Annotated in this window: 50 protein-coding genes; 28 read left to right on the top strand and 22 right to left on the bottom strand. The window is 67.5% G+C overall.

The genetic code is table 11. The features are described from left to right. Nucleotides 1-44: 44 nt before the first annotated feature. A complete protein-coding gene (gene znuA / locus FSV73_RS21785; protein WP_145011383.1) occupies nucleotides 45-1,022 on the bottom strand; it encodes a zinc ABC transporter substrate-binding protein ZnuA in 978 nt (325 codons plus the stop codon). Between the two features lie 65 nt (nucleotides 1,023-1,087). Here znuA and FSV73_RS21780 point away from each other — a divergent pair, with 65 nt between their 5' ends. The 3 genes from FSV73_RS21780 to znuB are packed head-to-tail and all read left to right on the top strand — an operon-like array spanning nucleotide 1,088 to nucleotide 3,118. Further along, nucleotides 1,088-1,573, top strand: coding sequence for a Fur family transcriptional regulator (locus FSV73_RS21780; RefSeq protein WP_145011382.1), 486 nt, complete (start codon nucleotides 1,088-1,090; stop codon nucleotides 1,571-1,573). After that, entirely contained in the window at nucleotides 1,570-2,340 is a 771-nt protein-coding gene (gene znuC, locus FSV73_RS21775) for a zinc ABC transporter ATP-binding protein ZnuC (RefSeq protein WP_145011381.1), read from the top strand. The genes FSV73_RS21780 and znuC overlap by 4 nt, the downstream gene beginning before the upstream one ends. After that, entirely contained in the window at nucleotides 2,333-3,118 is a 786-nt protein-coding gene (znuB, locus tag FSV73_RS21770) for a zinc ABC transporter permease subunit ZnuB (protein WP_145011380.1), read from the top strand. The genes znuC and znuB overlap by 8 nt, the downstream gene beginning before the upstream one ends. Before the next feature lie 2 nt (nucleotides 3,119-3,120). Here znuB and FSV73_RS21765 read toward each other — a convergent pair whose 3' ends face one another. Further along, the gene (locus FSV73_RS21765; RefSeq protein ID WP_145011377.1) at nucleotides 3,121-4,077 is read right to left on the bottom strand and encodes an aliphatic sulfonate ABC transporter substrate-binding protein; all 957 of its coding nucleotides are present in this window, start codon (nucleotides 4,075-4,077) and stop codon (nucleotides 3,121-3,123) included. A 195-nt stretch (nucleotides 4,078-4,272) separates the two neighbouring features. Here FSV73_RS21765 and FSV73_RS21760 point away from each other — a divergent pair, with 195 nt between their 5' ends. After that, a complete protein-coding gene (locus FSV73_RS21760; protein WP_145011374.1) occupies nucleotides 4,273-4,569 on the top strand; it encodes a YciI family protein in 297 nt (98 codons plus the stop codon). Nucleotides 4,570-4,865: 296 nt separating this feature from the next. Continuing rightward, nucleotides 4,866-5,927 (top strand): acyltransferase family protein, encoded by a 1,062-nt coding sequence (locus FSV73_RS21755; RefSeq protein WP_145011371.1) that lies wholly within the window; start codon nucleotides 4,866-4,868, stop codon nucleotides 5,925-5,927. A 70-nt stretch (nucleotides 5,928-5,997) separates the two neighbouring features. On the opposite strand, the gene FSV73_RS21750 is transcribed toward FSV73_RS21755, so the two are convergent. Continuing rightward, the gene (locus FSV73_RS21750; RefSeq protein ID WP_145011369.1) at nucleotides 5,998-7,014 is read right to left on the bottom strand and encodes a zinc-dependent alcohol dehydrogenase family protein; all 1,017 of its coding nucleotides are present in this window, start codon (nucleotides 7,012-7,014) and stop codon (nucleotides 5,998-6,000) included. Between the two features lie 152 nt (nucleotides 7,015-7,166). Between FSV73_RS21750 and FSV73_RS21745 the strand changes: the two genes are divergently transcribed. Next, on the top strand, nucleotides 7,167-8,087 hold the full coding sequence (locus FSV73_RS21745) for a LysR family transcriptional regulator (protein WP_058761652.1): 921 nt from the start codon (nucleotides 7,167-7,169) through the stop codon (nucleotides 8,085-8,087). A gap of 60 nt (nucleotides 8,088-8,147) precedes the next feature. On the opposite strand, the gene FSV73_RS21740 is transcribed toward FSV73_RS21745, so the two are convergent. After that, the gene (locus FSV73_RS21740) at nucleotides 8,148-9,407 is read right to left on the bottom strand and encodes a type II toxin-antitoxin system HipA family toxin (RefSeq protein WP_145011366.1); all 1,260 of its coding nucleotides are present in this window, start codon (nucleotides 9,405-9,407) and stop codon (nucleotides 8,148-8,150) included. Then, nucleotides 9,400-9,717, bottom strand: coding sequence for a helix-turn-helix domain-containing protein (locus tag FSV73_RS21735; RefSeq protein WP_145011363.1), 318 nt, complete (start codon nucleotides 9,715-9,717; stop codon nucleotides 9,400-9,402). Before FSV73_RS21735 ends, FSV73_RS21740 begins: the two co-directional genes overlap by 8 nt. A gap of 359 nt (nucleotides 9,718-10,076) precedes the next feature. On the opposite strand from FSV73_RS21735, the gene FSV73_RS21730 reads away from it, so the two are divergent. The 10 genes from FSV73_RS21730 (at nucleotide 10,077) to FSV73_RS21685 (ending at nucleotide 22,538) form a co-directional block, all read left to right on the top strand. Next, entirely contained in the window at nucleotides 10,077-11,294 is a 1,218-nt protein-coding gene (locus tag FSV73_RS21730; RefSeq protein ID WP_145011360.1) for an efflux RND transporter periplasmic adaptor subunit, read from the top strand. 144 nt (nucleotides 11,295-11,438) lie between these two features. Beyond that, nucleotides 11,439-14,615: an efflux RND transporter permease subunit gene (locus tag FSV73_RS21725; RefSeq protein WP_145011356.1), complete on the top strand. Its 3,177-nt coding sequence runs from the start codon at nucleotides 11,439-11,441 to the stop codon at nucleotides 14,613-14,615. Further along, nucleotides 14,612-16,045, top strand: coding sequence for an efflux transporter outer membrane subunit (locus tag FSV73_RS21720; protein ID WP_145011353.1), 1,434 nt, complete (start codon nucleotides 14,612-14,614; stop codon nucleotides 16,043-16,045). Before FSV73_RS21725 ends, FSV73_RS21720 begins: the two co-directional genes overlap by 4 nt. 430 nt (nucleotides 16,046-16,475) lie before the next feature. Continuing rightward, nucleotides 16,476-19,283: a monovalent cation/H+ antiporter subunit A gene (locus tag FSV73_RS21715; RefSeq protein WP_145011350.1), complete on the top strand. Its 2,808-nt coding sequence runs from the start codon at nucleotides 16,476-16,478 to the stop codon at nucleotides 19,281-19,283. A gap of 1 nt (nucleotide 19,284) precedes the next feature. Continuing rightward, nucleotides 19,285-19,614, top strand: a complete 330-nt coding sequence (locus tag FSV73_RS21710) for a Na+/H+ antiporter subunit C (protein WP_145011348.1) — start codon at nucleotides 19,285-19,287, stop codon at nucleotides 19,612-19,614. Then, entirely contained in the window at nucleotides 19,611-21,110 is a 1,500-nt protein-coding gene (locus FSV73_RS21705) for a monovalent cation/H+ antiporter subunit D (RefSeq protein WP_145011345.1), read from the top strand. The genes FSV73_RS21710 and FSV73_RS21705 overlap by 4 nt, the downstream gene beginning before the upstream one ends. After that, nucleotides 21,107-21,604 (top strand): Na+/H+ antiporter subunit E, encoded by a 498-nt coding sequence (locus FSV73_RS21700; RefSeq protein ID WP_145011341.1) that lies wholly within the window; start codon nucleotides 21,107-21,109, stop codon nucleotides 21,602-21,604. The genes FSV73_RS21705 and FSV73_RS21700 overlap by 4 nt, the downstream gene beginning before the upstream one ends. Next, entirely contained in the window at nucleotides 21,589-21,858 is a 270-nt protein-coding gene (locus tag FSV73_RS21695; protein WP_140219306.1) for a K+/H+ antiporter subunit F, read from the top strand. The genes FSV73_RS21700 and FSV73_RS21695 overlap by 16 nt, the downstream gene beginning before the upstream one ends. A 15-nt stretch (nucleotides 21,859-21,873) precedes the next feature. Beyond that, a complete protein-coding gene (locus tag FSV73_RS21690; RefSeq protein ID WP_140219308.1) occupies nucleotides 21,874-22,203 on the top strand; it encodes a Na+/H+ antiporter subunit G in 330 nt (109 codons plus the stop codon). A gap of 80 nt (nucleotides 22,204-22,283) precedes the next feature. Next, nucleotides 22,284-22,538 (top strand): putative hemolysin, encoded by a 255-nt coding sequence (locus FSV73_RS21685; RefSeq protein ID WP_145011338.1) that lies wholly within the window; start codon nucleotides 22,284-22,286, stop codon nucleotides 22,536-22,538. A gap of 15 nt (nucleotides 22,539-22,553) precedes the next feature. On the opposite strand, the gene FSV73_RS21680 is transcribed toward FSV73_RS21685, so the two are convergent. Next, a complete protein-coding gene (locus FSV73_RS21680) occupies nucleotides 22,554-24,131 on the bottom strand; it encodes an ABC transporter substrate-binding protein (RefSeq protein WP_145011335.1) in 1,578 nt (525 codons plus the stop codon). Between the two features lie 390 nt (nucleotides 24,132-24,521). Here FSV73_RS21680 and rpmB point away from each other — a divergent pair, with 390 nt between their 5' ends. Both rpmB and rpmG read left to right on the top strand, forming a co-directional pair. Next, nucleotides 24,522-24,758 carry a 50S ribosomal protein L28 gene (rpmB, locus tag FSV73_RS21675; RefSeq protein ID WP_007159903.1) on the top strand — a complete coding sequence of 79 codons (237 nt, stop codon included), beginning with the start codon at nucleotides 24,522-24,524 and terminating at the stop codon, nucleotides 24,756-24,758. An 11-nt stretch (nucleotides 24,759-24,769) separates the two neighbouring features. After that, nucleotides 24,770-24,925: a 50S ribosomal protein L33 gene (gene rpmG, locus FSV73_RS21670; protein ID WP_007159904.1), complete on the top strand. Its 156-nt coding sequence runs from the start codon at nucleotides 24,770-24,772 to the stop codon at nucleotides 24,923-24,925. A 96-nt stretch (nucleotides 24,926-25,021) separates the two neighbouring features. Here rpmG and FSV73_RS21665 read toward each other — a convergent pair whose 3' ends face one another. From FSV73_RS21665 to FSV73_RS21650, 3 genes are all read right to left on the bottom strand, one after another. Next, a complete protein-coding gene (locus FSV73_RS21665; protein ID WP_186309311.1) occupies nucleotides 25,022-26,416 on the bottom strand; it encodes an aminoacyl-tRNA deacylase and HDOD domain-containing protein in 1,395 nt (464 codons plus the stop codon). 75 nt (nucleotides 26,417-26,491) lie between these two features. After that, nucleotides 26,492-28,567: an ATP-dependent DNA helicase RecG gene (gene recG, locus FSV73_RS21655; protein ID WP_145011329.1), complete on the bottom strand. Its 2,076-nt coding sequence runs from the start codon at nucleotides 28,565-28,567 to the stop codon at nucleotides 26,492-26,494. Then, nucleotides 28,564-29,496 carry a hydrogen peroxide-inducible genes activator gene (locus FSV73_RS21650; RefSeq protein WP_145011326.1) on the bottom strand — a complete coding sequence of 311 codons (933 nt, stop codon included), beginning with the start codon at nucleotides 29,494-29,496 and terminating at the stop codon, nucleotides 28,564-28,566. The genes recG and FSV73_RS21650 overlap by 4 nt, the downstream gene beginning before the upstream one ends. 151 nt (nucleotides 29,497-29,647) lie before the next feature. On the opposite strand from FSV73_RS21650, the gene FSV73_RS21645 reads away from it, so the two are divergent. Next, nucleotides 29,648-30,493 carry an NAD-dependent epimerase/dehydratase family protein gene (locus FSV73_RS21645; RefSeq protein ID WP_145011323.1) on the top strand — a complete coding sequence of 282 codons (846 nt, stop codon included), beginning with the start codon at nucleotides 29,648-29,650 and terminating at the stop codon, nucleotides 30,491-30,493. Nucleotides 30,494-30,543: 50 nt separating this feature from the next. Here the strand turns inward: FSV73_RS21645 and gltP are convergent, their stop codons facing one another. The 5 genes from gltP to FSV73_RS21620 all read right to left on the bottom strand — a co-directional run bounded on the left by gltP (nucleotide 30,544) and on the right by FSV73_RS21620 (nucleotide 36,269). Next, entirely contained in the window at nucleotides 30,544-31,893 is a 1,350-nt protein-coding gene (gltP, locus tag FSV73_RS21640) for a glutamate/aspartate:proton symporter GltP (RefSeq protein WP_145011320.1), read from the bottom strand. Between the two features lie 312 nt (nucleotides 31,894-32,205). Then, a complete protein-coding gene (locus FSV73_RS21635; protein WP_145011317.1) occupies nucleotides 32,206-33,036 on the bottom strand; it encodes an aldo/keto reductase in 831 nt (276 codons plus the stop codon). Nucleotides 33,037-33,101: 65 nt separating this feature from the next. Further along, a complete protein-coding gene (locus tag FSV73_RS21630; protein ID WP_260856140.1) occupies nucleotides 33,102-33,464 on the bottom strand; it encodes a hypothetical protein in 363 nt (120 codons plus the stop codon). Between the two features lie 145 nt (nucleotides 33,465-33,609). After that, the gene (gene fdhA / locus FSV73_RS21625; RefSeq protein WP_145011316.1) at nucleotides 33,610-34,809 is read right to left on the bottom strand and encodes a formaldehyde dehydrogenase, glutathione-independent; all 1,200 of its coding nucleotides are present in this window, start codon (nucleotides 34,807-34,809) and stop codon (nucleotides 33,610-33,612) included. A 146-nt stretch (nucleotides 34,810-34,955) separates the two neighbouring features. Then, entirely contained in the window at nucleotides 34,956-36,269 is a 1,314-nt protein-coding gene (locus FSV73_RS21620; RefSeq protein WP_145011314.1) for an MFS transporter, read from the bottom strand. Nucleotides 36,270-36,754: 485 nt separating this feature from the next. Here FSV73_RS21620 and FSV73_RS21615 point away from each other — a divergent pair, with 485 nt between their 5' ends. Beyond that, a complete protein-coding gene (locus FSV73_RS21615) occupies nucleotides 36,755-37,156 on the top strand; it encodes an acyl-CoA thioesterase (RefSeq protein WP_140221365.1) in 402 nt (133 codons plus the stop codon). 33 nt (nucleotides 37,157-37,189) lie between these two features. On the opposite strand, the gene FSV73_RS21610 is transcribed toward FSV73_RS21615, so the two are convergent. Further along, nucleotides 37,190-38,398, bottom strand: coding sequence for an aldose 1-epimerase family protein (locus FSV73_RS21610; protein WP_186309310.1), 1,209 nt, complete (start codon nucleotides 38,396-38,398; stop codon nucleotides 37,190-37,192). Between the two features lie 233 nt (nucleotides 38,399-38,631). On the opposite strand from FSV73_RS21610, the gene FSV73_RS21605 reads away from it, so the two are divergent. Continuing rightward, nucleotides 38,632-39,072: a hypothetical protein gene (locus FSV73_RS21605; RefSeq protein ID WP_145011312.1), complete on the top strand. Its 441-nt coding sequence runs from the start codon at nucleotides 38,632-38,634 to the stop codon at nucleotides 39,070-39,072. A 45-nt stretch (nucleotides 39,073-39,117) separates the two neighbouring features. On the opposite strand, the gene FSV73_RS21600 is transcribed toward FSV73_RS21605, so the two are convergent. From FSV73_RS21600 to FSV73_RS21565, 7 genes are all read right to left on the bottom strand, one after another. Continuing rightward, nucleotides 39,118-40,518, bottom strand: coding sequence for a sugar porter family MFS transporter (locus FSV73_RS21600; protein WP_145011310.1), 1,401 nt, complete (start codon nucleotides 40,516-40,518; stop codon nucleotides 39,118-39,120). Nucleotides 40,519-40,628: 110 nt separating this feature from the next. Next, nucleotides 40,629-41,681: an SMP-30/gluconolactonase/LRE family protein gene (locus FSV73_RS21595; protein ID WP_145011308.1), complete on the bottom strand. Its 1,053-nt coding sequence runs from the start codon at nucleotides 41,679-41,681 to the stop codon at nucleotides 40,629-40,631. An 80-nt stretch (nucleotides 41,682-41,761) separates the two neighbouring features. Further along, nucleotides 41,762-43,084, bottom strand: a complete 1,323-nt coding sequence (locus FSV73_RS21590; RefSeq protein ID WP_145011306.1) for an MFS transporter — start codon at nucleotides 43,082-43,084, stop codon at nucleotides 41,762-41,764. Between the two features lie 586 nt (nucleotides 43,085-43,670). Further along, nucleotides 43,671-44,819: a galactonate dehydratase gene (gene dgoD / locus FSV73_RS21580; protein WP_145011302.1), complete on the bottom strand. Its 1,149-nt coding sequence runs from the start codon at nucleotides 44,817-44,819 to the stop codon at nucleotides 43,671-43,673. 109 nt (nucleotides 44,820-44,928) lie between these two features. After that, complete coding sequence (locus FSV73_RS21575) at nucleotides 44,929-45,549, bottom strand: 2-dehydro-3-deoxy-6-phosphogalactonate aldolase (RefSeq protein WP_145011300.1); 621 nt, start codon at nucleotides 45,547-45,549, stop codon at nucleotides 44,929-44,931. Next, entirely contained in the window at nucleotides 45,542-46,495 is a 954-nt protein-coding gene (locus tag FSV73_RS21570; protein ID WP_145011298.1) for a 2-dehydro-3-deoxygalactonokinase, read from the bottom strand. Before FSV73_RS21570 ends, FSV73_RS21575 begins: the two co-directional genes overlap by 8 nt. Next, complete coding sequence (locus FSV73_RS21565; RefSeq protein WP_145011296.1) at nucleotides 46,492-47,286, bottom strand: IclR family transcriptional regulator; 795 nt, start codon at nucleotides 47,284-47,286, stop codon at nucleotides 46,492-46,494. Before FSV73_RS21565 ends, FSV73_RS21570 begins: the two co-directional genes overlap by 4 nt. A gap of 161 nt (nucleotides 47,287-47,447) precedes the next feature. Here FSV73_RS21565 and phoB point away from each other — a divergent pair, with 161 nt between their 5' ends. The 7 genes from phoB to FSV73_RS21530 all read left to right on the top strand — a co-directional run bounded on the left by phoB (nucleotide 47,448) and on the right by FSV73_RS21530 (nucleotide 55,693). Continuing rightward, entirely contained in the window at nucleotides 47,448-48,137 is a 690-nt protein-coding gene (gene phoB / locus FSV73_RS21560) for a phosphate regulon transcriptional regulator PhoB (protein WP_145011294.1), read from the top strand. 20 nt (nucleotides 48,138-48,157) lie between these two features. Continuing rightward, complete coding sequence (gene phoR, locus FSV73_RS21555) at nucleotides 48,158-49,471, top strand: phosphate regulon sensor histidine kinase PhoR (RefSeq protein WP_145011290.1); 1,314 nt, start codon at nucleotides 48,158-48,160, stop codon at nucleotides 49,469-49,471. A 55-nt stretch (nucleotides 49,472-49,526) separates the two neighbouring features. After that, a complete protein-coding gene (locus FSV73_RS21550; protein WP_145011286.1) occupies nucleotides 49,527-51,269 on the top strand; it encodes a sensor histidine kinase in 1,743 nt (580 codons plus the stop codon). Nucleotides 51,270-51,334: 65 nt separating this feature from the next. Further along, nucleotides 51,335-52,660 (top strand): sigma-54-dependent transcriptional regulator, encoded by a 1,326-nt coding sequence (locus FSV73_RS21545; protein WP_145011283.1) that lies wholly within the window; start codon nucleotides 51,335-51,337, stop codon nucleotides 52,658-52,660. Between the two features lie 170 nt (nucleotides 52,661-52,830). Next, entirely contained in the window at nucleotides 52,831-54,138 is a 1,308-nt protein-coding gene (locus tag FSV73_RS21540; RefSeq protein ID WP_145011280.1) for an MFS transporter, read from the top strand. Nucleotides 54,139-54,313: 175 nt separating this feature from the next. Next, nucleotides 54,314-54,622, top strand: a complete 309-nt coding sequence (locus tag FSV73_RS21535; protein WP_145011277.1) for a hypothetical protein — start codon at nucleotides 54,314-54,316, stop codon at nucleotides 54,620-54,622. Between the two features lie 897 nt (nucleotides 54,623-55,519). Continuing rightward, nucleotides 55,520-55,693, top strand: coding sequence for a DUF559 domain-containing protein (locus FSV73_RS21530; RefSeq protein ID WP_437179303.1), 174 nt, complete (start codon nucleotides 55,520-55,522; stop codon nucleotides 55,691-55,693). The last annotated feature ends 56 nt before the right edge of the window (nucleotides 55,694-55,749 follow it).

The raw sequence follows: 55,749 nt of genomic DNA, 5'->3' as shown, positions 1-55,749 counted from the left end.
GGGCGACGGACGGTAGCCTGGCTGCCGCCGTCGCTCCCGGGGCCTCAGGGCAGCTTGGCCAGGCAGCCGCTCAGGGTATCGGCCACACCCTGCAACAGGCCGGTATAGCCCTGGCCGTCGACCGGCACCCGCGCGCCGAGCGGATCCAGCTCCACCAGGGTCACCGGCAGGCCGCTGCTCAGGGTGGTGGCGATCTTCGGCTGCAGCGGCGGCTCGGTGAAGACGCAGGTGGGGCCGGCGGCCTTGAGTTCCTCGCGCATGGCGGCCACGTGGCGCGCCCCGGGCTGGACGTCGGCGCCGAGGGCGAAGACGCCGCGGTGCGCCAGGCCATAGGCCTCCTCGAAATAGTCGAAGGCCTCGTGGAAGACGAAGTAGGGCTTGCCGGCCAGCGGCGCCAGTTGGGCACGCAGGGCCTGGTCCTTGGCGGCCAGTTGGGCCTCGAAGGCCTTGAGATTGGCGGCATAGCGCGCGGCATTGGCCGGATCGGCCTGGCTGAGGTCGGCCGCCAGGCGGGTGGCGATCACCCGGGCGTTGGCCGGCGCCAGCCAGAGGTGCGCGTCCAGGCTGCCCGGGCGATGGTCATGGTCGTGGGCGTATTCAGGCTCGCTGCCCTGCGCGTGGCCAGGCTCGTCGCCGTGGGCCTCGGCGTGGTCGTCGTCGCCGTGCTCATGCTCGTGCTCCGCGCCGAAGCGGCGCAGGTGCAGGCCGGGCAGGTCCTGGACCGCCACGCTGGGGCCCTGGCGCTCCTTGAGCACCGCGGGCAGGAAGGCTTCCAGCCCCGGGCCGATCCAGTAGACCAGGGTGGCGTCGCGCACCTGGCGCAGGTCCGAGGGGCGCAGCGCATAGTGGTGCGGCGAGGCCCCCGGCGGCAGCAGCACGGCGGGCTCGCCGATACCGTCCTGGATGGCGGCGGCGATCAGTTGCAGGGGCTTGATGCTGGTCAGGACCTTGACCCCGGCCTGGGCCGGGAGGAGGACGCCACTGAGCAGCAGGGAAACGACGAGGGGTAGGAGGCGCGGCACGTGAAAATCCCGATTCTTAAGAGAGGTGCAATATAATAACGTCCTAGCTCCCAAGGTATCGTTCCATGTCCGACGCCCCCCTGGCCTTTCGGCCCCACGATCATTCGCGCTGTGTCGCCCATGCCCTGGCCGAGGCCGACGAACTCTGCAGCCGCGCTGGCGTGCGCCTCACCGACCTGCGCAAGCGGGTGCTGGAACTGGTCTGGCAGAGCCACAAGCCGCTCGGCGCCTACGACATCCTGGCCGTGCTCAGCGAGCAGGACGGCCGGCGCGCGGCACCGCCCACCGTCTACCGGGCGCTGGATTTCCTCGTCGAGAACGGCCTGGTGCACCGCATCGCCTCGCTCAACGCCTTCGTTGGCTGCAACCACCCCGGCGAGGCGCACCAGGGCCAGTTCCTGATCTGCCGCAGCTGCCAGGTGAGCATCGAGCTGGAGCAACCCGCCGTGCACCAGGCCATCCTGGAAGGCGCCAAGGCGGTCGGTTTCCAGGTGGAAGGCCAGACCGTGGAAGTGATCGGCCAGTGCGCCGCCTGCAGGAAGCAGGCATGAGCGAGGCGCTGATCCGGCTGCAGGATGTCGGCGTGACCTTCGCCGGTCAGCCGGTGCTCGAACAGGTCAGCCTGACCCTGGATCCCGGGCGCATCGTCACCCTCATCGGCCCCAACGGCGCCGGCAAGACCACCCTGGTGCGCAGCGTGCTCGGCCTGCTCACGCCCGATCGCGGCAGTGTCTGGCGGCGGCCTCGGCTGCGCATCGGCTACATGCCGCAGAAGCTGCAGGTGGATGCCACCCTGCCGCTGTCGGTGCTGCGCTTCCTGCGCCTGGTACCGGGTGTGACCCGCGCCAGTGCCCAGGCCGCGCTGGGTGAAGTGGGCGCCGAGGGAGTGATCGACAGTCCGCTGCAGAGCATCTCCGGCGGCGAATTGCAGCGGGTGCTGCTGGCCCGTGCCCTGCTCCGCCAGCCCGAGCTGCTGGTGCTCGACGAGCCGGTGCAGGGCGTCGACATCAATGGCCAGAGCGAGCTCTACCGCTTGATCGGCCAGTTGCGCGAGCGCCACGGCTGCGGCGTGCTGATGGTCTCCCACGACCTGCACCTGGTGATGGGCGCCACCGACCAGGTGATCTGCCTCAATCGCCACGTCTGCTGCTCCGGCCATCCCGAGCAGGTCAGCGGCGATCCCGCCTACCAGGCGCTGTTCGGCCAGAGCGCACGCAACCTGGCCGTCTACCACCATCGCCACGACCACGCCCACGACCTGCATGGCAGCGTGGTCAAGACCCCGCACGTTCATGGAGACCACTGCAAGCATGGCTGATTTCCTGCTGTATGCCCTGCTCGCCGGTCTCGCCCTCGCCCTCGTCGCCGGTCCCCTCGGTTCCTTCGTGGTCTGGCGGCGCATGGCCTATTTCGGCGACACCCTGTCCCACGCCGCCCTGCTCGGGGTGGCCCTGGGCTTCCTGCTGGATGTCAGCCCGACCCTGACCGTCACCGTCGGCTGCCTGGCGCTGGCCGTGCTGCTGGTGGTGCTGCAGCGCCGGCGCGGCCTCGCCGCCGACACCCTGCTCGGCATCCTCGCCCACAGCACCCTGTCGCTGGGGCTGGTGGCGCTGTCCTTCATGCACGAGGTACGCATCGACCTGATGAGCTATCTGTTCGGTGACCTCCTGGCGGTCGGCCCCGGCGATCTGCGCTGGATCCTCGGTGGCAGCGCCCTGGTGCTGGCGGCCCTGGCCTGGCTATGGCGACCCTTGCTGGCCATCACCGTGCACGAGGAGCTGGCCGAGGTGGAAGGCCTGCCGGTGACCTGGATCCGCCTGGCGCTGATGCTGCTGGTGGCCATCGTCATCGCCGTGGCCATGAAGATCGTCGGGGTGCTGCTGATCACCTCGCTGCTGATCATCCCTGCCGCCACCGCCCAGCGCCACGCCCGCAGCCCGGAACAGATGGCCTGTGGCGCCAGCCTGCTGGGCATGGCGGCGGTGTGCCTGGGGCTGACGCTGTCCTGGTACCAGGACACCCCGGCCGGCCCCTCGGTGGTGGTCGCCGCGGCCGGGATGTTCCTGCTGGGCTATCTGTTGCCGCGGCGCGCCTGAGCCTAGCGCGGCGCCTGCCAGACCGCCTGGCTGACGTCGACCTTGCGCGGGATCAGACCCTGGGCCTGGAAGATGTCGGCGGTCTGCTGCTGGATGGCGATGATCTCGGGCGTCAGCGGGGTCACCCCATAGCCGGTACGCGCCTGCCAGGTGGCGGTCACCGCCTCGGGCAGGCCGATCTGCTCGGCCAGGATGCGACTCACCTCCGGCTTGTGAGCATTGGCCCAGGCGCCGGCCTTGGCCAGCTCGGCCAGTAGCAGGCGGATCGCCTGGGGATGGGCGTCGGCGAAGCGCCGCGACCCCTCATAGAAGCTGTTGGCGTGCAACAGGCCCTGGTAGTTCGCCAGGACCCGTACCGCCTGGCTCTGCTGAATGGCGGCGAGGTAGGGATCCCAGATCGCCCAGGCATCCACCGAGCCATTGGCGAAGGCGGCGCGGGCGTCGGCGGGCGCGAGATAGACCGGCTGGATGTCCTTGAGCGTGAGCCCGGCCTTGTTCAGCGCGGCGACCAGCAGGAAGTTGGCGCTCGAGCCCTTCTGCACCGCCACCTTCTTGCCCTTGAGTTCGCTGACCGCGTGGAGCGCGGAGCCGTTCGGCACCACGATAGCCTCGACCTTCTCGCTGGCCGGCTCGGCCCCCAGGTAGACCAGGTCGATGCCGGCGGCCTGGGCGAAGATTGGTGGCGGTGAACCCGTGTAGCCGACGTCGACGCTACCGGCATTGAGCGCTTCCAGCAGTTGCGGACCGGCCTGGAATTCGCGCCAGCTGACCTGGTAGCCCTGGGCGCCCAGAGCCTGCTCCAGGGTGCCCTGGGCCTTGAGCACCGCCAGCAGACCGCCGCCCTTCTGGTAACCGATGCGCAGCGCCTGGTCGGCCGCCTGCACCGGCGCCAACAGGCCAAGGGTGACTGCCAGTATCCCGCAGAGGCGCGCGAGACGCCGGATCGACAGCAGAGCCATGAGAACCTCCTTATATTCCAAAAGAAGGCAAGAATGGCTCCTTTATAAAAGAATGTTTAATACGTTTCTCTGCTATGGCTATGCCCAGGATCGACGTGGTCGGGTCGTCGTACCGCCGATTGACGCTGCACCCAGGATCGCGCCACCCTGCGCCAGCGGCGGCCAGCGGGGCTGTCGCCCTTTTCGGAGCCTGCCATGCCTTTTCTGATCGAGACCTTCGACAAGCCGGACAGCCTGGCCCTGCGCCAGCAGCATCGCCCGGCCCACCTGGATTTCCTGCGCGAGAACGCCGCCGCCCTGCTGGCCTGTGGCGCCAAGCTCAGTGACGACGGCGAGACCGCCAGCGGCAGCGTCTATATCGTTGATGTGGAAACCCGGGCCGAGGCGGAAGCCTTCCTGGCGCGTGACCCCTTCAGCAGCGCCGGGCTGCCGGGCGAGGTGCGCATCACCCGCTGGCGCAAGGCAGTGATCGACGGCAAGGCCTTCATCTGAGCGAAGGGCGGCCATACCGGCCGCCTAGCTTCCCTCAGCTTAAGAAACCCTTAAAACTGGCAGAATGCCACCTGAATCGGCGTCGTTCGCTGACGTTGCAAGTTCACACTTTCAGGAATCACTTCATGGAAAAGTGATGCAGCGCAAGAAAAGCCGGGCTTTTTCCTGGGCTATCGCAAGGCGGCTAACGAACTAGCCTAAGCTCAGCGGGCTCAGATGATCGATGCGCCGACATTCGTTCCCCGTCTCCCTTCGAGGAATCGCTGTCTCGCCTTAGCTAGTACAGAGGACTCAGCATGACCAAGACCACGCCGGAAAAGGATCTGCGAATAGAGACGATTCGCGGACTGGCGCTGTTTCTAATGGTAGCGGGCCACGTGATCGGCAGTTCGTCCACCCTGGGCATGAAGGTGCCCGACGACTCCGTGCTGCGCTACCTCTACGATTCCCTCGTCTACATCCGGATGCCGCTGTTCACCGCCATCTCCGGCTATGTCTATGCGCTGCGTCCGGTCAACACCGGCAGCGACCTGTCGCGCTTCTACCAGGGCAAATTCAAACGCATCGGCATTCCCCTGCTGGTGGTCTCGACGCTATTCTTCGCCTTGCAGATGGCGGTGCCCAACACCAACTACAAGCCGCAGCTGACCGACATCTTCAGCATCTACTTCTTCAGCTATGCGCACTTCTGGTTCCTGCAGTCGATCTTCTGCATCTTCGTGGCGATCGCCCTGGTGGAAAAGGCCGGATTGCTGCTGAGCCTGCGCAACTTCGGCCTGGTGTTCGCCGTGGCCCTGGCGGCCTCCTTCGCCTGGGAAAGCTTCCCGGACCTGTTCAGCCTCTACAAGGCGGTGCAGCTGTTCCCCTTCTTCCTGCTGGGCCTGGGCCTCTACCGCTTCGGCGCGCAACTCATCACCCGCCGCAACGTGACGGCCATGGCCGTGGCCCTGGCGATCCTGGTGGCCCTCGACCAGGCCTACCTGTTCGAGCTGATCGATCTCGACGAGACCGACATGGCGGTGATCGGCACCGCCCTGGGCCTGGCCGCCATCAGCCTGCTGATCGCCCGCCGCTTCTACTTCAAGCCGCTGGCCTGGCTGGGCTACTTCTCCTTCGAGATCTACCTGTTCCACGTCTTCGGCACCGCCGGTGCCCGCATCGTGCTGAACAAGCTGCAGGTGCACGACGTCTGGGTGGTCTTCACCGTCAGCATGGTGATGGGCCTGTTCCTGCCCGTGGCGCTGAAGCTGGTGCTGGAGCGCATCAGCCCGCTGCATTTCCTCAGCGTGGCCTTCTTCGGCGCCAAGACGCGGGTCAACCGCGCCACCCCGCCGCTGCAGAAAAAGGCCACCGCCTAGGCGCCCGGCCTGGATGACCCGCCATGAAAAAACCCACGCCAAGGCGTGGGTTTTTTCATGGCGGCAAGGCCTAGTCGACGCTCAGCACCACCCGGCCGCGAGTGGGGCACTGCTCCATGCACCGGTGGGCCTCGACGTACTGGTCGAAGGGAAACACCTGCTTGATCTGCGCCTTGAGCAGCCGGTCGCGCGTCAACTGGTCGATGTGCTGCAAGGCCTCGCGCACGGCGGCGCAATCCGCCTCCAGGCCCATCTCCGGCTGGCCGGTGAAATCCTGGACACAGTGGATGTAGAGCTTGAATTTCTTCTTGAAGGCCGCGCAGGCGGGCAGCGGGGTCTGGTTGCCGCCATTGAGGCCGTAGAGCAGCAGCCGACCGCGGGGCGCCATGGCCTCGCCGAGCAGGGCCAGTTGCGGACCGCCCAGGGCATCCAGGGCCACGTGCACGCCGACGCCATCGGTGATGCTGGCAATACGGCTGACCAGGTCCTCTTCCTCGGCGGCGATGACTTTCTCGGCGCCCAGTTCGCGCAGGTAGTCGCGGTCGGCGGCGTCGTGGGTGGTGGCGATCACCCGACCGCCCAGGGCCTTGGCCAGCTGGATGGACACCGGACCGCAGCAGCGGCTGGCATCGGTGATCAGCACCCACTCGCCCGGTTGCAACCGGGCCTGGTGGACCAGGCCGGTGTAGGCGGTGAGCAGCGGGGTGTAGTGCACCGCGGCTTCCACCGGGGTGAGGACGTCCGGATAGCGCGTCAGGGAGGTGGCCGGATAGACCAGCTCGTCGCCATAGGCCGGGTAGCGATTGATGTCGTGACCGAGGAAACTAGCCACCCGATCGCCCACCGCCAGCTCGCTGACGCCTTCGCCCAGGGCGATGACCACCCCGGCCAGTTCGCAGCCCAGCCCGGCGGGCGGAATGGCCTGCTCGGGAGCCAGGTTCTGCCGCCAGAGCACGTCGTACCAGCTCACGCCGATGGCCGCCACCCGCACCAGCACCTCGCCGGCCCCGGCCACGGGCGTGGGTCGGTCGATGCAGGTGAGCACCTCCGGCGGGCCGAACTCGGTGAACTGGATCAGGCGGGACATGGGACTACCTCGCGTTGACGCCGACCCCGGAACGGTTGCCGAGGCGGACTGCTTATGGCTAGGACTCTAACGAGCCTTGCCTTAGGATGCCATGCATCCCCATCGATAATGGACATCGCGGGAATCGATCCACTCCCGAAGCCGGGCCCTGAATGAACCGTACCGATCTGCGCCGCGTCGACCTCAATCTGCTCATCGTGTTCGAGACCCTGATGCTCGAGCGCAGCGTCACCCGTGCCGCGGAAAAGCTGTTCCTCGGCCAGCCGGCCATCAGCGCCGCCCTGGCCCGCCTGCGCACCCTGTTCGACGACCCGCTGTTCGTGCGCACCGGGCGCAGCATGGAACCCACGCCGCGCGCTCAGGAGATCGCCGCCCTGCTGTCACCGGCGCTGGACCAAATCTCCAGCGCGGTGAGCCGTACCCAGAGCTTCGAGCCGGCCAGCGCCGACCGGGTGTTCCGCGTCGGCCTGTCCGACGACGTCGAATTCGCCCTATTGCCGCCACTGCTCCGGCGCATCCGCATCGAGGCGCCGGGCACCACCCTGGTGGTACGGCGGATGAACTACCTGACCGCCGCCGGCATGCTGGCCTCCGGCGAGATCACCGTGGCGGTGGGCTATACCGAGGAACTGCCAGCCAATTCCAAGCGCCGCCCGGTGCGCCGCTTCGGCTTCAAGGTGCTGCGCGCCGACAGCAAGCCCGGGCGCCTGACCCTGGACGAATACTGCGCCCGGCCCCATGCCCTGGTGTCCTATGCCGGCGACCTCACCGGCTACGTCGACGAATTGCTCGACAAGCTCGGCCGCCAGCGCCGGGTGGTGCTGGCGGTGCCCCAGTTCAACGGCCTGGGCTCGCTGCTGGCGGAGACCGACCTGCTGGTGATGGTGCCCGACTACACCGCCCGGCTGCTGGCCAGCGCCGGCGGCCTGAGGTACGAGGACCCACCCGAGGAACTGCGCGACGGCGGCCACGAGCTGCCCATGGCCTGGAGCGGCGCCCAGGATCACGACCCCGGCGAGCGCTGGCTGAGGTCGCGCATCCAGATGTTCATTGGGGATCCGGACAGTCTCTAGGCCAAGCTCACCGCGCCTCGGGTTGGCGAACGGCTGTTTTGCAACCGCCGCTCTTGCGCCTCAGCGCAGCAAACGAAGATTTTCGTCGATGCGGCTTTGGATGGTCTTCAGGGTGCCTCGGGTGATGGCTCCGGGATAGTCGCGTTCGGCAATAGCGGTGAATTGGCAAGCGACCTGGCCGATACGTTCGATGATGTCGTTCGCGGCGGCCTGGGGGACTTCGGCCTCGTCCGCAAGATCGAGCAACGCCGCCCGCCGGATGTCCAGGGCCTCACCCAGCACATCCATTTGATGATAGCCATGCGGCCCCTCGCAAAAGGTCACGTCGTAGGCGGGTGCCAAGGTCCAGGCACCCGTGGGGGACATGAGGTAGGCGAAGTTCTTCGGATGATCATCCCTGTTGTTGAAGACGACATTGAACACGGCACGTTCGAAAGCGATGTTCTTTTGGCGGATATCGTTGGTGCAAAGTTGGGTGGCCCGCAGGAAGTTGACGTAGTCGAGCGATCCCGGCTGCTGGTAGTCGGCGCCAGTGAAAGCGGCGAGGCTTTGCATGGGTACGCGTTGCCCGTTCACCCGATCAAAACGTCGAGTAGCGAAGGCTGCCTGGCCATCGGGCAAACGAAAGTAGCGGGTATCCGCCGTTTGGATGCCACAGAGGCGTAAGCAATCGGCATAAAGCGCTTCCACGGCGCATACCTCAGGATACTCGTCCTTGGCCGGAAATTTGATTAGCCAAGCCTCGAGATCCGACTTGGCCACGGTAGTGAAGCCATCCGTACGTGGATCGCGATAAATCAGCGCCTTCGGTCGAGCACCTTGGGGCGAGCCGCCCAGCCGCAGCAAGGTCTGCAGGAACTCCCCACCCTCACCGGTGAGCACCTCCTGAACTTCAGCCAACAGCAGCTCCAGGGGTAGATGCTCCTCTACCGCCTTACCTTCAGGGGCAGCAGGCTCGAAGGTCATAGCGCCCATGGCGTTGTCGCCTATGTAGGCCAACCGTTGCAGCGGCCCGATGCGTGCCGCGTTGAGTCCCCGGCGTTTGAACAGTCGATTCATCAACAGCATGCCCCAGCCATCCGGCAAGGCGTCGTAGACCGGCCCTGGTAATCCTAGTTGATGGGCCGGAAAATCCCGACGCAGGGAAGGTCCCGCCAACGGCAACTGGTGGGCCGACAATTCGAAGCCCCGCTGTTTCGCCTGCACGCTGTATTCGAACAGGATCTGCGCACGACCACCCAAGGCCGTCGTAGCCATCAGCCGCCCCCACAGCCAGCGCTCGCCCCAGCCTTCGTAGTAGACGTCCACCTGTTCAGACATCGCTGGATTTCCTCTTGATACGCTGGCGTCTGGCGCTTTGTTCATAGCGCCGCACGTCCTCCAGGCTGTCCAGTTTCGGCAGGAATAAACCCTCGAATTCCTTGCTGCGGCCGAGCACCATGGCGATTCGCACCAGGTTCTCGAAGCCGACGTTGCGTCCCGCCTCGAGATTGGACACGGTATTGGTGCCAAGCCCGGCACGGCCGGCGACCTCGGCCTGAGTCAATTGCTGCGCCAGTCGCTCGGTGCGCAAGCGCTTGCACAGCTGCTTGACGATTTCGCCTGGCTTGCTGAAGCTCAAATCCAGCATATCGGGGCTTATCCTCTTTAATCGCACTTTATACACAACAAAAGAGAATTATATCCTATTACAGCTAATTCCCGTATTTGGCTGGCTATCCTCTCTCCCTCGGCTTTAACCACAAAATAATGGAATTATCGAACAGAACGATAGGCTGGCTGCTTTACGTCTCCACCCTGCGATTAGCTGCTCAACCGTGACTCTCCCGCAGAACCCCACTCCAGAGCGTCCCGATCACTCACAGCGATACCTACGGCGAAACCATCACCGCCATCGATAAATAAGTTCGAGCCCTTCGATTCGTCGCTGCCCGCGCGTGGCGGCAGACTCGCCTCCCTGACCTCTTTCCACCTCGGGCGGACTCGAACATGGATCTCTTCGCGAAAACCCTCGGCCCGCTGGCCCTGACCTCTACCCTGCTCCTCGCCGCCTGCGGCGATTCCCGGCCCCAGGCCAGTGCCGCGCCGCCCGCGCCCAAGGTGAGCGCCGCCGAGGTGCTGCGCCAGCCGGTGGTGGAATGGGACGAGGTGACCGGGCGCCTGGAGGCGCCGGAATCCGTGGTGGTCCGTCCCCGCGTGTCCGGCTATGTCGACCGCGTGCTGTTCCACGAGGGTGCCCGGGTCAAGCGCGGCGACCTGCTGCTGCAGATCGATCCGCGCCCCTTCCAGGCCGAGGTCAAGCGCCTCGAAGCCGGCCTGCAGCAGGCCCGCGCCAACGCCAGCCGCACCGCCGACGAAGCCGCCCGCGGTGAGCGCCTGCGCAGCAGCAACGCCATCTCCGCGGAAATCGTCGAGGCCCGCCGCAGCGCCGCCCAGGAAGCCAAGGCCAGTGTCGCCGCCGCCCAGGCGCAACTGGATGCCGCGCGCCTGGATCTGGGCTTCACTGAGGTCCGCGCCGCCATCGACGGTCGCGTCGGCCGGGCCGAGGTGACCGCCGGCAACCTGGTCAACGCCGGCGATACCCGCCTCACCACCCTGGTCTCCACCGACAAGGTCTATGCCTATTTCGACGCCGACGAGCGGGTTTTCCTCAAGCAGCAGGCGCTCGCCCGCCAGGGTCAGCGCGGCGCGACCAGCCCGGTCTACATGGCGCTGTCCAACGAGGACGACTTCACCCATGAGGGCCACATGGACTTCATGGACAACCAGCTCGATCCGCGTACCGGTACCATCCACGGCCGCGCCGTGTTCGACAACGCCGACGGTCGCTTCACCCCGGGGCTCTACGCCCGGCTGCGGCTGGTGGGCAGCGGCACCTACGAAGGCACCCTGATCCAGGACGCCGCCGTGGGCACCGACCTGGGCAAGAAATTCGTGCTGGTGGTGGATGGCCAGAACAAGACCGCCTACCGCAACGTCGACCTGGGCCCGCGCCTGGAAGGCCTGCGCATCGTGCGCAAGGGCCTGGAAGCCGGCGATCGCATCGTGGTCAACGGCCTGCAGCGGGTGCGCCCGGGCATGACCGTCGATGCCCAGTCGGTACCCATGGCCGATGCCACCACCCTGGCCGCGCTCAAGCGCCAGCGCGACGCGGTCCTGGCCAGCCTGCCGGCGCCGACCCAGCCGCTCAAGGTGGGTAGTCGCTAGACCCCAGCTCCACCTTCTTCACGTTTCAGACTTTCACCGTCCAGGCATCGCGTCTATCGCGGTCATGGACCGCTCCTACCGTAGGAGCGGCCCATGGCCGCGATGGCTGCGCCTCTGCACGCCTTTCGCTCAAGGACTGCTCCGATGAACTTCTCCCCGTTCTTCATCCGCCGGCCGATCTTCGCCGCCGTGCTCTCGCTGATCATCCTGATCGGCGGGGCCATCTCGCTGTTCCAGCTGCCGATCAGCGAATACCCCGAGGTGGTGCCGCCCACCGTGGTGGTGCGCGCCACCTTCCCCGGCGCCAACCCCAAGGTGATCGGCGAGACCGTCGCCGCGCCCCTGGAGCAGGCCATGAACGGCGTGGAGCACATGCTCTACCTGTCGTCCCAGTCCACCGCCGACGGCAAGCTGACGCTGACCATCACCTTCGCCCTGGGCACCAACCTGGATACCGCCCAGGTACAGGTGCAGAACCGCGTGACCCGGACCCTGCCCAAGCTGCCGGAAGAGGTGCAGCGCCTCGGCGTGACCGCCGACAAGGCCTCGCCGGACCTGGCGATGGTGGTGCACCTGACCTCGCCGGACCAGCGCTACGACATGCTCTATCTGTCCAACTACGCCCTGATCAACGTCAAGGACGAGCTGGCGCGACTGGACGGCGTGGGCGACGTCCAGCTGTTCGGCATGGGCGACTATTCCCTGCGCGTCTGGCTCGATCCGGACAAGGTGGCCTCGCGCGGCCTGACCGCCAGCGACGTGGTCGCCGCCATCCGCGAGCAGAACCGCCAGGTCGCCGCCGGTGCCCTGGGCGCCCCGCCGGCGCCGGGCAGCACCAGCTTCCAGCTGGCCATCAACACCCAGGGCCGCCTGGTGGACGAGGAAGAATTCGCCAACATCATCGTGCGCGCCGGCAGCGACGGCCAGATCACCCGGCTGCGTGACATCGCCCGCATCGAACTGGGCTCCAACCAGTACGCCCTGAGGTCCCTGCTGAACAACCAGCCGGCGGTGGCCATCCCGATCTTCCAGCGCCCCGGCAGCAATGCCATCGACCTGTCCAACCAGGTGCGCGCCAAGATGGCCGAGCTCAAGCAGAGCTTCCCCCAGGGCATGGACTACGAGATCGTCTACGACCCGACCATCTTCGTCCGCGGCTCCATCGAGGCCGTGGTGCACACCCTGTTCGAAGCCATCATCCTGGTAGTGCTGGTGGTGATCCTGTTTCTGCAGACCTGGCGCGCCTCCATCATTCCCCTGGCGGCGGTGCCGGTGTCGCTGATCGGCACCTTCGCGGTGATGCACGCCTTCGGCTTCTCGCTCAATGCGCTGTCGCTGTTCGGCCTGGTGCTGGCCATCGGCATCGTGGTGGACGACGCCATCGTGGTGGTGGAGAACGTCGAGCGCAACATCGGTCTCGGCCTCGATCCGGTAGCGGCCACCCGGCGTGCCATGGGCGAGGTGACCGGTCCGATCATCGCCACCGCCCTGGTGCTCTGCGCGGTGTTCGTCCCCACGGCCTTCATCTCCGGCCTCACCGGGCAGTTCTATCGCCAGTTCGCCCTGACCATCGCCATCTCCACGGTGATCTCGGCCTTCAACTCCCTGACCCTGTCGCCGGCCCTGGCCGCGGTGCTGCTCAAGGGCCACGACGCACCCAAGGACCGTTTCTCGCGGCTGCTCGACCGGCTGTTCGGCGGCTGGCTGTTCGCCCCCTTCAACCGCTTCTTCGACAAGGCCAGCCACGGCTATGTCGGCACCGTGCGCCGCGTGCTGCGCGGTGGCTCCATCGTGCTGGTGCTCTATGTGGTGCTGCTGGGCCTGACCGGCCTGGGCCTGGTGAAGACGCCGACCGGCTTCGTGCCGCCGCAGGACAAGCAGTACCTGGTGGCCTTCGCCCAGTTGCCCGACGCCGCCACCCTGGACCGCAGCGAGGAGGTCATCCGCCGCATGTCGGCCATCGCCCTCAAGCACCCGGGCGTGGAAAGCACCGTGGCCTTCCCCGGTCTTTCCATCAACGGCTTCACCAACAGCCCCAACAGCGGCATCGTCTTCGTGACCCTGAAGCCCTTCGAGGAGCGTCGTGATGCCTCGCTGTCGGCCGGTGCCATCGCCGCGCAGCTGAACGGCGAATTCGCCGCCATCCAGGAATCCATCATCGCCATCTTCCCGCCGCCGCCGGTGCAGGGGCTGGGCAGTATCGGCGGCTTCCGCCTGCAGGTGGAGGACCGCGGCAACCTGGGCTACGAAGAGCTCTATGCCCAGACCCAGAGCGTGCTGGCCAAGGCGCGGCAGTTGCCGGAGCTGGCACCGGAGTCGCTGTTCACCAGCTACCAGGTCAACGTGCCGCAGATCGATGCCCACATCGACCGCGAGAAGGCCAAGACCCACGGGGTGCCCATCGACGCCATCTTCGACACCCTGCAGGCCTACCTGGGCTCGGTCTACGCCAACGACTTCAACCGCTTCGGCCGCACCTTCCAGGTCAACGTCCAGGCCGACCAGCGCTTCCGCCTGGAGCCCGAGCAGATCGGCCAGCTCAAGGTACGCAACGACCGCGGCGAGATGGTGCCCCTGTCCACCTTCGTCAAGGTCAGCGACACCGCCGGCCCCGACCGGGTGATGCACTACAACGGCTTCCTCACCGCCGAGATCAACGGCGCGCCGGCGCCGGGCTACAGCTCCGGCCAGGCCCAGGCGGCCATCGAGCGGCTGCTCAAGCAGGAGCTGCCCAACGGCATGACCTTCGAGTGGACCGAGCTGACCTACCAGCAGATCCTCTCCGGCAATACCGCCCTGCTGGTGTTCCCGCTCTGCGTGCTGCTGGCCTTCTTGGTGCTGGCCGCCCAGTACGAGAGCTGGAGCCTGCCGCTGGCAGTGATCCTGATCGTGCCCATGACCCTGCTCTCGGCCATCACCGGGGTGATCCTGGCCGGCAGCGACAACAACATCTTCACCCAGATCGGCCTGATCGTGCTGGTGGGCCTGGCCTGCAAGAACGCCATCCTCATCGTCGAGTTCGCCAAGGACCAGCAGGCCATCGGCAAGGACCGCGTCGCCGCGGTGCTGGAGGCCTGCCGCCTGCGGCTGCGGCCCATCCTGATGACCAGCTTCGCCTTCATCATGGGCGTGGTGCCGCTGGTGACCTCCACCGGTGCCGGCGCCGAGATGCGCCACGCCATGGGCGTCGCGGTGTTCTCCGGGATGCTCGGGGTGACCTTCTTCGGCCTGCTGCTCACGCCGCTGTTCTTTGTCCTGGTACGCGCCTTCGTGGAGCGTCGCCAGGCCCGTTCCGCCATCGCCCGGGAGGCCCAGGCATGAAGGTCTTCGCTCCCCTGCTGCTGGCGCTGGCGGTTTCCGCCTGCGCCGTCGGCCCGCACTACCAGGCGCCTGAGCAGGCACCCGTCCAGCTCAAGGCCAGCCAGCAACCCAGCGCCTACGACCAGGGCCGCTTCGAGGCGCTCTGGTGGCGCCAGTTCGAGGACCCGACCCTCAATGCCCTGGTCGCCAGCAGCCTGGAAGGCAACCGCGAGCTGCGCGCCGCCTTCGCCCGGCTGCGCGCCGCCCGCGCCCTGCGCGACGACGATGCCAACGACCTCTATCCGACCGTCACCAGCCGCGCCAGCAGCCAGCTCGGCAAGGCCCAGCAGCCCGGCTTCACCGAGGAGCGGGTCAACAGCGACCGCTACGACCTGGGCCTGGACATGGCCTGGGAAATCGATCTGTTCGGCCGGGTCCGCCATACCCTGGAAGGCAGCGATGCCCGCGCCGAGGCGGCGGCCTCCGACCTCGCCGCCCTGCAAGTCAGCCTGATCGCCGAACTGGTGGATGCCTATGGCGACCTGCGCGGCGCCCAGCTGCGCGAACGCATCGCCCGCGACAACCTCGGCAACCAGCGCGAAGCGCGCCGCCTGACCGTGACCCTGAGGGACGAAGGCATGGGCAGCGACCTGGACGTGCAGCGCAGCGAAGCGCGGCTGGCGGCCACCGAAGCCAGCCTGCCGGAATTCCAGGCCCAGGCCACCCGCGCGCGCAATCGCATCGCCACCCTGCTCGGCCAGCGCCCGGATGCCCTCAGCGTGGATCTCTCGCCCAAGGCCCTGCCGGCCATCGCCAAGCGCCTGCCCATCGGCGATCCCGGCGAGCTGCTGCGCCGCCGCCCGGACGTGGCCGCCGCCGAGCGCCGCCTGGCCGCCGCCACCGCCGACGTGGGCGTGGCCACGGCCGATCTCTTCCCGCGGGTCAGCCTCTCCGGCTTCCTCGGATTCACCGCCGGACGCGGTTCGCAGATCGGCAGCAGCGCCGCCCGCGCCTGGGGCCTCGGCCCGAGCATCAGCTGGCCGGCCTTCGACCTGGGCAGCGTGCGGGCGCGCTTGCGTGGCGCCCGCGCCGGCTCCGACGAGGCCCTGGCCAACTACGAGCAGCAGGTGCTGACCGCCCTAGAAGAGAGCGCCAACGCCTTCAGCGACTACGGCCATCGCCAGGAGCGCCTGACGGCGCTGATCCGCCAGTCGGTGGCCAGCCGCGCTGCCGCCGACCAGGCGGAGATCCGCTACCGCGAAGGCGGCACCGACTTCCTGGTGCTGCTCGATGCCCAGCGCGAGCGCCTGGCCGCCGAGGACCAGCAGGCCCAGGGCGAGATCGAGCTCTATCGCGGCATCGTCGCCCTCTACAAGGCCCTGGGCGGTGGCTGGGATGTCCAGCCGGCCCGTCTCGCCCAGGCCACGGCTTCCCCCGCGCCGGCGCTCTGACCGCTGGCGCTTACCCCCGGCACGCGTTTCTTGCTCCTTTGGCGTGTCGGGGCTTTTTCTTCTCCACCCCGGCGTCGCGTCCCTGACGGGCGCCGGGCGCAACCCGTCCTGCCGACTTGAGCAAATGCCCGTTCCAGGGGTCTCAACGATGCCTGGGACGTGGCTGCCGGCTGCCCGCATTCCGCGCACGACGCCCCGCGCCTGTTTCCTAATATTTTGTAAGGGAGATAGGCCTAGAAATTCGTGGTCTGTCTCTTATTATCACTGAAGGTTATTAAACCGCCGGTTCTTGTATGAAACCTTGAGGGTGGCCTGCCGCCCCCGTCGCCGTCCTGGCGACCTTGCGGGTGAGCAGGCGCATTGCCGCCAGAGGCATCGAGGAAGCCAGTCGACCAGACCGCCGCGAGGCGGCGAGCTACAGGATGCAGGCATGCTATTGGCGCTGATCATCGCGTTGCCTTTCATGGGCACACTCCTTTCGCTACTGGCCGGGCGCCGGGGCCGGGCGGCCTGTGCCCTGGCGACCGCGCTGGCCCCCGCCGTGGCCCTGGCACTGCTGCTCAGACAGCTGCCCGCCGTGCTGGACGGCGCCGTCGTACTGCACCGGGTCGACTGGCTGCCCGTCCTCGGGCTGAACCTCAGCCTGCGGCTGGACGGCCTGGGGCTGATGTTCGCCCTGATGATCCTGGTCATCGGCCTGCTGGTGATCCTCTATGCCGCCTATTACCTAGGCAAGGACGAACCGGTCGGGCGCTTCTTCGCCTACCTGCTGCTGTTCATGGGCGCCATGCTGGGGGTGGTGCTGGCGGAAAACCTGCTCCTGCTGATGGTGTTCTGGGAGCTGACCAGCCTGTCGTCCTTCTTGCTGATCGGCTTCTGGAGCCACAGCAAGGAAGCCCGCCAGGGCGCGCGCATGGCATTGACCGTCACCGGCGGCGGCGGCCTGGCGCTGCTCGCCGGCATCCTCTTGATCGGCCATATCGTCGGCAGCTTCGAGCTGAGCGAGGTGCTCGCCGCCGGCCCGCTGATCACCGGCCACGCCCTCTATCCGCTGGCGCTGATCCTTGTGCTGCTGGGCGTCTTCACCAAGTCGGCGCAATTCCCCTTCCACTTCTGGCTGCCCCAGGCCATGGCCGCGCCGACGCCGGTGTCGGCCTATCTGCACTCGGCGACCATGGTCAAGGCCGGGGTGTTCCTGCTGGCGCGGCTCTATCCAGCGCTGGCCGATTCGGACTGGTGGTTCTACATCGTCACCCTCACCGGCCTCACCACCCTAGTGGTGGGGGCCATCCTGGCGCTGTTCCAGCACGACCTCAAGGGGCTGCTGGCCTATTCCACCATCAGCCACCTGGGCCTGATCACCCTGCTGTTCGGCCTCGACACCCAGCTGTCCACCGTGGCGGCGGTGTTCCACATCCTCAACCATGCCACCTTCAAGGCCTCGCTGTTCATGGCTGCCGGGATCATCGACCACGAGACCGGCAGCCGCGACATGCGCCGCCTCGCCGGTCTCTGGCGCTACATGCCGCACACCGCGGTGCTGGCCATGGTCGCCGCCGCGGCCATGGGCGGGGTGCCCCTGCTCAACGGCTTCCTGAGCAAGGAGATGTTCTTCAACGAGACCCTCAACCACGGCCTGTTCGGCAGCTTCAGCTGGATCGTACCGGCGGTGGCGGTGCTCTACGGGGTCTTCTCGGTGGCCTATTCGCTGCGCTTCATCCACGACGTCTTCTTCAACGGCGAACCGCGCGACCTGCCGCACTATCCGCCCCACGAGCCGCCGCGCTATATGAAGATCCCGGTGGAGATCCTGGTGCTGCTCTGCCTGCTGGTGGGCATAGTGCCAGGCTACACCGTGGCGCCGCTGCTGGCCGTCGGCGCCAGCGCCGCCCTCGGCGGCAGCCTGCCCGAGTACAGCCTGGCCATCTGGCACGGCTTCAACACCGCCCTGATGATGAGCATCCTGGCCATGGTCGGCGGCGTGGTGGTCTACGCCTGCCGCCGACCGCTGTTCCGCTGGCAGGCGGGCCTGCCGGACGTGGACGCCCGGCTGGTCTTCGAGCATGCCCTGAACCGGCTGATCGGCTTCGCCCGGCGGCTCACCCGGCGCCTGGAGAGCGGTTCGCTGCAGGCCTACATCGCCCTGATGCTCTGCGCCACCCTGCTGTTGCTGATAACCGCCCTGTCCGGACTCGATGCCCTTGGCGGCGCGGTCGCGCTGTCGCCCTTCGATCCGCTCACCGCCCTGGGCCTGGGTATCCTCATGCTGACCGCGGTGCTGACGGTGGTCTTCCATCGCAACCGCCTCAAGGCGCTGATGACCCTGAGCACCGTGGGCCTGATCGTGTCCCTGCTGTTCGCCCGCTATTCGGCGCCGGACCTGGCGCTGACCCAGCTGTCGGTGGAGGTGGTGACCATCATCCTGCTGGTGCTGGCGCTGTTCTTCATGCCCGACCGCACCCCCATCGAGTCCAGCAGCCTGCGCGGCCTGCGCGATGTGCTGCTGGCCGGGGGCCTGGGGTTGCTGGTGGCGCTGCTGGCCTATGCCGTGCTGACCCGCCCCTACACCGGCATCGGCGACTTCTTCCTGGCCAACTCGGTGTCCGGTGGCGGTGGCTACAACGTGGTCAACGTCATCCTGGTGGACTTCCGCGGCTTCGACACCCTGGGCGAGATCACCGTGCTGGCCATCGCCGCGGCCGGTGTCTACGGCCTGCTCAAGCACCTGCACCTGCCGCATCCGCTGGTCGATCCCAAGGGCACGCCCTGGTCGCGTGACAGCCATCCGATGATCCTCAACAACGTGGCCCGGGTGCTCTTGCCGCTGGCGCTGCTGGTGTCGGCCTTCATCTTCGTGCGCGGCCACAACCTGCCCGGTGGTGGCTTCATCGCCGGCCTGATCACCGCCATCGCCCTGATCCTGCAGTACGTCGCCCATGGCGTGACCTGGACCCAGCGCCGCCTGCCCGTCAGCTACCACACCCTGGCCGGACTCGGTGTGCTGATCGCCGCCCTCACCGGGCTGGGTTCCCTGGCGTTCGGCCGACCCTTCCTCACCACCGCCTTCGACTACTTCGCCATCCCGCTGATCGGCAAGACCGAATTGGCCACCGCCCTGATCTTCGACCTGGGCGTCTACCTCGCCGTCGTCGGCGCCACCCTCCTGATCCTCTCCAACCTGGGCCACGTCAGCCGGGACGAGACGGACAAGGACGGCTCCAGCCAGGAGGTGCTCTAACATGGAAATCCTGTTCTGCACGACCCTCGGGGTGCTCACCGCCAGCGGCGTCTACCTGCTGCTGCGGGCCCGGCTCTATCCGGTGGTGCTCGGTCTCACCCTGCTCTCCTATGCGGTCAATCTGTTCCTGTTCGCCATGGGCCGGCTGCGTACCGGGGTGCCGGCGGTGATCGGCCAGGCCGCCGAGCAGGCCGACCCGGTGCCCCAGGCGCTGGTACTCACCGCCATCGTCATCGGCTTCGCCATGACCGCCTTCGTGCTCGCCCTGTCGCTGCGCGCCCTGGGCGAGCTGCGCACCGATCACGTGGACGGCGAGGAACCGCGCCGATGAAGCACCTGATCATCCTGCCGATCCTGATTCCGCTGTTCACGGGCGCCTTCCTGCTGATGCGCCCGCGGCTGTCGGCGACCACCGCCCGCTGGCTGTCGCTGCTCGCCACCTGGGCGCTGCTGCCGCTGGCCGGGATGCTCCTGCAGCGGGCCAGCGGCGGCAGCCTGGAGGTCTACGCCCTGGGCGACTGGCCGGCGCCCTTCGGCATCGTCCTGCTGCTGGATCGCCTGGCCGCGCTGATGCTGCTCACCGTGGCGGTGCTGGCCGGCTGCGCGGCGCTCTATGCCTGCCGGGGCGACGACCAGCGCGGCCCGGATTTCCATGCGCTGTTCCAGTTCCAGTTGCTGGGCATCAACGGCGCCTTCCTCACCGGCGACCTGTTCAACCTCTTCGTCTTCTTCGAGATCCTGCTGATCGCCTCCTACGCCCTGCTGGTGCACGGCGCCGGCCCGGCCCGGGTACGCGCCGGCCTGCACTACGTGGTGCTCAATCTGGTGGGTTCGGCGCTGTTCCTGATCGGCATCGGCCTGCTCTACGGCCTGCTCGGCACCCTCAATATGGCGGACCTGGGCCAGCGGGTGGCCAATGCCGATCCGGCGCAGGCACCCCTGCTGGCCGCGGCGGGCTTCCTGCTGCTGGTGGTGTTCGGCCTCAAGGGCGCCATCCTGCCGCTGTACTTCTGGCTGCCCGGCGCCTATTCCGCCGCCAGCGCCCCGGTCGCGGCGCTGTTCGCCATCATGACCAAGGTCGGCCTCTACGCCATCGTCCGCGTCTTCCTGCTGGTGTTCGGCAGCGCCGCCGGCCCGCTGGCAGGCTTCGTGCTGCCCTGGCTCTGGCCACTGGCGGCCCTTACCCTGGCCGCCGGGGTGTTCGGCGCCCTGGCGGCTCATCACCTCAAGGCGCTGCTCGGCTACCTGGTGGTGATCTCGGTGGGCATGCTGCTCAGCGGCGTCGCCCTGGGCAGCGTCGCGGGGCTGGCCGCCGCGCTGTTCTACCTGGTGCACAGCACCTGGATCGCCGGCGCCCTGTTCCTGCTGGCGGACCTGGTCGCCCAGCAGCGCGGCCCCCAGGGCGATACCCTCGCCAGCGGACCGCAGCTGGGCAATCCGCGCCTGCTCGGTGGCCTGTTCTTCCTCGGCGCGGTGTCCGTCGCCGGCCTGCCGCCCTTCCCCGGCTTCCTCGGCAAGGTGATGCTCTTGCAGGCCACCGGTACCGCCTGGCCGGCGCTGGTCATCTGGCCGGTGGTGCTGCTCGGCGGCCTGGGCATGCTCATCGCCCTGTCCCGCGCCGGCACCACGCTGTTCTGGCGCAGCAACGGCGCCGCCCTCGGCGTGCGCCTCGACCCCGTCCAGCTCGCCGCCACCCTCGGCCTGCTGGCGGGCAGCCCGCTACTGGTCGCCGCCGCGGCGCCGCTGCACGGCTATGTGCTGGACACCGCCCGGCAACTGCTGGACGTGGCGCCCTACTTCGCTATCGTCCGGGGGGTTGGCCCATGAAGCGCTGGCTGCCGCATCCGCTGCTCACCCTGTTGCTGACCCTGACCTGGCTGCTGCTCAACAACAGCCTGAGCCTGGGGCAACTGCTCTTGGGCCTGTTGCTCGGCTGGGGGATCCCGCTGCTCTGCCAGGACTTCCTGCTCCCTGCTCCGCGGCTACGGCGCCCGGGCCTGCTGCTGCGCTACGCGCTGATAGTGCTGTACGACATCATCGTCGCCAACCTGCACGTCGCGCGCCTGGTGCTGGGGCCCACCCGGGAGCTCAAGCCGGCCTTCATCGAGGTGCCCATCGACATCGAGGACGAATTCCTCCTCACCCTGCTGGCCTGCGTGGTGTCCCTCACCCCCGGTACCGTGTCCTCCGGCCTCAGCGGCGATCGCAAGACCCTGCTGCTGCACGGCCTGGACGTCGACGACAAGGCGCAGGTGATCCGCCAGGTCAAGACGCGCTATGAAGCCCCGCTCAAGGAGATCTTCGAATGCTCACCTACGTGACGCTGCTGTGCATGGGCATGATGGGCGTGGCCGCCGTGCTCAACGTCTATCGCCTGGTCAAGGGCCCGGACATCCCGGATCGGGTGCTGGCCCTGGATACCCTCTACATCAACGTGCTGGCGCTGATCGTGCTGTTCGGCATCTGGCTGGCCACCGCCGTCTTCTTCGAGGCGGCGCTGCTCATCGCCGTGACCGGCTTCGTCGGCACCGTGGCGCTGGGCAAGCACATGCTCCACGGCGAAATCATCGATTAACGAGGAGCTACCCTCATGCCCTTCTGGCTCGAACTCCTGATCTGCGCCCTGCTGCTCATCGGCAGCAGTTTCGCCCTCATCGGCGCCATCGGCCTGTACCGGCTGCCGGACTTCTTCATGCGCCTGCACGGCCCGACCAAGGCCACCACCCTGGGCGTGGGCAGCACCATCATCGCCTCGATGCTGTTCTTCAGCGTCCAGGGCGACGGCCTCAGCCTGCACGAACTGCTGATCGCCCTGTTCCTCTTCATCACCGCGCCGGTGAGCGCCCACATGATGGCCCGCGCCGCCCTCCAGCAGAAGGTCAAGCTGGTGGAGCGCACCGATGGGCGCCCCTGGCAGTGAGCCCGATCCAACCGCATCGGGCTGGCCAACGGCCTTCGCCTGCCCTAGGGTGGGGTTTTCATCCCCGCGGAATCCCACCCATGCGCGCCGTCATCCCCTGCCTGCTCACCAGTACCCTGTTCGGTAGCCTGCTGCTGGGCGCCGGCTGTACCCGCGAGGAGCAACCGGCGCGCAACGGCTACCAGCTGGCCAATCCGGCGTCCGAATACTGCATCAGCCAGGGTGGCCGCGTGGACCTCCGCCAGGACGCCAACGGCAACCAGTACGGGATGTGTCATTTCGCCGATGGTCACGAAATCGAAGAGTGGACGCTGTTCCGCCGCGCCCACCCCTGAGCACCCGTAGCGGCCTCAGCGACCGCCACTGACCTGGCTGAAGTCCTGCCGGCCGAAGGGACTGGGCCGGTAGCCCTCTACCCCGGTCTTGGCCAGGACCGTCACCGTCGGGTGCGCCAGCGGCAGCCACAGCGCCTGGTCGTGGATGATGCGCTGGGCCTGGTGGTAGACGGTGGCCCGGGCCATCTGGTCGGACAGGGTCTTGCCCTTGGCGATGGCGCCATCCAGGGTCTTGTCGCAATAGCGGGCGAAGTTGAGGCCCGACTGCACCGAGGCGCAGGAGAATTGCGGGGTCAGGTAGTTGTCCGGATCGCCGTTGTCACCGGCCCACCCCATGAACAGCAGGTCGTGCTCGCCGGTCTTAGCGCGACGGATCAGCTCGCCCCACTCGATCACCTGGATCTGGGCATCGACGCCGATCTTCTTCAGGTCGGCCTGCAGCATCTGGGCGCCCAGTTGCGGATTGGGGTTGAGCAGGCTGCCGCTGGGCCGCGTCCAGATGGTGGTCTTGAAGCCGTCCTTGAGGCCCGCCTGGGCCAGCAGGGCCTTGGCCTTGGCCGGGTCATAGGGATAGGCCGGCACGTCCTTGGCGTAGCCCCAGGTGGTCGGCGGATAGACGTTGTCGGCGGCCACCGCGGTGTCCTGGAACACCGCCTTGAGATAGCTCTGCTTGTCGAACGCCAGGTTGATGGCCTGGCGCACCTTGATGTTGTCCAGCGGCGGATGGCTGGTGTTGATACCGACGAAGGCGGTCATGAAGGCCGGCGTCTGCAGCACCTGCAGGCTCTTGTCCTCCCGGGCGCTCTGCAGGTCCTGGGGCTTGGGCGAGAGGGCAAGCTGGCACTCGCCGCGCTTGAGCCGCTGCAGGCGTACCGCCGAATCCGGGGTGATGGCGTAGATCAGTCCATCCAGCTTGGGCTTGCCGGCGAAATAGCCCGGATTGGCCGCGTAGCGGACCACGGCGTCCTTCTGGTAGCGCTTGAAGACGAAGGGCCCAGTGCCTATGGGTTCGTCGTTGAGCTGGGCGGTCTTGCCGGCCTTGAGCAGCTGGTCGGCGTACTCGGCGGAATAGATGGATGCGAAGCCCATGCTCAAGGTCGGCAGGAAGGTGGCGTCCGGGGTGTTGAGCACGATGCGCACGCCCAGGTCACCGGTCTTCTCGACACTCTTGATCAGCTTGGGCCACTGCATCGACTGGGCATGGGGGTAGCCGCTCTTGGCCACCGCGTGCCAGGGATGATCCTTGTCGAGCATGCGCTGGAAGCTGAACACCACGTCGTCGGCGTTCAGGCTGCGACTCGGGGTGAAGTAGTCGGTGTGGTGGAATTTCACGTCCGGGCGCAGGGTGAAGTCGTAGGTCAGGCCATCGGTGGAGATCGTCCAGTTCTGGGCCAGGCTCGGCACCAGCTTGCCTTCGCCGGCGTCGTAGTCCACCAGGCGATTCATCAGCACGTCGGCCGAGGCATTGGTGGTGGTCAGGGAGTTGTACTGCACCACGTCGAATCCATCCGGACTGGCTTCGGTGCAGACACTGAGCGTGGCGGCCTGGGCCAGCAGGGGCGCGAAGAGCAGAGGCAAGGCGGCGAAACGCATGGACGATTCCTTGTGGATCCGGGGTGGGCAGGCGGTGGGACTGTTCCGTGGCAGCGGGCTGACAGGCCCTGCCGACGACCGCCTGGCGGATGTGCTTGGTTTTCTCAGTCGCCTTAAACTAGACCACCCGTCCGTCTGTCACAATGCTTCCGACCGACGAACGGTTGGCATTCCGGAGAGGGCCGCGCAGCGCCCGCTCCACGGGGATTTCATCCGTCGCCCCACCTTGTTATCGCCGAGTGCTTCTGGTATAAAACAGCGCTCTTTTTTCGGGGTATGGCCGCTTCAGGTCCCCGGCTTTCGCCGGCGCTCCCGTCAAAACAGGAATCAATACAGTTACAAGCGGCCAACCCATGCCGGGTTTGGCATGAGGTTTATGAGGGCTGAGCCATGTCGAGAGTTTGCCAAGTAACCGGTAAGGGTCCGATTACTGGGAACAACGTTTCCCACGCTAACAACAAAACCCGTCGTCGTTTCCTGCCGAACCTGCAGCATCACCGTTTCTGGGTAGAATCCGAGAAGCGCTTCGTGCGTCTGCGCGTTTCTGCCAAGGGCATGCGTATCATCGACAAGCGCGGTATCGAAACCGTCCTGTCCGAGCTGCGTAGCCGCGGCGAAAAATTCTAAGGGGATTCGTCATGCGTGAATTGATCCGTCTGATTTCCAGTGCCGGTACCGGTCACTTCTACACCACTGACAAGAACAAGCGCACCAAGCCCGAAAAGATCGAAATCAAGAAATTCGATCCGGTCGTGCGCAAGCATGTCATGTACAAGGAAGGCAAGATCAAGTAATTGGTCGCCCCCTTGACGAAAAACCCGCCTCGGCGGGTTTTTTGTTGCCTGGCAGCCGGCGGATCCGGCCGCAGCCGGTCCGCCGCGCTCAGGGGATCATTTGAACTGGCCGGTCAGCTCGCGCAGGGCGGCTTCCGCGCCGAGGATCCTCTGCATGCATTCCCGGGCCTTGGCCGGCTCTATGTTCAGCCGCGTATAGAGCTCGTCGGGGATGGGCTGGGCCGGGCCATTGCCGATACCCTCGCCGCGCAGCAGCTGCACGGCGAGGAAGATCAGGTTGGGATAGACCGCCTGCTCGCCGTGGTACTCCGGATCGCCCTGGAAGCGCAGCGCCGTCACCACCTCCTCGGGCATTTCCCAGCAGCGCATCAGGGCGGCGCCGATCTGCTCGCGGGTGATGCCCAGCAGGTGATGCTCGATCACCTGGTGATCCAGCTGGCGGTTGGCCTCCAGGTGGCGGCAGATCAGCGTGAAGTGCGGCGGGAAGACATGCGCCAGCACCAGGTAACCGAAATTGTGCAGCAGGCCGCCGAGATAGGCCAGGCCCATCTCCGGCCGCTCCGCCCGCGGCATGGAGCGCGCCAGGCCCTCGATCAGGGCGGCGGTGTAGATGGCCTGCTTCCAGTAGGGCGTCTCCTGCTGCGCCTGGTCGCTGGGCAGGCTGAGGGTCTTGCCCAGGGCCAGACCGAGGGCCAGGTTGATCACCAGGTCGAAGCCCAGTACGCGCACGATGGCATCTTCCACCGAGCGGATCTTGCCGGGCGCGGCATAGTAGGGCGAGGCGGCCCAGCTGATCACCTGGGCGGCCAGGGCCGGGTCGGTCTCCACCACGTTGGCCAGGTCGTCCACCGTGGCATCGGGATCGACGCGCAGCTTGATGACCTTCTCCGCGGTCTTGGACAGCGGTGGGATTTCCAGCGTCTCTTCCAGCCGCTGGCGGATGCGGCGTGCGGTGAAGGCGGTGGCCGCATGGAGAATTTCCGCTTCATCGCGCTCCGGATGGCGCAGATTCGGCTGGATACCGGCCGCCGGGATGCCGAAGCTGCCGGCGGTGGCCTGACTCAACAGGCGGCGATAGTCAGACGTTTCCACCTCCAGCAGCAGCGAGCGCTCACCGGACTCCAGCAGCAGTCGCGGCGCCTCCAGCAGACGCTCGTCATACAGGCAGGGCGAATTGGTCAGCGACGGCAACCCCGGCAGGACATCCAGTTCGTAGCGCTCCAGGGTGCGCAGCAACCGCTCCGGCGCCACCACCGCCAGTTGCCGCCCGGTGAACTCCACCAGCCGGCGCAGATCCAGCAACTGATCCTCGGGCAGCAGCACCAGCAGCATGCCGACGCTGTCGCTGAGGAGCACCGTGTGCACCCGATTCACCTGCGGCTGGCGGCTCGTCGCCGGTACCGGCCGATAGGCCAGATTCAACTGGGCGAGTAGCTGCTGGATCGAAGGGGGAACTTCAGGGGCGGGCGAAGCGAGCGCTACATCGGTCATGGCATTTTCTTCCTCACGTACGCCTTGGAGTATAACCATTCGGCTCCGTAGGTAGCGCCGTCTGTATAAGCTTTGTCACACCTGGCCGTATTGCTGTCCATGGCGCAACCAGCGCTCCAGCAGCGGACCGGCATGGCTCGGCCAGCGCGCCAGCAACTCCTGGGCGGCATCGCGCACCGCCGGCAGCCAGTGGGCGTCGCGCATGAGGTCGGCCACCTTGAACTGCAACAGGCCGGTCTGGCGCGTGCCGAGCATCTCGCCGGGGCCACGCAACTCCAGGTCCTTCTCGGCGATGATGAAGCCGTCGTTGGTCTCGCGCATGATGGCCAGGCGCTCGCGGCCGATCTGCGACAGCGGCGGGTGGAACAGCAGCACGCAATGGCTGACCGCACTGCCCCGCCCGACCCGGCCGCGCAGCTGGTGCAGCTGGGCCAGGCCCAGGCGCTCGGGATTCTCGATGATCATAAGGCTGGCGTTGGGCACGTCCACCCCCACCTCGATCACCGTGGTGGCCACCAGCAGCTGCAGGTTGCCGGCCTTGAACTCGGCCATCACCGCGGCTTTCTCCGCCGGCTTCATGCGGCCGTGGATCAACCCGACGTGCAATTCGGCCAGGGCCAGCTGCAACTCCTCGTAGGTGGTCTCCGCCGCCTGGCAGGTGAGCTCCTCGGATTCCTCGATCAGGGTACAGACCCAGTAGGCCTGGCGCCCTTCGTGGCAGGCGGCGCGGACACGCTCCACGACTTCCTCGCGGCGACTGTCGGTGACGCTCACGGTATTGACCGGAGTCCGCCCCGGCGGCAACTCGTCGAGCACCGAGGTATCCAGGTCGGCATAGGCGCTCATGGCCAGGGTGCGCGGGATGGGCGTGGCGGTCATGATCAGCTGGTGCGGCGCCAGGCGCCCGTCGACGCCCTTCTGGCGCAGGGCCAGGCGCTGCTGCACGCCGAAGCGGTGCTGCTCGTCGATCACCACCAGCGCCAGCCGGGCGAAGCGGACCTCGTCCTGGAACAGCGCATGGGTGCCCACCACCATGGGCGCCCCGGCGGCGATGCGCTCCAGGGAGCTGGCGCGGGCCTTGCCCTTGAGCTTGCCGGCCAGCCAGGCCACCTCGATGTCCAGCGCGGCGAACCAGCGCTGGAAGTTGAGGAAGTGCTGCTCGGCGAGGATCTCGGTGGGCGCCATCAGCGCCACCTGGTAGCCAGCCTCGATGGCCTGCAGCGCCGCCAGGGCGGCGACCACCGTCTTGCCCGCGCCCACGTCGCCCTGCACCAGGCGCAGCATGGGCTCGCCCTGGGCCAGGTCGTAGGCGATCTCGCGGCCGACGCGCTGCTGGGCGCCGGTGGGGGTGAAGCCGAGGTTGTCCAGGTAGAGCTGGGGTAGCCGCCGGGCGGCGGGCAAGGGCACCGCACGCTGCGCCCGCAGGGTCTCGCGCAGGCGCTGCAGGGACAGCTGGTGGGTCAGCAGCTCCTCAAAGACCAGTCGTTCCTGGGCCCAGTGGCGACCCTCGGCGAGCTCTTCCAGGTCGGCATCCGGCGGCGGCCGGTGCAGGTAGCGCAGGGCATCGGCCAGCGGACCCAGCCGGTAGTGCGCGGCCATCTCCGGCGGCAGCCAGTCCGGCAGGGAGTCGGGCCCGAGGCGCTCCAGCGTCTGGGCGCTGAGCTGGCGCAGGCGCAGCTGGGTGAGGCCCTCGGTGGTCGGGTAGATGGGGGTCAGGGTCTGCTCGACAGGCGCCGGGGCGTTTTCATCCTGGGCGCGGTATTCCGGGTGGTAGATCTCCAGCCCCGAGGCGCCGGGACGCACCTCGCCATAGCAGCGCAGCAGGGTGCCGCGCTTGAGGCCGTCCTTCTGCGCCTGGCTGAAGTGGAAGAAGCGCAGCGACAGGGTGCCGCTGCCGTCCTGCAGCCGGACCAGCAGGCTGCGGCGGCGGCCCATGAGCACCTCGGCGGAGGCGACCATCCCCTCGACCACCGCATCCTGGCCGGGCCGCAGGGCACCGATGGGCACGATGCGGGTGCGGTCCTGGTAGCGCAGCGGCAGGTGGAAGAGCACGTCCTGCAAGGTTTCCAGGCCGACCCGCGCGAGCTTCTCCTGCAGGGCGGCGCCGACCCCCTTGAGGGCGGTGACCGGCGTCGCGGCCAGTTCGCTCATGCCGGCTGCACGACGCCCTTGGCTTCGGGCCGCGCCACGGAGCACAGCCGGACCGAATCGGCCAGCACCTCGATGGCCTTGGGCCGCGGGAAGCTGGCGCGCCAGGCGATGGCCACGGTGCGATAGGGCACCGGCCGTTCGAAGGGCCGCACCTCGATGATCCCCGGCGCATAGTGGTGACTCTCAACGGCCGAGAACGGCAGCACCGAGACGCCCAGGCCCGAGGCGACCATGTGGCGAATGGTTTCCAGCGACGAGGATTCCACCGTGGAATTCTTGTTTTCCTCGTGCTTGCGCACGGTCGGACAGGCTTCCAGCACCTGGTCGCGGAAGCAGTGGCCTTCGCCGAGCAGCAGCAGGCTCTTGTCGCTGAGCTGGTTCTGCGGGATGGTCTTGAGCTTGGTCCAGGGGTGCCGCGCCGGCATCATCACGTAGAAGGGTTCGTCGTACAGCGGCATGGTCAGGACATCCGGCTCGCTGAACGGCAGGGCGAGGATGACGGCGTCCAGTTCCCCGGTGCGCAGCTTGTCCCGCAGCAGGTGGGTGAAGTTTTCCTCGATGTACAGCGGCATCTCCGGCGCCACCCGGTTGAGCTGCGGGATGAGGTGCGGGAAGAGATAGGGCCCGATGGTATAGATGGCGCCGATCTTCAGCGGGGCGCTGAGCTGGTTCTTGCCGGCCTGGGCCAGCTCGCGGATGCCCTGGGCCTGCTCCAGCACCTTCTGCGCCTGGGCGACGATGCCCTCGCCGGTGGGGGTGAGGCGCACGGCACTCTTGCTGCGCTCGAAGATCAGAATGCCCAGCTCGTCCTCGAGCTTCTTGACGCCGACCGACAGCGTCGGCTGGCTGACGTGGCAACGCTCGGCGGCTCGGCCAAAGTGCTGTTCCTGGGCGAGCGTGACGATATAGCGCAGTTCAGTCAGGGTCATAGTCAAATTCCATGGGTTGCCGGTCAATCTTAGCGGCTGTCTCTATCAACGGCCAAGCGCGACGGGCAGGCGAGCGCCCTAACCGGTTGGACCCCGGCTACGCAGGGGCTACCCTGGCCGTCTGTCCCGGCCTTTGCAGAAGGAAACACCGATGAGCACCATCCTGATCGCCGGTTGCGGCGATGTCGGCAGCCGTCTCGGCCTGCAACTGGTCGCCCAGGGCCACCGCGTCTTCGGCCTCAGGCGCAATGTCGCCGCCCTCCCCGCCGCCCTGCTCCCGGTCGCCGGCGATCTCGCCGACGCCACGCCACCGGCCGCCTGGCCGCGCGAACCCCTCGACCAGGTGGTCTATGCCACCGCCGCGACCCACCATGACGAAGCCGGCTACCGCGCCGCCTACGTCGAGGGCCTGCGCCACCTGCTGGGCTGGCTGGCCGCCTGCGAGCAGCGCCCGCGGCGCCTGCTGTTCGTCTCCAGCAGCGGCGTCTACGCCCAGCAGGACGGCGCCTGGATCGACGAAACCGCGCCGGCCGAATCCGCGCGGTTCTCCGGGCGCATCCTGCGCGAAGCGGAAGACCTGGCCCTGGGCAGCGGCCTGCCCGCCAGCGTGGTGCGCCTGACCGGCATCTATGGGCCCGGACGCGAGGCGCTGCTGCGCCAGGTGCGCGAAGGCTCGCGGGTGAGCCGCGAGCCACCGCTGTACGGCAATCGCATCCATGTCGAGGACGCCGCCGGCCTGCTGGCCTTGCTGCTGGAGCGCGATCGCGCCGGGGTCGCGCTGGAGGCGCTCTACCTCGGCGTCGACGACGATCCGGCGCCGCTGGACGAGGTGGTCGACTGGCTGCGGGCCCGCCTGGGCATCGACGTCTGGTCCGACGAGGCCCAGCTGCGCCGCGCCGGCAGCAAGAGATGCAGCAACGCCCGCGCCCGGGCCCTGGGCTGGGTGCCCCGCTACCCCAGCTATCGCGAAGGCTACGCGGCGATTCTCGACCGCTGAAACGACGGAGCCCGGCACAAGGCCGGGCTCCTTGTCACTAAGTACCGGTCTCAGTCGCGCAGCGCATCACCGCGAGTCGCCTGCGGGCGTTCCTCGACCTTGGCGGTGCTCTTCAGGTGCGGCAGGGCCACCCAGTAGGCGGCGCCCTTCTCGGCGTCATAGAGGCCTTCCCACTTGGCGATCACCAGCGCGGCCAGGGCGTTGCCGATCACGTTCAGGGCGGTGCGCGCCATGTCCATGATGCGGTCCACGCCGGCGATGAAGGCCAGGCCTTCGAGCGGGATGCCGACGCTGCCGAGGGTGGCCAAGAGCACCACGAAGGAAACGCCCGGTACCCCGGCGATGCCCTTGGAGGTGACCATCAGGGTCAGCACCAGCAGCAGCTGCTGGCTCAGCGACAGGTCGATGCCATAGAGCTGGGCGATGAACAGCGCCGCGATGCTCTGGTAGAGGGTGGAGCCGTCGAGGTTGAAGGAGTAGCCGGTGGGTACCACGAAGCTGGTGATGGCTTTGGGCGCGCCGTAGGCCTCCATCTTCTCGATGATGCGCGGCAGCACGGTTTCCGAGCTGGCGGTGGAATAGGCCAGGATCAGCTCGTCCTTGAGGATGCGGATGATGCGCAGGATCGAGAAGCCGAACAGCTTGGCCACCAGGCCCAGCACGCCGAGGGCGAAGAAGCCGATGGCGACGTAGACCAGCACCACCAGCTTGGCCAGCGGCAGCAGGGAGGCGAAGCCGAAGTTGGCCACGGTCACCGCGATCAGGGCGAAGACGCCGATGGGGGCGTAGTTCATGATCATGTGGGTGACCTTGAACATGGCCTCGGAGATGCCCTGGAAGACCCGCACCACCGGCTCGCGGGTGGCTTCCGGCAGGGCGCCCAGGCCCAGGCCGAACATCACCGCGAAGAAGATGATCGGCAGCATCTCGCCGCGGGCCACCGCGGCGAAGACGTTGGACGGGATCAGGTTGAGGATCGTCGCGATGAAGGCATGGTCGTGCTGCACCTCCGCCGTGGTCTTCTGGTACTGGGAGATGTCGGTGGTACCCAGGGTGCTCAGGTCGATACCGGCACCGGGCTGCACGCTGTCGGCGAAGAACAGGCCGACGACGATGGCCAGGGTGGTGACGATCTCGAAGTAGAGGATGGTCTTGAGCCCGATGCGGCCCAGCTTCTTGGAGTCGCCGACACCGGCGATGCCGACCACCAGGGTGGCGATGACGATGGGCACCACGATCATCTTGATCAGCCGGATGAAGATGTCACCGGCCGGCTTGAGAACGTTCGAGATCCACCAGGCCTTCTCGGCGCTGAAGTGGTTGAGCAGTGCGCCGACGGCGATCCCCAGCACGAGGCCGATGAGGATCTGCCACGCGAGGCTGAGCTTGGGCTTGGTCATGTACCGACACCTTTGTTCTAGTTGGCTTGAGTTCGGGACGAACGTCACCGTGCCGGCTCGTGATGCGCGAAGCGCATGCGACGCCAGCTGAGGGGTGTTCGTTCAGGCTGCGGAAACGGCGCTCGAAAAGGACGAGGAGCACCAAAGCGCTACACTTTTGCCAGAGCGTAACCAGGCGTGTCTAATGCCGCTGTCGCCTGCCCTATGCCGATCCGGCATGAGGCGCCCCGAAAGGGCCGCGCAGCATACAGGCACTGGCGCCTTGCGCGCCAGGCATACAGAGGCGCCGCTCATCGCGGCGCCCCGGGAACGTCAGCCGTTGAAGGTTGCGGGATCCGGACCCAGCCGCTTGTCCTGGTTCAGCCCGGCGATCTGGCGCAGATCCTCGTCATCCAGGGCGAAGTCGAAGATCTGCATGTTCTCCTCGATGCGCTTGGGCGTCTTGGACTTGGGGAAGATGATGTTGCCGAGCTGGATGTGCCAGCGCAGCACCACCTGGGCCGGCGTCTTGCCGTGCTTGGTCGCCAGTTGCTGCAGCAGCGGGCTGCCGAGCAGTTCGCCGCCCTGGGCCAGGGGGCTCCAGGCTTCGGTGGCGATACCCTTGTAGGTGTTGAAGTCGCGCAGCTCCTGCTGCTGCAACAGCGGATGGCACTCGATCTGGTTGACCACCGGCACCACGCCGGTCTCGGTGAGCAGGGTCTCGATATCGGCCTGGCGGAAATTGGACACACCGATGGACTTCACCCGGCCCTGGTTGCGCAATTCGATCAGCGCCTTCCAGCTGTCGAGGAACAGGCCCTTTTCCGGCAGCGGCCAGTGGATCAGGTAGAGGTCGACGTATTCCAGCCCCAGCTTGGCCAGGCTGGCGTCGAAGGCGCGCAGGGCACTGTCGTAGCCCTGGTCGGCATTCCACAGCTTGGTGGTGACGAACAGCTCGTCGCGCGGCAGGCCGGCCTGGGCGATGGCCTTGCCGACGCCCTCCTCGTTACCGTAGATGGCGGCGGTATCTATATGCCGATAGCCCAGGTCGAGCGCGGCCTTGACCACCTGGGCGGTCTCCTCGGCGGGGGTTTGCCAGACACCGAGACCGAATTGCGGAATGTGGTGGCCGTCGTTGAGCTGAAGACGGGTGATGGCGGACATGCGTCGCTCCTCTGGAAGGAAAGGGATCAGAGGTGTGACTGGCGACGGTGGCCTTTTGCTCCCGATTAATCGAGGCGCATGGCGTCGGGCACGCCGTAGCTTTCCACCCAGCCCAGCACGGTACGACCGTCCTGCTGCAGCTCGACGCGCTTCCAGCGCTGGAAGGAACGGGTCTCGATCACCCGCACCTGGGTATCGCCGGAGAGGCGGACCAGGGTATTGCGGGCGCGCTCGCGGCTGCGGTCGTAGACGAAGGGCCACTTGAGCACATCGACCGGACCTTGCAGCAACCAGCCCTGCCCTTCTTCGGCGAAGCGGAAGGATACCCCGCCTTCGGCACGGGCGGCGGTGCTGCCCAGCAGCAACAGCAAGGCCACGAGCAGCGAGGGAGCGATACGGCGGATGGTGGAAAGGACATTCGGGGTCATGTTGGCCTCGTTTGTGGCACCGGGAAAAACAGCGCCCAGGGCGGACGCTGCCGAGGTAGACCCCTTGGTGCGGCAAACGACTGCACGGCTTACCCGGGAAATGCCAAATGGCCAGCATTCCCGGGCAAAATCCTTAGTGCAATAGCTAGGCCGCGCTGAACAGCCGGTGCGGGTCGATGACGAATTTCTTCGGTACGCCCGAATCGAATTCGCTGTAGCCGCGCGGCGCCTCGTCCAGGGTGATCACCTGGACGCCGACGATGTCGGCGATCTTGATGCGATCCCACATGATCGCCTGCATCAGCTGGCGGTTGTACTTCATCACCGGGGTCTGGCCGGTGTGGAAGCTGTGGGACTTGGCCCAGCCCAGGCCGAAGCGGATGCTCAGGGCGCCCTGCTTGGCGGCGGCGTCCACCGCACCCGGATCGTCGGTGACATAGAGGCCGGGGATGCCGATCTTGCCAGCCACCCGCACGATGCCCATCAACGAATTCAGCACCGTGGCCGGGGCCTCGCTCTTGGCGCCCTCGTGACCATGGCCACGGGCCTCGAAGCCCACGGCGTCGACGGCGCAATCCACCTCAGGGGTACCCAGCAGGGCCGCGATCTGCTCGTGCAGCGGGGTGTCCTGGGACAGGTCGGCGATCTCGAAGCCCTGGGCCTTGGCATGGGCCAGGCGGATCGGATTGACGTCGCCGACGATGACCACGGCGGCCCCCAGTAGGCGGGCCGAGGCGGCGGCGGCCAGACCGACCGGACCGGCACCGGCGACGTAGACGCTGGTGCCGGGGCCGACGCCGGCGGTGACCGCGCCGTGGTAGCCGGTGGGCAGGATGTCGGACAGGCAGGTCAGGTCGCGGATCTTCTCCATGGCCGCGTCCCGGTTCGGCAGCTTCAGCAGGTTGAAGTCGGCATAGGGGACCAGCACGTACTCGGCCTGGCCACCGACCCAGCCGCCCATGTCGACATAGCCGTAGGCACCGCCGGCGCGGGAGGGGTTCACCGTCAGGCAGACGCCGGTGTCCTGCTCCTTGCAGGTACGGCAGCGGCCGCAGGCGACATTGAAGGGCACCGAGACCAGGTCGCCGACCTTGAGGGTCTCGACGTCGCGACCCGCCTCGATCACCTCGCCGGTGATCTCGTGGCCGAGCACCAGGCCCTCGGGCGCGGTGGTCCGGCCGCGCACCATGTGCTGGTCGGACCCACAGATGTTGGTGGAGACCACGCGCAGGATCACGCCATGGTCGATCCGCTTGCCTTGCGGGGTTTCCATCTTGGGATAGGGGATGGTCTGGACCTCGACCTTGCCCGCACCCAGGTAGACGACGCCACGATTGCCGGACATGTTGCACCTCGCTGTTATTGTTGGACTGGCGCTTCGAGCCTAGTCCGCGCGAGGCGAGACGTCTGTGGGGATGGCGTTTTTGGCGATGTCGAGGTCGCCTGGCGGGAACGTCCACGCCGCCACGGCCGGCGGCGTGGACGGCGCGATCAGGCAGTGGCCAGGGTGGCGGCGCGGCGCTCGCGGCCGAGCAGGTAGAAACCGATGCCGACCCCCAGCAGGGCCAGCCCCATGACGTACCAGGCCGGGCCCAGCGGATGCTGCTTGAGCATCAGGGTGACGACCATGGGCGTCAGGCCGCCGAAGATGGCGTAGGCGACGTTGTAGGAGAACGACAACCCCGAGAAGCGCACCTTGGGCGGAAAGGCCAGCACCATCACCCGTGGCACGCCGCCGATCACGCCGACCGCGCCGCCCGCCAGGGCATAGAGTGGGAACAGCCAGTCCGGATGGGTCTTCAGGCCGGCGTACAGCGCCCAGCTGGCCACGGCCAGGAGCAGCCCGCCGACGATGAACACCGGGCCGCTGCCGAAGCGATCGGACAGCGCACCGGAGAGGATGCAGCCGAGGGTCAGGAAGACGATGGCCAGGCTGTTGGCCTTGAGCGCCAGGGCCGCGGAGAAGCCGTACTGGGTCTGCAGCAGGGTCGGGGTCATGAGGATGACCACCACGATGCCGGCGGTGAGCATCCAGGTCAGCAGCATGGACAGCACCACGCTGCCGGCGTGATCGCGCAGCACGGCCTTGAGCGGGATCTCCTCGGCCAGCGACTTGTGGATCGCCAGTTCGGCGAACACCGGCGTCTCGTGCAACCAGCGGCGCAGGTAGACCGAGAACAGGCCGAAGACACCGCCCACCAGGAAGGGCAGGCGCCAGGCGTAGTCGGCCACTTCCAGCGGGGTGAAGACGCTGTTGATCAGGGTCGCCATCAGCGAGCCGAGCAGGATGCCGAAGGTCAGGCCGGCGGTGAGGGTGCCGCAGGCATAGCCGACGTGCTTGCCGGGGACGTGCTCGGAGACGAATACCCAGGCCCCGGGTACCTCGCCGCCGATGGCGGCGCCCTGGATGATGCGCAGCACCAGCAGCAGGATGGGCGCGGCCACGCCGATCTGGGCGTAGGTGGGCATCAGGCCCATGCCCAGGGTCGGCAGCGCCATCATGAAGATGCTCAGGGTGAACATCTTCTTGCGGCCGAGCAGGTCGCCGAAGTGGGCCATGACGATGCCGCCCAGCGGGCGCGCCAGGTAGCCGGCGGCGAAGATGCCGAAGGTCTGCATCTGCCGCAGCCAGTCGGGCATGTCGACGGGAAAGAACAGCTTCCCCACCACCGCGGCGAAGAAGACGAAGATGACGAAGTCGTAGAACTCCAGCGCGCCACCCAGGGCGGACAGCGACAGGGTCTTGTAGTCGTTGCGGCCCAGCGGACGCGACGTGAGGGGCGCGGAAGCGGATTGCAGTTTCATCGGAGGTCCCGGACATGAAAGGAGAAGCGCAAAGGAAATTCGGCCTCTGGCATCCCTCCGGGTGTAGCGGACAAGACGCGGCCCCGAGTGACGTTCCGCCTGGGGCGGCTGGGCGAGGATGGGCGGGTCGCCGGATGGGCGCCGGACCTGCACCGCGCCACCGAAGCCCTTGTGGAGCGCGGCGGCAACAGGTCTACCGATCGTTACCTGATCATCGGACGTGCACGGCCCTCTGGATCGCCTGGCCGTGCGCGGGCTCCACCTTAGCAAATCTGCAAGAAATTTCCGCTATTCATTCAGGACTCATTCAGGGCTCATCCGACGAGCTATGACCCCTTCCCGTGGGTGCGAAAGCGGTCGAGCCGCCCTGCCCCAGGGGTTATACTGTAGCCCCCTAACGATCCGTCCTGTCGGGATTGGCAGCATTCTTGCGTGTAGATGCTGAACGTTACCTAGCTATCCGGGCTCCCGAGGGCCCTGTCATGATCGAAGAGCTCGAACAAGAAGATCCCATCCCCCAGGGCGACCTGGCCATGCAGATCACCGCCCTGCCCCGCGAGACCAACGGCTTCGGCGATATCTATGGCGGCTGGCTGGTCGCCCAGATGGACCTGGCGGGCAGCGCCATGGCCAGTCGCCTGGCCGCTGGCCGCGTGGCGACCGTGGCCATCGACCGCATGACCTTCATGACCCCGGTGCCCGTGGGCGCACAGCTCTCCTTCTACACCAACACCCTGGAAATCGGCCGCAGCTCCATCCAGATCCTCATCGAGGTCTGGAGCGACGATCCGCTGTCCAGCGAATGGCGCAAGGTCACCGAGGCGGTGTTCGTCTTCGTCGCCATAGACGGCAGCGGTCGCACCCGTCCGGTGCCGGCGCGTCGCTAGGGCGCACCCCGCTAGGCGCACCTCGCCTGGCGACTAGGGCGCGCGCACCAGCGGCGTGTCCCTTACCTGGGTCGGGCGGCCATGGCGGATGCCCTCCACCTGGTCCAGGGCCTGCCTGACCTCGGCGGCGGTGGCCAGCAGCCGGTAGTCGAGGGTGAAGTCGCGCGTGCCGCCCGCCTCGATCCTCGGCACCAGCCCCAGCGCCCGCTGCTGGCTGCGGTTGTAGGAGAAGCTGGTGCCCGGTTCCAGGCCGGTGACATAGCCCTGGGCCTTGGCGTCGGTGTTCTTCCACAGGGTGAAGACCGGCAATTCCCGCACGTTGAAGGCCAGCGCCACGCCCTGGTGGGCGCTGCGATCGTGCAGCACCGCCAGGCTGCGCCCCTGGTCGTCGCCCCAGGGATAGAGGTTGTAGAGCGTCTCGCCATAGCCCGGCATGGGCGCGCGATAGGTCTGCCACTCGCCCAGCTCCTGGCGTGCCCGCGCATCGAAGGGTGACACCTCCCGCACCGGCGCGGCGAAGCGGGCGCCTTCGCCGAGCAGCGGCGGACCGAAGTTGCTGTGATAGAGCACCTGGTATTCGGCGGCGTGCGCCCCCTGGTTGGTCAGGCGGTCGTGCAGGGTGAAGCCGGTGGCCCCGGCGTAGGTGACCAGTTCGGTGTCGATGCGAAAGTTGGCCTGCTTGAAGGCTTCCTCGTGCAGCACGCCCTTGAGGCTGATGCGGTGCGGTGGCTGCTCGTCGATGGTCAGCACCACCGGGCTCGCCGGCAGGGCGCTGGCCCGACCGTGCAGGGTGAGCAGTTGCCCGCGATCCATGCCCGGCTGGCCGACCCACTCGAAGCCGGCGCGGGCCACCAGCTCGTTGAACCCCTCCAGCCAGCCCAGGCCGCCACGGCTTTCCAGGTTGACGAAGGCCGGATTGACCACCTCGCGCACCGGCGAATCCCAGCCCAGCCGCAGGGTGCCGGCCTGGGCCCGGAGGACGTTCATGCCCCGGGTGGCGACCACGGTGAGTTGCAGGGGACCGGTATCGATCTCGATCAGCACCGAGCCCTCCTGGCGGCCGCCGCTCAGGCGATGCACCCCGACGCTGAAGGCCAGGCCATCGCGCAGGCCCAGCCGATCGCTGCTGATGCTCCAGTTCTGCACCGGCTTGTCGGGGGCGATGAGGGTGTATTCCCAGGCCGGGGCGCCGGTACTGACCGCGAGCAGGAGACAGCCGGACAGCAGACGAGCGTGGATCATGGAGTCCCCTTGGCGCGACGATCGCCTTGAGTCTAGACCAGCGTGCGCCAGGTTGCAGACCCCGTACCAGCCTTCGCCAAGGAGGCTGAGACCCGGCTTTCCGGTATAGGTTTGTTCAGCGAAATCAAAGGAATGGGTAAAGACAACCTTTACCATTCAAACGACCGTTCGGTACTTGCCAGGGCAGCGATTTTTGCCGAGGATCGGCTCGTCTCTACCACGGAGTGGACTCCATGAAACCTTCAGCCCTGTTCTTGTTGCTTGCCCTGGCGGGCGTTGCCCCGGCGTATGCGGGCAATACCGAAGCCGGACTCGGCGGCGCCGTGGGTGGCGTACTCGGTACCCTGGTCGGCCAGCAGGTCGGCGGCAGCACCGGTGCGGCCATCGGTGCCGGCGTGGGTGGCGCAGCAGGAGGAGTACTGGGCGCTGACCGGCGCAATCGGACCGAGGCCGCCATCGGCGGTGGCCTGGGCGCGGCGGGCGGCAACGTGATCGGCAATCGAGTCGGTGGCAGCACCGGTGGCCTGGTCGGCGCGGCCCTGGGTGGCGGTGCCGGCGGCGCGCTGGGCAACAGCCTGGGCGACAACGGCCGCGACGATCGCCGCTATCGCGACCACCATCCCGGCAAGGGCTGGAAGCACGCCAAGCACAGACACAGGCACTGGGATCGGTAATGAAAAACGCCCGGCAATGCCGGGCGTTTTCGTTTGCAGCCGCGCTTACTGACCGAGGTCACGCAGGCGCTTGCCCTGCATCAGGTTGCGCTCGATGCGCTCCAGGGTGACGCCCTTGGTCTCGGGTACCAGCAGGAATACCAGGAAGATGAACAGTACGTTCAGCCCGGCGTAGATCCAGAAGGTGGTGCCCTGGCCCAGGGTCCCCAGCATGGTCAGGAAGGTGGCGCCGACGATCATGTTGGCGATCCAGTTGGTGAAGGTGGAGCAGCCGATGCCGAAGTCGCGGCCCTTGAGCGGCTGGACTTCCGAACACAGGGTCCAGATCAGCGGACCGGCCGACATGGCGAAGCCGACGATGAAGATCAGCAGCATGACCACGGTGAAGGTCTGCTGGCCATGGCTCAGGTTGCCGGCGCCCAGCATGCTGCCGACCACGCCCAGGCCCACGGCCATGACCACGAAGCCGGTATAGAGGATGGGTTTGCGGCCCCACTTGTCGACCAGGAAGATGGCGATGAAGGTGGCCAGCACGTTGGTCAGTCCGACCGCGGCGGTGAACCACATCTGGGCGGCGGTATCGTAGCCCATGCCCTCGAAGATGCGCGGCGCGTAGTACATCACCACGTTCATGCCGGTGAACTGCTGCACCACCTGCAGCAGCACGCCCAGGCCTACCGAGCGGCGGAAGTTGGGGTTTTCCTTGAACAGCGACCAGCCCTTCTGCGGCACCTTGAGCTGCTCTTCGATCTCCGCGACTTCCTGCTGGATGACCTTCTCGTCACCGCGCAGCTTGTGCAGGACCCTGAGGGCCTCCTCCTTGCGACCGGCCATGATCAGCCAGCGCGGACTGTCGGGCAGGGCGAAGACACCGATGAGGAACAGCACCCCGGGGATGGCGATGATGCCGAGCATCCAGCGCCAGGCCTCGTGGTAGCTGAAGGCGGTGTTGGACAGGAAGGCGATCAGGATGCCGGCGGTGATCATCAGCTGGTACAGCGAGATCATCGAGCCGCGGATGTTTTCCGGGGCGACCTCGGCCAGGTACAGCGGCGCGGTGAAGGAGGCGATGCCGATGGCCAGGCCGAGCAGGAAGCGAGCGAAGATCAGCATGGTCGGCGAGGTGGCCAGGCCGCACAGCACCGAGCCGACGACGAAGAGCACGGCGCCCAGCATCAGCGACTTCTTGCGGCCCAGCTTGGCCGACAGCGAACCCGCGCCCAGGGCGCCCAGGGCGGCCCCGGCCATCATGCTGGAGACGATCCATTCGATCACCTGGTCGGAGATCTGGAATTCCTGCTGGATGAATTTGGTGGCGCCGGAGATGACGCCGATGTCGAGGCCGAACATCAGACCGGCCAGGGCGGCCATCAGGCAGGCGAAGATCGCCTTGGGTTGGGCCTTTTCGGTGACGTGACCGTCGGCGGTGGTAGTGGTATTGCTCATGACAGAGGCTCCTCGCTCGCCTTGTGGGCGATCTTGTTGTCGCGGGTCGTTCCGTATCCGCTTGTTACAGACCCGTCGAGCGACCCTTTCGTTCGGCTGCCGGGAGCCCCTTACCAGAGGCGCGCCGGTTGGGCGTTGACATAGGTGGCATAGAGCGAACCGCCGCCGGTGATGAACAGCCGGTTGCGCTTGAGCCCGCCGAATTCGATGTTGGAGACGGTTTCCGGCAGGTGCAGGGTGGCCAGCGGCTGGCCGCTCGGATTGAACACCCGCACGCTGTTCTGCTCGGCCGAACCGGCCCAGCTGCACCAGAGGTTGCCGTCGCTGTCGACGCGGAAGCCGTCGATCACGCCCTGGTCCTTGGCGTCGATCAACACCTCGCCGCCGCCCAGGGTGCCGTCGTCCTTCAGGTTGAACGCCCGCACGTGATTGGGCTTGCCGGGGTTGCCGCCGCCGGCGGTGTCGCTGATGTAGAGGCGCTTGCCGTCAGGGGCGAAGGCCAGGCCGTTGGGCCGGCCGAAGTCCCCCACCGCCACCGTGGCCTTGCCCTGGGGGTCGATGCGATAGACGTTGGTGGGCAGTTCGAACTCGGCCTTGTGGCCCTCGTAGGCGCCGAGGATGCCGTAGCCCGGATCGGTGAACCAGATGGCGCCGTCGGCACCGACCACCACGTCGTTGGGCGCGTTCAGCGGCTTGCCGTCGAAGCGGTCGAGCAGCACCGTGACGCTGCCGTCGAGCTCGCGGCGGGTGACGCGGCGGGTATCGTGTTCGCAGCTGAGCAAGCGGCCCTCGCGGTCGCGGGTGTGGCCGTTGGCATTGTGCGACTGGTCGTCGTAGACACTGACGTGGCCGTCGTCGGCGCTCCAGCGCATCACCCGGGCGTTGGGGATGTCGCTGAACAGCAGGCAGCGCCAGTCGGCCATCCACACCGGGCCCTCGGTCCACAGACCGCCGGACCACAGCCGTTCGACGAAGGCATTGCCCAGCCGGCCCTTGAACGCCTGGTCGTGGATCTCCCAGGCGGGATCGGGCATGACGATGGGCGGCTTGCCCTCCCAGTTGCGGGTGAGGCCGAACTTGTCATCGGCCAGGGCGCGGCTGGCGACCAGACCGGCCGAGGCGGCCAGGGAAACACCGAGGAAGGTGCGACGGGCGAGAGGCATGGAGAGACTCCTTTGTTGTCGTTATGAGCGCGGCAAGGCCGGTGGCAGAGCGTCGCAGAGGGGCGCTCCTTTAGTCGCCCTTATTCGGGCAGACGTTCCACCTTGCCCACCACCAGGCCGTAGCACAGCGCGCCGATCAGCGCGGTCACGCCGATGAAGGCGATGGCCGGGGCGAAGCTGCCGTCCTTGACCAGGAAGCCGATGACGATGGGCACGCAGATGGCCGAGAGGTTGCCGATGAAGTTGAACATCCCGCCGGTGAGGCCGATCAGCCGCTCCGGGGCCATGGCCGAGACCATCGACCAGGTGATGGAGGCCAGGCCGTTGCCGAAGAAGGCCAGCGCCAGGCAGGCGATGATCAGCGCGGGCGAGTCGACGAAGTTGGCGCCGACGATGCTGGTGGAGATCAAGAGGCCACCGATGATGGGCAGCTTGCGCGCCAGGCCCACGGAAGCGCCGCGGCGGATCAGCCAGTCCGACAGCAGGCCCGAGCAGATCACCCCGAGGAAGGCGGCCAGGAAGGGCAGCGAGGCGAGGAAGCCGGCCTTGATGAAGTCCAGGCCGCGGTACTTCACCAGGTAGGTGGGGAACCAGGTCAGGAAGAACCAGAGGGTGGAATTGAGGCAGAACTGGCCGATGTAGATGCCCCACAGCTTGCGCTTGTTGAGCACGCTCCAGAGGTCGCGCCACTGGAAGGCGGCGCGACTGCGATTCTTCTGCTCCAGGTCGACCAGGCCACCGCCCTGCTGGATCAACTCGACCTCGGCGGCGTTGGCGCCGCGGAAATCCTTGGGCTCGCGATAGACCAGGTACCAGATGGCCGCCCAGAGGATGCCGACGCCGCCGGTGACGACGAAGACCATGTGCCAGCCGAAGGTCTGCTGCAGGTAGATCAGCACCGGGGTGAGAAAGGCCAGGCCGACGAATTGGCCGGAGGTGTAGAAGCCGATGGCGGTGGCCCGCTCGCGCTCGGGGAACCAGGTGGTGACCACCCGGTTGTTGATCGGATAGGCCGGCGCCTCCAGGGCGCCCACGGCCAGGCGCAGGACGATCAGGCCGATGAAGCTGCCGACGAAACCCAGGCCGATGGTGGCCAGCGACCAGAGCGCGATGGCCACCGGATAGAGGACGCGCGGGGCCACCTTGTCCACCAGCCAGCCGCCGGGGATCTGCATGGCGGCGTAGGTCCAGCCGAAGGCGGAGAGGATCAGGCCCATGTGCACCGGCTCGATGCCCAGGTCCTGGGCCAGGTGCGGGGCGGCGATAGAGAGGTTGCTGCGGTCGAGGTAGTTGATCACCACGGTGAAGAACAGCAGCGCCATGATGAAGAAGCGCGCCCGACTGGGCTTGGCCAGGGCCGGCGCGGCGGTGGCCGCGGCGGCGGCGTGGGTGGGGATTGGCATGGCTCGGGTCCTGTAATTGACGTTGTGGCGAGCGTTGTTGGGGGTTGGGTCAGGGTGTGGCGGCGGCCCTCACCCTGGCCCTCTCCCAGAGGGAGAGGGGATGGTCAGTGCGGGGGTCGAGCCCCGCGCTCCTGCTCTTGCCCCCTCTCCCCCTGGGAGAGGGTTGGGGTGAGGGGGCAGCGGTACACCTGCCGCCACTTTCCCTCACCCTGGCCCTCTCCCAGAGGGAGAGAGGATGATCAGTGCGGTAGCCGAATCCCGCGCTCCTGCTCTTGCCCCCTCTCCCCTCGGGAGAGGATTGGGGTGAGGGGGCAGCGGTACACCTGCCGCCACTTTCCCTCACCCTGGCCCTCTCCCAGAGGGAGAGGGGATGATCAGTGCGGTAGTCGAACCCCGCGCTCCGGCTCTTGCCCCCTCTCCCCCTGGGAGAGGGTTGGGGTGAGGGGGCAGCGGTACACCTGTCGCCACTTTCCCTCACCCTGGCCCTCTCCCAGAGGGAGAGGAGATGATCAGTGCGGTAGTCGAACCCCGCGCTCCTGCTCTTGCCCCCTCTCCCTCCGGGAGAGGGTTGGGGTGAGGGCGTCTCTCACCACTCGGCGAAACTGCCATCCTTGTGGCGCCACACCGGGTTGCGCCAGCGATGGCCGATGGCGGCGCGTTCCTTGACGAACTCCTCGTTGACCTCGACGCCCAGCCCCGGTCCCTGGGGGATCTTCACGTGGCCGTCGCCGTAGTCGAACACCTCGGGATTCTTGATGTAGTCGAGCAGGTCGTTGCCCTGGTTGTAGTGGATGCCCAGGCTCTGTTCCTGGATGAAGGCGTTGTAGCAGTTGGCGTCCAGCTGCAGGTTGACCGCCAGGGCGATGGGGCCGAGCGGGCAATGCAGGGCGATGGCGACGTCATAGGCCTCGGCCATGTTGGCGATCTTGCGCGTCTCGGTGATGCCGCCGGCGTGGGAGGGATCGGGCTGCAGGATGTCGACGTAGCCTTCCTGGAGGATGCGCTTGAAATCCCAGCGCGAGTACAGCCGCTCGCCGAGGGCGATGGGCGTGTTGCTCATCAGGGCGATTTCCTTGAGCGCCTCGTGGTGCTCGCTGAGCACCGGCTCCTCGATGAACATCAGGCGGAACTGCTCCAGTTCCTTGACCAGCACCTTGGCCATGGGCTTGTGTACCCGGCCGTGGAAGTCCACGCCGATGCCGAAGTGCGGTCCGCAGGCGTCGCGGATGGCGGCGACGTTGGCGATCACCTGGTCGACCTTGTCGTAGGTGTCGACGAACTGCATCTCTTCGCTGGCGTTCATCTTGATCGCGGTGAAGCCCTTGGCCTGGCGCTCCAGGGCCTGGGCCGCGGTCTCGGCCGGGCGGTCGCCGCCGATCCAGGAATAGACGCGGATGCTCTCACGCACCTGGCCGCCGAGCAGCTCGTGCACCGGTACGCCCAGGGCCTTGCCCTTGATGTCCCACAGCGCCTGGTCGATGCCGGCCAGGGCGCTCATGTGGATGCCGCCGCCGCGATAGAAGCCGCCGCGGTAGAGCACCGTCCAGTGGTCCTCGATGTTGCGCGGGTCCTTGCCGATCAGGTAGTCGGCCAGTTCCTCGACCGCCGCCGCGACGCTGTGGGCGCGGCCTTCCAGCACGGGTTCGCCCCAGCCGTGGATGCCCTCGTCGGTCTCGATCTTGAGGAAGCACCAGCGCGGCGGGACGACGTAGGTGGTGAGTTTGGTGATCTTCATGGTGTGGAGTCTCGACGGTAATTATTGGAATCGAGGGGATTGGGCAAATCGCGGTCATGGACCGCTCCTACGGATACCCATGTAGGAGCGGCCCATGGCCGCGATTGAATTAGGAAACGGACCGCCACCCTGCCGCGAAGGCCTGGGCATTGGCGCTCACCTGGGCGGCGCTCAGGCCCGGCTTGTACAGCGCCGAGCCGAGGCCGAAGCCGTTGGCGCCGGCGGCCACGAAGGGCCCCATGTTGTCCGGGGTGATGCCGCCCACCGGCAAGAGCGCCAGTTCCTTGGGAAAGACCGCGCGCCAGGCCTTGACCACCGCCGGGCCGAGTTGCTCGGCGGGGAACAGCTTGAGGCTGTCGGCCCCGGCGTCGAGGGCGGCGAAGCCTTCCGAGGGAGTGGCCACGCCGGGGGCGCTGACCAGGCCGGCGGCCTTGCTGGCGCGGATCACCGCCAGGTTGGCGTTGGGCGAGACGATCAGCCGGCCCCCAGCGGCGTCCACCTCGGCCACCTGGGCCTCGGTGAGCACGGTGCCGGCACCGATCAGGCAGTCTTCGCCCAGCTCGGCGGTGAGCCGGCGGATGCTCTCGCAGGGCTGCGGCGAGTTGAGCGGGATCTCGATGACGCGAAAGCCGGCGTCATACAGGGCGCGGCCGACCGCGACGATCTCGTCCGGGGTAACGCCGCGCAGGATGGCGATCAGCGGCAGGTCCTTGAGGTAGGTATCAAGCATGGGAGCCTCCAGAGGTGGGGAGCAGGCCGGCGGCCTGGGCCAGGCGCCAGAGCCCGGCCCGGGTGGCCTGCTCCAGCAGGCGAACCTGGTGGATATCGAATAGCGCCAGGGCATCGCGATAGCGCTGGCAGAGCGCCGCGTCGCCGATCAGCACCAGGGGTGGGCAGGGCTTGCCCGCCAGGGCGGCGACCTGGCTGCGTAGCTCTTCGCCGATCAGCAGGCCGGAAAGGTAGTCGAGGCTGTGCGCCGCGCCCAGCTCGCCGGCCAGCACCCGGCTGCGGGCGGTGAAGAGCCGGCCGAACAGGCCCTCGGCACCGGCGTCGCGCGCCGTGGTGAGACCCAGGCGGAAGGCCTCGGCACTGGCTTCGGCACCGGCGTCGGCCGCGGGCCGGCCGAGGATGGAATGCTCGCGCAGCACGGCGAACAGTTCGCCGGTCATGTAGGTGGCGAAGTCGGTGAGGCGACCGTCGCGCACCCGCACCCATTTGCTGTGGGTACCGGGCAAGACCAGCAGGGCCTCGGCAGCCAGGTCCGGTTCCAGTTCGAGGGCGCCGAACACCTGGGTTTCCTCGCCGCGCAGGACGTTGGGCAAGGCGCCGCGCTGCATCACCCCGGGCACAAGATGGAGTTCGCCGCAGCCCGTGTCCAGCCGCAGCAGGCCGGCGGCCAGGCTGTGGACGTCGGCCGGGCAGTCGGCATAGGGCACCTCGCGCCAGCCACCACGGCTACCGACCATGCCGCAGGCGATGGCGGGCAGGTCGGGGTGGGCCGCCCGCCAGTCGCCCACCAGGGTGCGATAGGCTGCGGCGAAGTCGCCGTCGGGCACGTGCATGATGCCCCAGGGCCGGCTGCGGGTGTCCAGCACGGCGCCCTGGGCGTCGAGCAGCTGGGCCCGCAGGGACGAGGTGCCCCAGTCGAGGCCGATGAGGTGCGGGGTGGCGGTCATGCAGGACTCCAGCCGAGTTCGCGGGAAATGGCCCGGGCGCAGGCACTGACCTCGGGCTGCAAGTCGTGCAGCCGCGCCTCGGGCATGTAGGGGATGGCACTGGCCACGCTGAGGGCGGCGACGATGGCGCCGTCGGCGCCGCGGATGGGCGCGGCCACGCAGCGGATGCCCAGTTCGTTCTCTTCCAGGTCGAGGGCGTAGCCGTCGCTGGCGTACTGGCGCAGCCTCGCCCGGTAGTCCGCCCAGGGCAGGAAGTCCTCGCGCAGGCCGGGCTGCCCGGCGCGGCGCGCCAGGCCTTCGCCGTAGAGGCCCTCCCACTCGGCCTCGGCGAGATCCAGCATCAGCGCCTTGCCGACCCCGGTCAGCGCCAGCGGCATGCGCAGGCCGACGCGGGATCTCATCTCCAGGCCGCGGCTGCCAGGCAGCTTGTCGAGATAGAGGACGTCACCGCCCTCGCGCACGCCGAGGTGCACGGTGTCGCCACAGTGCTGGGCCAGGCGTTGCAGATGGGGCCGGGCCACGCCGGTCAGCGGCAGCTGCTCGCGGGCCTGGTAGCCGAGGGCGATGAGGTGGCTGCCGAGGATCAGCCGCCCGCCGTCGCTGCGCAGATAGCCGGCCTGGGTCAGGGCGGCGACCAGGCGGTGGGTGGTGCTGCGGGTGCAACCGATGGCGGCGCCGACCTGGGCCAGGCTGTCGGCCCCGGCGGCCACGGCTTCGAGTACCGCCAGGCCACGGAACAGTGCCTGGGCCCCGCTGGGCGCTTCGCCCTTGTTGGAATTGTGGTCGTTCATAGTGCCTTCACTCTAGGAGCCTCGCCGGAAAATCTCAATATGTGACACACAATCCCATATTGTGGGATTTACGTTAGATATGACAGCCTTGTCACATAGCTGCAATATTGGCGCTATCTAATGCACGGCACATTGCAAGGACTCGAGAGGCAGAGCGCTCCATGACGGGTAAATCCATCCTGATCGTCGACGACGAGGCCCCCATTCGCGAGATGATCGCCGTGGCCTTGGAAATGGCTGGCTATGAATGCCTGGAGGCGGACAACAGCAAGGACGCCCACGCCCTGATCGTCGACCGCAAGCCCGATCTCATCCTGCTCGACTGGATGCTGCCGGGCACCTCCGGCCTGGAGCTGGCCCGCCGGCTCAAGCGCGACGAGCTGACCGACGCCATCCCCATCATCATGCTCACGGCCAAGGGCGACGAGGACAACAAGGTCCAGGGCCTGGAGACCGGCGCCGACGACTACATCACCAAGCCCTTCTCGCCCCGCGAGCTGGTGGCGCGGCTCAAGGCCGTGCTGCGCCGTACCGGGCACCTGGAGAACGACGGGCCGCTGGAGGTCAATGGCCTGATCCTGGATCCGATCAGCCACCGGGTGACCATCGACGGCTCCCCCGCCGAGATGGGCCCCACCGAGTACCGCCTGCTGCAGTTCTTCATGACCCACCAGGAGCGGGCCTATACCCGCGGCCAGTTGCTCGACCAGGTCTGGGGTGGCAACGTCTACGTGGAGGAACGTACCGTGGACGTGCACATCCGCCGCCTGCGCAAGGCCCTCGGCGAGACCTACGAGAACCTGGTACAGACGGTGCGCGGCACCGGGTATCGCTTTTCCACCAAACTCTGATCGCGCAGGCCACCGCCGCCGTGAACATCAACTGGCGCTCCCGTCTGGCCACCCAACTGGCGACCGTGGTCGCCGGCTGTGCCCTGGCCGGCTGGCCCTTCGGCCATGTCGGCCTGGCGGTGGCCCTGGGACTGGCGGTCTACCTGGCGGTCACCCTGAGGCACCTGCTGCGCCTGCATGCCTGGCTGCTGGACGAAGCGCCCGGCGCGCCCCCGGAAGCCGAGGGCCTGTGGGGCGACGTGCTGGATCGCCTCTACCGCCGCCAGCGCAACGAACAGCGCCAGCGCGAAGAGTTGCTCGCCGTGATCGGCCGGGCCCAGGCCTCCACCGAGGCCCTGCGCGACGCCATCATCCTGGTGGATCGCCACGGCAACCTGGAGTGGTGGAACCGCGCCGCGGAGACCTTGCTGGGCCTGCGCCAGCCACAGGATCTCGGCCAGCCGATCACCAACCTGGTCCGCCATCCGCGCTTCGCCGACTACTTCGTCGGCGGCGACTACGGCGAACCCCTGGAACTGGCCTCGCCGCTCAACGACGACCAGTACCTGCACATCCTGGTCACCCGTTTCGGCGAGGGCGATCGGCTGCTGCTGGTGCGCGACGTGACCCGCGTCCATCAGCTGGAACAGATGCGCAAGGATTTCGTCGCCAACGTCTCCCATGAGTTGCGCACGCCGCTGACGGTGATCACCGGCTACCTGGAAACCCTGCTCGATAACGCCGAACACGCCACCCCGCGCTGGCGCCGGGCGCTGGGGCAGATGCAGCAGCAGGCCGGACGCATGCAGCACACCATCGACGACCTGCTGCTGCTGGCGCGCCTGGAAGCCACCGACTATCCCGCCGACAACCGTCCGGTGGCCCTGGCCCCGCTGCTCGGCTCCATCCTGCAGGACGGCCGGGCGCTGTCCGGCGTGGTCGGCCATCGCCTGAGCCTGGACTGCGAACCGGGCCTGGCATTGCTGGGCAGCGAGACCGAACTGCGCAGCTGCTTTTCCAACCTGGTGTTCAACGCGGTCAAGTACAGCCCCGAGGGCGGCGAGGTGCGGGTACGCGCCTGGCAGAACACCACGGGCGCCCACGTCGCAGTGCAGGACACCGGGCCCGGCATCGACGCCCGCCACCTGCCGCGCCTCACCGAGCGCTTCTATCGCCTCGATGCCAGCCGGGCGTCCAGCACGGGCGGTACCGGGCTGGGCCTGGCCATCGTCAAGCACGTGCTGATCCGCCACCGTGGCGCGCTGGACATCCACAGCGTGGTCGGCGAAGGCAGCTGCTTCACCTGCCACTTCCAGCCCGAGCAGATCGCCCAGGCCGCCGCCATCTCGGCGTGAGCCGGCGGCCAAGGGTCGTGCTATCGTCCGGCCACCCCCGCCACGGTGCCCCTCGATGCCCCCTGCCCTGCGCCTGCTGCCGGTGCTGTTGCTCGCCCTGCTCGGCGGCCTGCTGGTCAGCGGCCTGGCCTGGCAACGCGCCGAACGGGCGGCCCTGGCCGAAGCCAGCCTGCTCGGCCAGGAACAACTGCGCCTGCACGCCAGCGGCCTGCAGACCCTGATCGACCGCTTCCGCGCCCTGCCGGCGGTCCTGGCGCAGGACCCCGAGCTGATCGCCGCCCTCAGCACGCCACCTACGGCGGCGGCCACCGAGCGGCTCAATCTCAAGCTGGAGAGGCTCAATGCCGCGGCCCAATCCTCGACGCTGGAGGTGCTGGATCGTACCGGCCTGGCCATAGGGGCCAGCAACTGGCGCCTGCCCACCAGCTACGTCGGCCACAACTACGGCTTTCGTCCCTATTTCCGCGAGACCCTGGCGGGCGGCAGCGGACGCTTCTATGCCGTCGGCGTCACCACCGGCATCCCTGGCTACTTCCTCTCCCACGCGGTGCTGGATGGCGCCGGGCGCTTCCTCGGCGCGGTAGTGGTCAAGCTGGAATTCCCCGCCATCGAGGCGCGTTGGGGCGAACACCCCGAGGTGCTGCTGCTCAGCGACGCCCGCGGCGTGGTGTTCGCCGCCAACCGACCCGACTGGCGCTACCGCCTGCTGCGCGAGCTGAGCCCTGCCGAACGCACCGAGCTGGCCACCACCCGGCAGTACGACCGGCGCACCCTGCAGCCGCTGGCCCACCGTGCACGCCTGGCCCTGGGCGAGCAGCGCCAGGTCGCCCGGATCGCAGCGCCGGAAAGTACCGAAGACTACCTCTGGGACAGCCTGCCGCTGCCCAGCGAAGGCTGGACCCTGCACCTGCTCAGGCCCACCGCGGAGTTGCCGGGCAGCAGCCTGGGCGCCGCCCTGGCCGCCGGCTGCGCCTGGTTGCTGCTGGTCTGCGCGGCCTTGCTGCTGGTCCAGCGGCGGCGCCTGCAGCGCCTGCGCCAGCGCAGTCGACTGGAGCTGGAGCAGCTGGTGGAAGCCCGCACCGCGGAACTCCGCACCGCCCAGGATGGCCTGGTGCAGGCCGCCAAGCTGGCCGCCCTGGGGCAGATGTCGGCGGCCCTGGTACACGAACTCAACCAGCCGCTCACCGCCCAGCGCATGCACCTGGCCAGCCTGCGGCTGCTGCTGGATCACGGCCGGCTGGACGAGGCGCGTGCCGCCCTGGAGCGCCTCGATGGCCTGCTGACCCGCATGAGCGGCCTCACCGCCCACCTCAAGACCTATGCGCGCAAGACCCCGGCCGGTCTGCGCGAGCGGGTCGACCTGGCCCGGGTGGTGGACCAGGCGCTGGAATTGCTGGAGGCGCGCCGCGCCGAGGTGGGTGCCGAGCTGGTCCTCGACCTGCCGCGGCCGGCGTGGCTGCTGGGTGATCCCATCCGCCTGGAGCAGGTGCTGGTGAACCTGCTGCGCAACGCGCTGGACGCGGTGGCCGGGCGGCCGACGCCGCGGGTCAGGGTGCATTTGCGGCTGGAGGGCGGCAGCTGGCAGCTGGAGGTGGCCGACAACGGCGGTGGCATCGCCGCCGAGCACCTGGCCCAGGTGTTCGATCCCTTCTTCACCACCAAGCCGGTCGGCGAGGGCCTCGGACTGGGGCTGGCGGTGTCCTCGGCCATCGTCCAGGCCCAGGGCGGCCACCTGGAGGCGGACAATGGCACAGAGGGCGCGGTGTTCCGGCTCCGTTTGCCGGCCGCCCCCGATTGAAGCCTCGACCCCCCGGCACCGATCGGGCAAGGTAGCGGCGCACCGGCCGCGAGAGGACGCCTCCCATGCAAGCCCAGGTCTATCTGGTCGACGACGAAGCCAGCATCCGCGAGGCGGTATGCCAGTGGCTGGAGTTGTCCGGGCATCAAGTGCGGCTGTTCGCCCGCGCCGAGGACTGCCTGGCGGCGGTGACGCCGGACTTCGCCGGGGTGGTGGTCAGTGACGTGCGCATGCCCGGCATGGACGGCCTGGCCCTGCTGGAGCACCTGCAGGCGCTGGATCGCGACCTGCCGGTGATCCTGCTCACCGCCCATGGCGACGTCGCCCTGGCGGTGACCGCCATGCGCCAGGGCGCCTACGACTTCCTGGAAAAACCCTTCAGCCCCGAGGCACTGCTGGGCGATCTCGGGCGGGCCCTGGAGAAACGCCGGCTGGTCCTGGAAAACCGCCAGCTGCATCGCCGGGTCGACGACCAGAGCACCCTCGCCCGTCGGCTGCTGGGGGTCTCCCCCGGCATCGTCCGGCTGCGCCAGCAGATCCTCGACCTGGCGCCCACGCCGGTGAACGTCCTGCTGCGCGGCGAGACCGGCAGCGGCAAGGAACTGGTCGCCCGCTGCCTGCACGACTTCGGCCCGCGCGCCGGCCAGGCCTTCGTCGCGCTCAATTGCGCGGCCATTCCCGAGCAGCTGTTCGAAAGCGAATTGTTCGGCCACGAGAGCGGCGCCTTCACCGGCGCCCAGGGCAAGCGCATCGGCAAGCTGGAATACGCCAACGGCGGCACCCTGTTCCTGGACGAGATCGAGAGCATGCCCCTGGCGCAGCAGGTCAAGCTGTTGCGGGTGCTGCAGGAGCAGCGCCTGGAGCGCCTGGGCTCCAACCAGAGCATCGCCCTGGACCTGCGCATCGTCGCCGCCACCAAGCCGGATCTGCTCGAAGAAGCCCGCGCCGGGCGCTTTCGCGAGGACCTGGCCTATCGCCTCAATGTCGCCGAGCTGCAGCTGCCGCCGCTGCGGGCGCGGCGCGAGGACATCCCGCTGCTGTTCGATCACTTCCTCGCCGCCGCCGGTGCCCGCCTGGGTCGCCCGGTCACGCCGCCCAGTGCAGCGCGGCTGGCGCAGTTGCTCGGCCACGGCTGGCCGGGCAACGTGCGCGAACTCGCCAACGCCGCCGAACGCGAGGCGCTCGGCCTGGGCGCACCGCCCACCGCCACCGGCAGCGCCCTGGCCGACCAGTTGGAAGCCTTCGAGGCCCAGTGCCTGCGCGCCGCCCTGGCCCGCCATGGCGGCGAGATCAAGGCGGTGATGGACGAGCTGCAGCTGCCGCGACGCACCCTCAACGAGAAGATGCAGCGCCACGGCCTGGTGCGCGCCGACTTTCGCGACGACGACTGAGTCGCCATCGGCGGAAATCCGCTCATTGCCAGACGGCTTTCGGCGATCTTTCGCCCATCCTCCACGGCAAAACCCAGTCAAGACGCGGCATCGCGACCTGGCACGCTCCCTGCTACGACCCTTGTCGACGCCCCGAGCGCCCTAATAACAACGACAAGAGGAACACCCCTGTGGATAGCACCGCTACCCTCGCGGCCGGCCAGACCGCGCCCAAGACCACCTCGCAGCGCATCAAGTCCATCTTCAGCGGTTCCGTCGGCAACCTGGTCGAATGGTACGACTGGTACGTCTACGCCGCCTTCTCCCTGTACTTCGCCAAGGCCTTCTTCCCCAAGGGCGACCAGACCGCCCAGCTGCTCAACGTCGCCGCCATCTTCGCCGTGGGTTTTCTCATGCGCCCCATCGGCGGCTGGTTGATGGGGCTCTATGCCGACAAGGCCGGCCGCAAGGCCGCGCTGATGGTCTCGGTGATCATGATGTGCGCCGGCTCCCTGATCATCGCCCTCACCCCCAGCTACACCACCATCGGCGTCGCCGCGCCCATCATGCTGGTGCTCGCGCGGCTGCTGCAGGGGCTGTCCGTAGGCGGTGAATACGGCACCTCCGCCACCTACCTTAGCGAGATGGCGACCAAGGAAAGCCGCGGTTTCTATTCCAGCTTCCAGTACGTCACCCTGATCTCCGGGCAGTTGCTGGCCCTGGCCACCCTGATCGTGCTGCAGCAGGCGCTGAGCGTCGAGCAGCTGGAGAGCTGGGGCTGGCGCATTCCCTTCGTGATCGGCGCCGCCTGCGCGGTGACCGCGCTCTACCTGCGGCGCGGCATGGAGGAGACCAGCTCCTTCAAGAAGGCCGAGAAGCCCAAGGAATCCCTGATGCGCACCCTGGCGCGGCATCCCAAGGAGTTCTTCACCGTGGTCGGCCTGACCATGGGTGGCACCCTGGCCTTCTACACCTACACCACCTACATGCAGAAGTACCTGGTCAACTCGGTGGGCATGAGCAAGACCGACGCCACCTCCATCTCGGCGGCGACGCTGTTCCTCTTCATGCTGCTGCAACCCATCGTCGGCGCGATCTCCGACCGCATCGGCCGGCGCCCAGTGCTGATCGCCTTCGGTGTCCTGGGCACCCTGTTCACCTATCCGATCCTCTCCGAGCTGGGTAGCGTCACCACCTGGTGGGGCGCCTTCTGGCTGATCATGGCGGCACTGGTGATCGTCAGCTTCTACACCTCGATCAACGCCGTGGTGAAGGCCGAGTTGTTCCCCACCGAGATCCGCGCCCTCGGCGTCGGCCTGCCCTATGCCCTGACCGTCTCCATCTTCGGCGGCACCGCCGAGTACCTGGCCCTGTGGTTCAAGAGCATCGGCATGGAGAGCGGCTACTACTGGTACGTGACCGGCTGCATCGCCTGCTCGCTGCTGGTGTACGTCTTCATGAAGGACACCCGCGATCACTCGCGCATCGTGCACGAATAACCACCCGTCCCCCGCTGCGGGCCTCTCGGTCATTAGATTTGGCCGTCCGGCCCGCCCCTCTTTGCCTGGGCTTTTCGGCGCGCCATCGTAGTGTCACCGGCAGCGCTCACAACGGTCATTTCGCTGGCCGCTGTGGCGAGTTCGCCCCCTCCTCTCAAGCCCCGGTTACACACTCATGGAAATCGACTACGGTCCCAGCTACGCCAAACTGGGTATCCAGTTTCAATACCAGTGGAGCACCCTGCTGCGCGATGCCCTGAAGAAACACGGCATCACCGACGCCCAGGCCAAGGCCATCTGCGGTGACTTCGCCTTCGATCTCTCCAAGCTCATCGACGAAGCCGAAATCAAGGCCGACGGCCTCTCCTATCGCCCGGTGATCGCCTTCACCGAGGACGAGGAAACCCTGCTGGTACAGTCCGCCGAATTCGACTACCACGAAGCGGCCTACGCCACCGCCGCGGCGGCGTTCGAGAAGACGTAAGACGCGCAGGGCCCTGCACGCACCCTCACCCCAACCCTCTCCCCCGGGGAGAGGGGGCGGTCTGGAGCGGGGCCGGGCTCTCCTCCAGCTCTGGGCCTCAGCGTTGTTTCAGGGTTACTGCGATAGCGATTCTGCAAGGCCATCTGCGGCGGTTTCACCTCCTACCCCTCCACTCTTATCGGCTAGGCCGCAATCCAGGCGGATGGGCCGTGCTATCGCGCGGTTCTCGTCTCTGCCGAGGATGGGAAACCCTGCTGGTGCGTTACGCCGGGTTCGACTAGCACGAAGCGGCCTACGCTACTGTGGCGGCGGCGTTCGGGAAGACATAAGCCGCGCCGGGGCCATGGGTTTGCCCTCACCCCAACCCTCTCCCAGAGGGAGAGGGGGCTGTCTGGAGCGGAGCGGGCTTCTCCGCCAGAGCTAAGCTTCGCAGGTGTTTTCGGAGTTGCCGCGATAGCAACTTTGGCCGTCTCGCTGTCTTTCAGGGTCAGCTACTACACAGCTCCTTTTCGCTCCTTATGGCCCCTCTCCCACCGGGAGAGGGTTGGGGTAAGGGCCGCGTTGGCACCTACGCCATAGCCTCGCAAACCGCGCGTACTTCAAAGCCTTGGGCGATACTCCCAAAATACCTCTTACTCCATACCGCCCCCTCTCCCTCTGGGAGAGGGCTGGGGTGAGGGTAACCCCAACGCCACAGCCCTTTCAGTCCTTAGCTATTTCCCTCTCAGCAAGCCAAGACTGAAACCCGCAAAACCCTCGCGCCAGAGCTATCGCCAAGTCCAAACCCCCAGGCGATACTCCACAGCATCAGCCCATTCCATACCGCCCCCTCTCCCTCCGGGAGAGGGCTGGGGTGAGGGCAAACGCAACACCAAAATACAAAGGGAAAGGACTCCCATGCCCCTCATCACACACGCCCGCGCCTTGCGTCGCGGGCAGACGGATGCCGAACGCCTGCTCTGGCATCACCTGCGCGGTAACCGTCTGCAAGGCTTCAAATTCCGCCGTCAGCACCCCCATGGCCGCTACATCCTGGACTTCGTCTGCCTGGAAGCACGCCTAGTTGTGTAAACCCAGTACGTTGTTCAGTGGCAACGGAGCCCGACTGATGGGCGGTTTGTAGTTGA

This window comes from Pseudomonas oryzihabitans, assembly GCF_007665395.1.
Taxonomy (GTDB): Bacteria; Pseudomonadota; Gammaproteobacteria; order Pseudomonadales; family Pseudomonadaceae; genus Chryseomonas; species Chryseomonas psychrotolerans_C.
The sequence above is the reverse complement of the archived record's forward strand: the minus strand, read 5'-3'. Positions and strand labels throughout refer to the sequence as shown.

What these genes read in the sequence shown, in the direction of transcription:
- FSV73_RS21620 (WP_145011314.1), bottom strand. Translation starts at nt 36,269, where the DNA reads ATGAAACTGCAATCCGCTTCCGCGCCCCTCACGTCGCGTCCGCTGGGC.
- FSV73_RS21550 (WP_145011286.1), top strand. Translation starts at nt 49,527, where the DNA reads ATGCCCCCTGCCCTGCGCCTGCTGCCGGTGCTGTTGCTCGCCCTGCTC.
- FSV73_RS21695 (WP_140219306.1), top strand. Translation starts at nt 21,589, where the DNA reads ATGCTCACCTACGTGACGCTGCTGTGCATGGGCATGATGGGCGTGGCC.
- FSV73_RS21730 (WP_145011360.1), top strand. Translation starts at nt 10,077, where the DNA reads ATGGATCTCTTCGCGAAAACCCTCGGCCCGCTGGCCCTGACCTCTACC.
- FSV73_RS21755 (WP_145011371.1), top strand. Translation starts at nt 4,866, where the DNA reads ATGACCAAGACCACGCCGGAAAAGGATCTGCGAATAGAGACGATTCGC.
- FSV73_RS21650 (WP_145011326.1), bottom strand. Translation starts at nt 29,496, where the DNA reads ATGACCCTGACTGAACTGCGCTATATCGTCACGCTCGCCCAGGAACAG.
- rpmG (WP_007159904.1), top strand. Translation starts at nt 24,770, where the DNA reads ATGCGTGAATTGATCCGTCTGATTTCCAGTGCCGGTACCGGTCACTTC.
- FSV73_RS21575 (WP_145011300.1), bottom strand. Translation starts at nt 45,549, where the DNA reads ATGCTTGATACCTACCTCAAGGACCTGCCGCTGATCGCCATCCTGCGC.
- FSV73_RS21595 (WP_145011308.1), bottom strand. Translation starts at nt 41,681, where the DNA reads ATGCCTCTCGCCCGTCGCACCTTCCTCGGTGTTTCCCTGGCCGCCTCG.
- FSV73_RS21760 (WP_145011374.1), top strand. Translation starts at nt 4,273, where the DNA reads ATGCCTTTTCTGATCGAGACCTTCGACAAGCCGGACAGCCTGGCCCTG.
- FSV73_RS21610 (WP_186309310.1), bottom strand. Translation starts at nt 38,398, where the DNA reads ATGATCCACGCTCGTCTGCTGTCCGGCTGTCTCCTGCTCGCGGTCAGT.
- FSV73_RS21565 (WP_145011296.1), bottom strand. Translation starts at nt 47,286, where the DNA reads ATGAACGACCACAATTCCAACAAGGGCGAAGCGCCCAGCGGGGCCCAG.
- FSV73_RS21680 (WP_145011335.1), bottom strand. Translation starts at nt 24,131, where the DNA reads ATGCGTTTCGCCGCCTTGCCTCTGCTCTTCGCGCCCCTGCTGGCCCAG.
- FSV73_RS21665 (WP_186309311.1), bottom strand. Translation starts at nt 26,416, where the DNA reads ATGACCGATGTAGCGCTCGCTTCGCCCGCCCCTGAAGTTCCCCCTTCG.
- FSV73_RS21700 (WP_145011341.1), top strand. Translation starts at nt 21,107, where the DNA reads ATGAAGCGCTGGCTGCCGCATCCGCTGCTCACCCTGTTGCTGACCCTG.
- FSV73_RS21735 (WP_145011363.1), bottom strand. Translation starts at nt 9,717, where the DNA reads ATGCTGGATTTGAGCTTCAGCAAGCCAGGCGAAATCGTCAAGCAGCTG.
- FSV73_RS21545 (WP_145011283.1), top strand. Translation starts at nt 51,335, where the DNA reads ATGCAAGCCCAGGTCTATCTGGTCGACGACGAAGCCAGCATCCGCGAG.
- recG (WP_145011329.1), bottom strand. Translation starts at nt 28,567, where the DNA reads ATGAGCGAACTGGCCGCGACGCCGGTCACCGCCCTCAAGGGGGTCGGC.
- FSV73_RS21780 (WP_145011382.1), top strand. Translation starts at nt 1,088, where the DNA reads ATGTCCGACGCCCCCCTGGCCTTTCGGCCCCACGATCATTCGCGCTGT.
- FSV73_RS21740 (WP_145011366.1), bottom strand. Translation starts at nt 9,407, where the DNA reads ATGTCTGAACAGGTGGACGTCTACTACGAAGGCTGGGGCGAGCGCTGG.
- FSV73_RS21605 (WP_145011312.1), top strand. Translation starts at nt 38,632, where the DNA reads ATGAAACCTTCAGCCCTGTTCTTGTTGCTTGCCCTGGCGGGCGTTGCC.
- FSV73_RS21715 (WP_145011350.1), top strand. Translation starts at nt 16,476, where the DNA reads ATGCTATTGGCGCTGATCATCGCGTTGCCTTTCATGGGCACACTCCTT.
- FSV73_RS21750 (WP_145011369.1), bottom strand. Translation starts at nt 7,014, where the DNA reads ATGTCCCGCCTGATCCAGTTCACCGAGTTCGGCCCGCCGGAGGTGCTC.
- FSV73_RS21570 (WP_145011298.1), bottom strand. Translation starts at nt 46,495, where the DNA reads ATGACCGCCACCCCGCACCTCATCGGCCTCGACTGGGGCACCTCGTCC.
- FSV73_RS21630 (WP_260856140.1), bottom strand. Translation starts at nt 33,464, where the DNA reads ATGACCCCGAATGTCCTTTCCACCATCCGCCGTATCGCTCCCTCGCTG.
- FSV73_RS21600 (WP_145011310.1), bottom strand. Translation starts at nt 40,518, where the DNA reads ATGAGCAATACCACTACCACCGCCGACGGTCACGTCACCGAAAAGGCC.
- FSV73_RS21685 (WP_145011338.1), top strand. Translation starts at nt 22,284, where the DNA reads ATGCGCGCCGTCATCCCCTGCCTGCTCACCAGTACCCTGTTCGGTAGC.
- fdhA (WP_145011316.1), bottom strand. Translation starts at nt 34,809, where the DNA reads ATGTCCGGCAATCGTGGCGTCGTCTACCTGGGTGCGGGCAAGGTCGAG.
- FSV73_RS21765 (WP_145011377.1), bottom strand. Translation starts at nt 4,077, where the DNA reads ATGGCTCTGCTGTCGATCCGGCGTCTCGCGCGCCTCTGCGGGATACTG.
- FSV73_RS21720 (WP_145011353.1), top strand. Translation starts at nt 14,612, where the DNA reads ATGAAGGTCTTCGCTCCCCTGCTGCTGGCGCTGGCGGTTTCCGCCTGC.
- FSV73_RS21710 (WP_145011348.1), top strand. Translation starts at nt 19,285, where the DNA reads ATGGAAATCCTGTTCTGCACGACCCTCGGGGTGCTCACCGCCAGCGGC.
- znuB (WP_145011380.1), top strand. Translation starts at nt 2,333, where the DNA reads ATGGCTGATTTCCTGCTGTATGCCCTGCTCGCCGGTCTCGCCCTCGCC.
- FSV73_RS21530 (WP_437179303.1), top strand. Translation starts at nt 55,520, where the DNA reads ATGCCCCTCATCACACACGCCCGCGCCTTGCGTCGCGGGCAGACGGAT.
- gltP (WP_145011320.1), bottom strand. Translation starts at nt 31,893, where the DNA reads ATGACCAAGCCCAAGCTCAGCCTCGCGTGGCAGATCCTCATCGGCCTC.
- znuC (WP_145011381.1), top strand. Translation starts at nt 1,570, where the DNA reads ATGAGCGAGGCGCTGATCCGGCTGCAGGATGTCGGCGTGACCTTCGCC.
- FSV73_RS21590 (WP_145011306.1), bottom strand. Translation starts at nt 43,084, where the DNA reads ATGCCAATCCCCACCCACGCCGCCGCCGCGGCCACCGCCGCGCCGGCC.
- rpmB (WP_007159903.1), top strand. Translation starts at nt 24,522, where the DNA reads ATGTCGAGAGTTTGCCAAGTAACCGGTAAGGGTCCGATTACTGGGAAC.
- FSV73_RS21745 (WP_058761652.1), top strand. Translation starts at nt 7,167, where the DNA reads ATGAACCGTACCGATCTGCGCCGCGTCGACCTCAATCTGCTCATCGTG.
- FSV73_RS21690 (WP_140219308.1), top strand. Translation starts at nt 21,874, where the DNA reads ATGCCCTTCTGGCTCGAACTCCTGATCTGCGCCCTGCTGCTCATCGGC.
- FSV73_RS21635 (WP_145011317.1), bottom strand. Translation starts at nt 33,036, where the DNA reads ATGTCCGCCATCACCCGTCTTCAGCTCAACGACGGCCACCACATTCCG.
- FSV73_RS21705 (WP_145011345.1), top strand. Translation starts at nt 19,611, where the DNA reads ATGAAGCACCTGATCATCCTGCCGATCCTGATTCCGCTGTTCACGGGC.
- dgoD (WP_145011302.1), bottom strand. Translation starts at nt 44,819, where the DNA reads ATGAAGATCACCAAACTCACCACCTACGTCGTCCCGCCGCGCTGGTGC.
- FSV73_RS21645 (WP_145011323.1), top strand. Translation starts at nt 29,648, where the DNA reads ATGAGCACCATCCTGATCGCCGGTTGCGGCGATGTCGGCAGCCGTCTC.
- phoB (WP_145011294.1), top strand. Translation starts at nt 47,448, where the DNA reads ATGACGGGTAAATCCATCCTGATCGTCGACGACGAGGCCCCCATTCGC.
- FSV73_RS21725 (WP_145011356.1), top strand. Translation starts at nt 11,439, where the DNA reads ATGAACTTCTCCCCGTTCTTCATCCGCCGGCCGATCTTCGCCGCCGTG.
- FSV73_RS21535 (WP_145011277.1), top strand. Translation starts at nt 54,314, where the DNA reads ATGGAAATCGACTACGGTCCCAGCTACGCCAAACTGGGTATCCAGTTT.